General features: G+C 37.4%; 45 protein-coding genes (2 of these 45 running past the window's edge). 17 read left to right on the forward strand and 28 right to left on the reverse strand.

The window, feature by feature from the left end:
- The 14 genes from CJF12_RS04090 to CJF12_RS04155 all read right to left on the reverse strand — a co-directional run.
- A protein-coding gene (locus CJF12_RS04090; RefSeq protein WP_051887381.1) for a hypothetical protein crosses the window boundary here: on the reverse strand, window positions 1–599 show its 5' portion. It extends 520 nt beyond the left edge of the window; the window shows 599 of its 1,119 coding nt (coding positions 1–599); its start codon is at window positions 597–599; its stop codon lies beyond the left edge, outside the window.
- A gap of 346 nt (window positions 600–945) precedes the next feature.
- The gene (locus tag CJF12_RS04095; RefSeq protein ID WP_034687202.1) at window positions 946–1,713 is read right to left on the reverse strand and encodes a LytR/AlgR family response regulator transcription factor; all 768 of its coding nucleotides are present in this window, start codon (window positions 1,711–1,713) and stop codon (window positions 946–948) included.
- Window positions 1,694–2,740 (reverse strand): sensor histidine kinase, encoded by a 1,047-nt coding sequence (locus CJF12_RS04100; protein ID WP_228379123.1) that lies wholly within the window; start codon window positions 2,738–2,740, stop codon window positions 1,694–1,696. Before CJF12_RS04100 ends, CJF12_RS04095 begins: the two co-directional genes overlap by 20 nt.
- A gap of 96 nt (window positions 2,741–2,836) precedes the next feature.
- Window positions 2,837–3,712 carry a COG4315 family predicted lipoprotein gene (locus CJF12_RS04105; protein ID WP_034687204.1) on the reverse strand — a complete coding sequence of 292 codons (876 nt, stop codon included), beginning with the start codon at window positions 3,710–3,712 and terminating at the stop codon, window positions 2,837–2,839.
- Window positions 3,713–3,873: 161 nt separating this feature from the next.
- Window positions 3,874–4,620, reverse strand: a complete 747-nt coding sequence (locus CJF12_RS04110; RefSeq protein WP_034687205.1) for a porin family protein — start codon at window positions 4,618–4,620, stop codon at window positions 3,874–3,876.
- A 10-nt stretch (window positions 4,621–4,630) separates the two neighbouring features.
- Window positions 4,631–5,929, reverse strand: coding sequence for a TolC family protein (locus tag CJF12_RS04115; RefSeq protein ID WP_034687208.1), 1,299 nt, complete (start codon window positions 5,927–5,929; stop codon window positions 4,631–4,633).
- 2 nt (window positions 5,930–5,931) lie between these two features.
- Window positions 5,932–9,030, reverse strand: coding sequence for an efflux RND transporter permease subunit (locus tag CJF12_RS04120; protein WP_034687210.1), 3,099 nt, complete (start codon window positions 9,028–9,030; stop codon window positions 5,932–5,934).
- An 11-nt stretch (window positions 9,031–9,041) separates the two neighbouring features.
- Window positions 9,042–10,181, reverse strand: coding sequence for an efflux RND transporter periplasmic adaptor subunit (locus CJF12_RS04125; RefSeq protein ID WP_051887382.1), 1,140 nt, complete (start codon window positions 10,179–10,181; stop codon window positions 9,042–9,044).
- A gap of 86 nt (window positions 10,182–10,267) precedes the next feature.
- Entirely contained in the window at window positions 10,268–12,973 is a 2,706-nt protein-coding gene (gene mgtA / locus CJF12_RS04130; protein WP_084675683.1) for a magnesium-translocating P-type ATPase, read from the reverse strand.
- Between the two features lie 128 nt (window positions 12,974–13,101).
- Window positions 13,102–13,800: an MgtC/SapB family protein gene (locus CJF12_RS04135; RefSeq protein ID WP_034687212.1), complete on the reverse strand. Its 699-nt coding sequence runs from the start codon at window positions 13,798–13,800 to the stop codon at window positions 13,102–13,104.
- Between the two features lie 598 nt (window positions 13,801–14,398).
- The gene (locus tag CJF12_RS04140; protein ID WP_034687214.1) at window positions 14,399–15,766 is read right to left on the reverse strand and encodes a HAMP domain-containing sensor histidine kinase; all 1,368 of its coding nucleotides are present in this window, start codon (window positions 15,764–15,766) and stop codon (window positions 14,399–14,401) included.
- A gap of 1 nt (window position 15,767) precedes the next feature.
- Complete coding sequence (locus CJF12_RS04145) at window positions 15,768–16,448, reverse strand: response regulator transcription factor (RefSeq protein WP_034687216.1); 681 nt, start codon at window positions 16,446–16,448, stop codon at window positions 15,768–15,770.
- 42 nt (window positions 16,449–16,490) lie between these two features.
- The gene (locus CJF12_RS04150; protein WP_034687217.1) at window positions 16,491–18,338 is read right to left on the reverse strand and encodes a chloride channel protein; all 1,848 of its coding nucleotides are present in this window, start codon (window positions 18,336–18,338) and stop codon (window positions 16,491–16,493) included.
- Window positions 18,339–18,626: 288 nt separating this feature from the next.
- Window positions 18,627–19,442 carry an alpha/beta hydrolase gene (locus tag CJF12_RS04155; RefSeq protein ID WP_034687218.1) on the reverse strand — a complete coding sequence of 272 codons (816 nt, stop codon included), beginning with the start codon at window positions 19,440–19,442 and terminating at the stop codon, window positions 18,627–18,629.
- Window positions 19,443–20,163: 721 nt separating this feature from the next.
- Between CJF12_RS04155 and CJF12_RS04160 the strand changes: the two genes are divergently transcribed.
- Window positions 20,164–20,712 (forward strand): hypothetical protein, encoded by a 549-nt coding sequence (locus CJF12_RS04160; protein ID WP_157759839.1) that lies wholly within the window; start codon window positions 20,164–20,166, stop codon window positions 20,710–20,712.
- A 187-nt stretch (window positions 20,713–20,899) separates the two neighbouring features.
- On the opposite strand, the gene bioA is transcribed toward CJF12_RS04160, so the two are convergent.
- The 5 genes from bioA to CJF12_RS04185 all read right to left on the reverse strand — a co-directional run bounded on the left by bioA (window position 20,900) and on the right by CJF12_RS04185 (window position 25,872).
- Window positions 20,900–22,183: an adenosylmethionine--8-amino-7-oxononanoate transaminase gene (gene bioA / locus CJF12_RS04165; protein WP_034687222.1), complete on the reverse strand. Its 1,284-nt coding sequence runs from the start codon at window positions 22,181–22,183 to the stop codon at window positions 20,900–20,902.
- A 106-nt stretch (window positions 22,184–22,289) separates the two neighbouring features.
- Window positions 22,290–23,282, reverse strand: a complete 993-nt coding sequence (gene bioB / locus CJF12_RS04170) for a biotin synthase BioB (protein ID WP_034687223.1) — start codon at window positions 23,280–23,282, stop codon at window positions 22,290–22,292.
- The gene (gene bioD, locus CJF12_RS04175) at window positions 23,275–23,892 is read right to left on the reverse strand and encodes a dethiobiotin synthase (RefSeq protein ID WP_034687225.1); all 618 of its coding nucleotides are present in this window, start codon (window positions 23,890–23,892) and stop codon (window positions 23,275–23,277) included. Before bioD ends, bioB begins: the two co-directional genes overlap by 8 nt.
- Window positions 23,893–24,141: 249 nt before the next feature.
- Entirely contained in the window at window positions 24,142–25,251 is a 1,110-nt protein-coding gene (locus CJF12_RS04180) for an aminotransferase class I/II-fold pyridoxal phosphate-dependent enzyme (protein WP_034687227.1), read from the reverse strand.
- A 3-nt stretch (window positions 25,252–25,254) separates the two neighbouring features.
- The gene (locus tag CJF12_RS04185; RefSeq protein ID WP_034687229.1) at window positions 25,255–25,872 is read right to left on the reverse strand and encodes a hypothetical protein; all 618 of its coding nucleotides are present in this window, start codon (window positions 25,870–25,872) and stop codon (window positions 25,255–25,257) included.
- A 65-nt stretch (window positions 25,873–25,937) separates the two neighbouring features.
- Between CJF12_RS04185 and CJF12_RS04190 the strand changes: the two genes are divergently transcribed.
- From CJF12_RS04190 to CJF12_RS04220, 7 genes are all read left to right on the forward strand, one after another.
- Window positions 25,938–27,428, forward strand: coding sequence for an aminotransferase-like domain-containing protein (locus tag CJF12_RS04190; RefSeq protein ID WP_034687240.1), 1,491 nt, complete (start codon window positions 25,938–25,940; stop codon window positions 27,426–27,428).
- 153 nt (window positions 27,429–27,581) lie between these two features.
- A complete protein-coding gene (locus CJF12_RS04195; RefSeq protein WP_095591055.1) occupies window positions 27,582–28,340 on the forward strand; it encodes an IS5 family transposase in 759 nt (252 codons plus the stop codon).
- Window positions 28,341–28,573: 233 nt separating this feature from the next.
- Window positions 28,574–30,805, forward strand: a complete 2,232-nt coding sequence (locus CJF12_RS04200; protein ID WP_034685416.1) for a TonB-dependent receptor — start codon at window positions 28,574–28,576, stop codon at window positions 30,803–30,805.
- Between the two features lie 139 nt (window positions 30,806–30,944).
- Window positions 30,945–32,462 carry a pyridoxal phosphate-dependent decarboxylase family protein gene (locus tag CJF12_RS04205; protein ID WP_034685415.1) on the forward strand — a complete coding sequence of 506 codons (1,518 nt, stop codon included), beginning with the start codon at window positions 30,945–30,947 and terminating at the stop codon, window positions 32,460–32,462.
- On the forward strand, window positions 32,440–34,863 hold the full coding sequence (locus tag CJF12_RS04210) for a GNAT family N-acetyltransferase (RefSeq protein ID WP_034685414.1): 2,424 nt from the start codon (window positions 32,440–32,442) through the stop codon (window positions 34,861–34,863). The genes CJF12_RS04205 and CJF12_RS04210 overlap by 23 nt, the downstream gene beginning before the upstream one ends.
- A gap of 72 nt (window positions 34,864–34,935) precedes the next feature.
- A complete protein-coding gene (locus CJF12_RS04215; RefSeq protein ID WP_034685413.1) occupies window positions 34,936–36,249 on the forward strand; it encodes a lysine N(6)-hydroxylase/L-ornithine N(5)-oxygenase family protein in 1,314 nt (437 codons plus the stop codon).
- Complete coding sequence (locus tag CJF12_RS04220) at window positions 36,225–37,562, forward strand: MATE family efflux transporter (RefSeq protein WP_034685412.1); 1,338 nt, start codon at window positions 36,225–36,227, stop codon at window positions 37,560–37,562. The genes CJF12_RS04215 and CJF12_RS04220 overlap by 25 nt, the downstream gene beginning before the upstream one ends.
- A 229-nt stretch (window positions 37,563–37,791) precedes the next feature.
- On the opposite strand, the gene CJF12_RS04225 is transcribed toward CJF12_RS04220, so the two are convergent.
- Both CJF12_RS04225 and CJF12_RS04230 read right to left on the reverse strand, forming a co-directional pair.
- Window positions 37,792–38,490 carry a DsbA family oxidoreductase gene (locus CJF12_RS04225; RefSeq protein ID WP_034685411.1) on the reverse strand — a complete coding sequence of 233 codons (699 nt, stop codon included), beginning with the start codon at window positions 38,488–38,490 and terminating at the stop codon, window positions 37,792–37,794.
- A 131-nt stretch (window positions 38,491–38,621) separates the two neighbouring features.
- Window positions 38,622–38,924 (reverse strand): winged helix-turn-helix transcriptional regulator, encoded by a 303-nt coding sequence (locus CJF12_RS04230; protein ID WP_228379097.1) that lies wholly within the window; start codon window positions 38,922–38,924, stop codon window positions 38,622–38,624.
- A 296-nt stretch (window positions 38,925–39,220) separates the two neighbouring features.
- On the opposite strand from CJF12_RS04230, the gene CJF12_RS04235 reads away from it, so the two are divergent.
- Window positions 39,221–40,090 (forward strand): NAD(P)-dependent oxidoreductase, encoded by an 870-nt coding sequence (locus CJF12_RS04235; RefSeq protein ID WP_034685409.1) that lies wholly within the window; start codon window positions 39,221–39,223, stop codon window positions 40,088–40,090.
- 213 nt (window positions 40,091–40,303) lie between these two features.
- Window positions 40,304–41,170, forward strand: coding sequence for an NAD(P)-dependent oxidoreductase (locus tag CJF12_RS04240; RefSeq protein WP_034685408.1), 867 nt, complete (start codon window positions 40,304–40,306; stop codon window positions 41,168–41,170).
- Window positions 41,171–41,261: 91 nt separating this feature from the next.
- Here the strand turns inward: CJF12_RS04240 and CJF12_RS04245 are convergent, their stop codons facing one another.
- Together CJF12_RS04245 and CJF12_RS04250 are read right to left on the reverse strand one after the other, a co-directional pair.
- A complete protein-coding gene (locus CJF12_RS04245; RefSeq protein ID WP_034685407.1) occupies window positions 41,262–42,443 on the reverse strand; it encodes an MFS transporter in 1,182 nt (393 codons plus the stop codon).
- A gap of 159 nt (window positions 42,444–42,602) precedes the next feature.
- Window positions 42,603–43,229, reverse strand: coding sequence for a chloramphenicol acetyltransferase (locus CJF12_RS04250; RefSeq protein ID WP_034685406.1), 627 nt, complete (start codon window positions 43,227–43,229; stop codon window positions 42,603–42,605).
- Between the two features lie 304 nt (window positions 43,230–43,533).
- Between CJF12_RS04250 and CJF12_RS04255 the strand changes: the two genes are divergently transcribed.
- The 3 genes from CJF12_RS04255 (at window position 43,534) to CJF12_RS04265 (ending at window position 46,002) form a co-directional block, all read left to right on the forward strand.
- Window positions 43,534–44,517: an aldo/keto reductase gene (locus CJF12_RS04255; RefSeq protein WP_034685405.1), complete on the forward strand. Its 984-nt coding sequence runs from the start codon at window positions 43,534–43,536 to the stop codon at window positions 44,515–44,517.
- Between the two features lie 171 nt (window positions 44,518–44,688).
- A complete protein-coding gene (locus CJF12_RS04260) occupies window positions 44,689–45,534 on the forward strand; it encodes an NAD(P)-dependent oxidoreductase (protein WP_034685404.1) in 846 nt (281 codons plus the stop codon).
- A 6-nt stretch (window positions 45,535–45,540) separates the two neighbouring features.
- On the forward strand, window positions 45,541–46,002 hold the full coding sequence (locus tag CJF12_RS04265; RefSeq protein ID WP_034685403.1) for a PPC domain-containing DNA-binding protein: 462 nt from the start codon (window positions 45,541–45,543) through the stop codon (window positions 46,000–46,002).
- Between the two features lie 112 nt (window positions 46,003–46,114).
- Here the strand turns inward: CJF12_RS04265 and CJF12_RS04270 are convergent, their stop codons facing one another.
- Window positions 46,115–47,770 carry a beta-N-acetylhexosaminidase gene (locus CJF12_RS04270; protein ID WP_034685402.1) on the reverse strand — a complete coding sequence of 552 codons (1,656 nt, stop codon included), beginning with the start codon at window positions 47,768–47,770 and terminating at the stop codon, window positions 46,115–46,117.
- 259 nt (window positions 47,771–48,029) lie between these two features.
- On the opposite strand from CJF12_RS04270, the gene CJF12_RS04275 reads away from it, so the two are divergent.
- The gene (locus CJF12_RS04275; RefSeq protein WP_034685401.1) at window positions 48,030–49,061 is read left to right on the forward strand and encodes a LacI family DNA-binding transcriptional regulator; all 1,032 of its coding nucleotides are present in this window, start codon (window positions 48,030–48,032) and stop codon (window positions 49,059–49,061) included.
- Here the strand turns inward: CJF12_RS04275 and CJF12_RS04280 are convergent.
- The 4 genes from CJF12_RS04280 to CJF12_RS04295 are packed head-to-tail and all read right to left on the reverse strand — an operon-like array spanning window position 49,048 to window position 53,854.
- Window positions 49,048–50,430 carry an MFS transporter gene (locus CJF12_RS04280; RefSeq protein WP_034685400.1) on the reverse strand — a complete coding sequence of 461 codons (1,383 nt, stop codon included), beginning with the start codon at window positions 50,428–50,430 and terminating at the stop codon, window positions 49,048–49,050. The two genes, CJF12_RS04275 and CJF12_RS04280, sit on opposite strands and share 14 nt — an antisense overlap.
- Before the next feature lie 5 nt (window positions 50,431–50,435).
- Complete coding sequence (uxaC, locus tag CJF12_RS04285) at window positions 50,436–51,842, reverse strand: glucuronate isomerase (RefSeq protein WP_034685399.1); 1,407 nt, start codon at window positions 51,840–51,842, stop codon at window positions 50,436–50,438.
- 14 nt (window positions 51,843–51,856) lie between these two features.
- Window positions 51,857–53,017, reverse strand: coding sequence for a mannonate dehydratase (uxuA, locus tag CJF12_RS04290; protein WP_034685430.1), 1,161 nt, complete (start codon window positions 53,015–53,017; stop codon window positions 51,857–51,859).
- Between the two features lie 15 nt (window positions 53,018–53,032).
- On the reverse strand, window positions 53,033–53,854 hold the full coding sequence (locus CJF12_RS04295; protein ID WP_034685398.1) for an SDR family oxidoreductase: 822 nt from the start codon (window positions 53,852–53,854) through the stop codon (window positions 53,033–53,035).
- A gap of 161 nt (window positions 53,855–54,015) precedes the next feature.
- On the opposite strand from CJF12_RS04295, the gene CJF12_RS04300 reads away from it, so the two are divergent.
- The 3 genes from CJF12_RS04300 to CJF12_RS04310 all read left to right on the forward strand — a co-directional run.
- On the forward strand, window positions 54,016–54,999 hold the full coding sequence (locus CJF12_RS04300) for a sugar kinase (protein WP_034685397.1): 984 nt from the start codon (window positions 54,016–54,018) through the stop codon (window positions 54,997–54,999).
- Window positions 55,000–55,212: 213 nt separating this feature from the next.
- Entirely contained in the window at window positions 55,213–55,833 is a 621-nt protein-coding gene (locus CJF12_RS04305) for a bifunctional 4-hydroxy-2-oxoglutarate aldolase/2-dehydro-3-deoxy-phosphogluconate aldolase (protein ID WP_034685396.1), read from the forward strand.
- A gap of 56 nt (window positions 55,834–55,889) precedes the next feature.
- On the forward strand, window positions 55,890–57,671 hold the 5' portion of the coding sequence (locus CJF12_RS04310; RefSeq protein WP_034685395.1) for a glycoside hydrolase family 2 TIM barrel-domain containing protein. It continues 672 nt past the right edge of the window; only the first 1,782 of its 2,454 coding nucleotides appear in the window; the start codon lies at window positions 55,890–55,892; its stop codon lies beyond the right edge, outside the window.

Raw genomic sequence — 57,671 nt, forward strand, 5'->3', positions numbered from 1 at the left:
CCTGTTGAAGTTAAGGTAACCCCATTGAATCTACCCCCATTAGCTCCTGAATATGGAATTCTCATAATAGTTCCGGAGATTATTGGAGTTGGGGTATTTCCATCGATGCTTTGAGAAGGATCAAGAATGGCAGAATTACAATTTAAATTTGCTGAAGCGGGTACCACAGAAGAACTGTCAATCATCTGCCACTCAGTACCTGTCCAGAAGTAATAGCCATTAGGATACGTCGTTCCGCTGTTAAATATCAATAAACCAACAGGCTGATCACTGACATTTCCATTTCCGTCGCTGTCGAGATCCAGGGTTGTTGAAGTTAAGTTAACCTGAGGGATTGTTATTCCTCTGTTTTTATCAATTGATGATATGGTTAACATTGAATAATCACTTGGCTTAGTCGTGCCTATAGAGGTTTGTCCAGTTGATTTTACCAGAAAGTCATTGGCTTGCTGAGTAGATGTAGGTGTTCCTGTAAGTGGATTATCTTTTGCTCCGTCAATGTTAAAAACACCTTGAGGAGTTGTTGTATTAATCCCGACTTGCGCTTTCAGGAATAAGGGAGATAATGCCACTATGGCTATCCATAATTTGTTTCTCATGATAGTATTTATTAGAAATTAATAGTTGTTTTTTTTGAAGCATTTATAGAAAGCGCTTATTATATAATAAGTTCAGGAAGATCGCTTTCGAGTGAGTGCGAGAATCTTTTGCAAAATTAAATCTTATAAAAAAGGAAAAAAACAGCATATCAATCATATTTTTAAATTCATTTACAATGATATATGTGATTGTTATTCAGTTAATTGATTCAGCTGTTTTTAAAAAGTGACTATAATCATGAGAAAATTGTATAATCCAATAGAATAAATTTGCCGGATAAAAGGAGTCTAAAGATTATACAAGGTAAGAAATATTAGAATGTTGTATAGTAAACCCAAAGTATCTTTAGCGGTTTCCAAGCCAGGCGAGAAATTCATTGGCCTTTTCTCTTCCTACCGTTAATCTTTCATCGGTTTCGACTGTTAATGTCAAAATGAGTTTTCGGTTGAAATAATGCTGAACTTCTGTGATGTTTTTGAACGCAACGAGATACTGTCGGTTAATGCGGTAAAAAGATTGCTTGCCCACCAAGCGGTGTATCTCATCCAGAGATTCATTGATGTTATATCTCTTTTTATCTTCAGTCACGATATTAATCCCGTTGAGACTTTTATAAAAATAAACAATAGTGGAAGTTGGGATGGTGATATAAGTATTTTGATTATAGACCAGAAAGCTTTTTTTAGTATCTTCAGAAGGCAGAGCCATTAAAAGTTTTGAGATCTCTGCAGTAGGGAGTAAATTTTTCTGAAAATAATTTTTTAGATTTTTTACTTTTTCTAATGTTAGCTCTATATCATTTTTGTTGAACGGCTTTAGGATATAATCAACCCCATTACTTTTGAAAGCCTGAATAGCGTAATCATTAAATGCTGTGCAGAATATCACCGGAGCATTAATATTTACCTTTTTGAAAATTTCGAAGCTTATCCCATCAGCCAGCTGAATATCCATGAAAATAAGATCAGGATCATCATTCTGGTCAAACCAGGATATAGTGCTGCTTACGCTTTGAAGTATATCAATCACTGTCGCATTAGAATCTGCTGATTGAATCATTCTTGCCAAAGCTCTGGCAGTTTTTATCTCGTCTTCAATGATTAGAATTTTCATAGATAATGGGAAGTTTTATGGTAAATTCATATTCATTACTGTCTATATCTATAGCAGTTGTACAAATATAGCTGTATCTGCCTTTTATATTGGATAATCCAATTCCGAATGAATGTTGATTATTTTTAAGCTGCTTGTTGTTTTTTACAACAATAAAGTCTTGTTCTTCATAAATTTCTACAGATAAAGGATATTCTAATGAAACAATATTATGTTTGATACAGTTTTCAACAAGGAGTTGAAGAGTGAAAGGAGGAATGTAGGTATTTCCCATCGAATCATTCAAATTAATCCGGATATCTATGCCCTCTTCGAATCTTGATTTTAAAAGGAAAATAAAAGATTCCAGTATTTCAATTTCATTTTTTAACAGGATCAGATCGTCTTTCTTATTTTCAAGTGAGAAACGGTAAAAATGAGAGAGATTCCTTACAAAACCGGACGCTTCTGGGTCATTGACATCGATCATGGCCTGGAGGGTATTTAAGCTGTTGAATAAAAAATGAGGATTGATCTGTTGTTTAAGCAATTCGTATTGAGCATTCAGGTTATCTGCTTTAATACGTTCATATTGTAATAGTATTTGTTGTGTAGTATAGCTCTGGTAAAGGAAATGAATAAACATAAAAATGGTTAGATTAATCAGAACTCCCCTGAACTGGTACATCATCATCATTGAATTAAAATTATATTTAGGAAAAATAAGATGATGCAGAGTGACCAGAATAAACATGACGATAACCCCTAATATATTACTCATCAAAAGCCTTTTGCCCCAAAAGTCTTTTCTGGAAGATGAAATTGAATATTTGGGTAGAATATATAAATTATAATACCAGACAAACAAGGCATATAATAGAGCCACAGAAGCATCAACCCCCAGCTCTACTAAGGTAATATTCAACTGCATGATTTTTGGGATGGAGGCAAGAACTCCAATAAAGAGTGAACTGAACCAGATCACCCTTTTTGAGACCTGGAATACACCATTTTTTTTAGAATCTATATATTTTGTTAAAAGCATCATACACAATAAATACCCGGGTTTGAAAATCAAAATTTTGACAAACCCAGGTTCATTTAATTTTAGAATTTAATCTTTCTTTGCAGAAAGTGGAGCTCTTTAGTCAACTGCAAGGGCAACATCTTTTACTGCTACAGGCCATACACTACCAGGTGGTCGATTATTAGGGACTGTTACTCCTTTATTGGATCCCCTTTCTTTATTATCTCCTCCGAAATAATATAGAGGCCATCCTTTATAAGTTAATTGCTTTTTCCCATGCACCGTAATACTTCCAAATAAAGATTTATCTAAAGAAGACGGAACAACAATTTTATCCTCTTCGTAAATAGGCCATACATTGTCATTGGAAAAATCTGCCAGTGTCCAGTTATTTTTGTTTTTTCGATCATTGGTAAATGTATACAGGGTCAAACCTTTTGAATTGGTAAAGTATGACGTTCTTCCTGTACCTTCTGTATAATTAGAAGTATAATTTTTACCATTATTTCCTACAAGCTGTGCATTAGCAAGCATTATGGTATAATCAGGCTTTGCAACAAACCAAACGTTGCCTGCACCTTCTCCTTTTGTTTCCCCTGGTGCTTCCTGTGCACCGCCATTAGGAGCAAAGTAATATAAAGGATAACCTTTATAGGTAATTTGTTTCTTACCGGAAACTGTTGTCGTGGTTTTGAAATCTTCAATATCTAAATCCTTACCCAAGGCCTGGGCAGTAAGATTTTCAACATTAAAAATAGGCCAAACAGCTTCACATCCTCCTGTACAGGTATTGCTTCCGTTAGAGTCATTTGCGAAAAAATACAATGTTCTTCCAGTTTTATCCGTCAGAACCAGACCCAGCTTAGCATCTGCCTTAAGCTGTATTTCAGGTTGGCTGTTCTGAGTAGGTACTTCAGTTTCACCAGTAGACCGGGAACAACCTGTTATAAAAGCTAACAGAAATAGCCCGATTATTACAATTCTTTTTTTCATCGTGTAATTTTTTTGTTAATATTATAGATCTTGTAACAAAAATATAGACCGTGGATCTATGCCGGAAACAAAAAGATATGGGAGTGTTCAAGATTAATCAGGAAACGTTCAAATGAATGATTGGAGTGTACTTGGTCTGTACCTCCAATCATGCTAATCTTTTATTTTAATCTGAAATTGGTAAGATCATAAGCTAATGAAAGCATGAATCCCCTATTGTATATCTTGATTTTATCTGTTTTGGTATTTCCGTTAGCCGAACTATTGGCATTCTGAAAGAGATCTGTAAAACCGTGGGTATAGCGCAGCCCAATTGAAAAGCTGTTTTTTAATTGATAATCAATTCCCAGATTCATTCCGAAGTCAAATTTCTGGAGATAATAGCTTTTGCTTTCATCATTTTTAGCATCTCCAAAAATACTGGAATCTCTTACCAGATTGCCATTTTCATCCTTTCGCTTTGTATTAGCAGCTACCAGCATACTCACATAAGGCCCTGCATAGAATTTGAATCCGGATAACTGATAACTGATGTTGGCAGGGATCAGGTCGATATAAGAGCTGTTAACAACAGAATTATAGTTTTGATTGGCAGTATCTTCGTAAGATACTCCTACCCGCCTCTGATTGAACATTAACTCATGAGTAAGTCCGAGATTCTTTCCAATCTTTGTATTTACAAAAACTCCTGCCTGAAAGCCCGGTTTGAATTTCGTTGCCGAACTGGCAAAGATATAGTCTCTCTCCTTGCCATAAAAGTTATAAAAGTTGACCCCTGCTTTCACACCCCAACTCATCGTATTGGAATTCAGATCCTGATTATCATTAAAATTATCTTCTGTTGTTGTCTGGGCATAGGAAAGTTGCCCGCCAATTATTGTTATAAGTATGATCAGTATTTTTCTCATTGTTTTTTTATTAGAAATTAATATCCCATATTCCGGCAGCCCTTTCCAGTTCTACCAGTGCCACAGCATAGTTGTAAAGGGTCGCGTAATAACTGTGCTGTACATCGTTATAAGTTCGCTGGGCATTCAGGACTTCCAGTAAAGAAGACTGCCCTCTTTTATAGCTGTACATTTTACCTTCCAGAATGGCTTTGGCTTCTGTAAGCAATCCGGATTTGAACTGGTTAACCTGTTTCTGAGCAGCGGTATAAGTAAAGTAAGCCTGGGTTACCTCAGTCTGGATCTGAAGTTCGGTTTGCCTGTAAGTTGTTTCGGCCTGTAAAGTTCCATATTGGGCAGCACGTAACTCTCCTGAACGGTTATTCGAAAACTTGAGCGGAATACTGACTCCTGCGTTTACTGTGGTCATAGCAGGGGTTGGAGCAATGGTATTTCTTACATAAGAAGCATTATTAACCCCAAATGATAACCCCAGATCGATAGCTCTGTCAGCTTTTGCCTGTTTCAGTAAGCTTTGCGATACATTTTTACTCTGTAAAGCCGCCTTGAGATCTGCTCTGTTATTCTGTGCTTCGATAACCAGGTCTTGTAGAGAAAACTGACGTTCGAAGCCAGAGAGATCACCACGGGGATACAATAAAGAATCGCTTTTTGCTTTTCCTGATAATAATGAAAGATTAGCCAGTGAAGCTTTCCATTCAGCTTCTGCAGAATACACATCATTAAGCATGGTGCCGGCTTCCAGTTTGGATTGGCGGGCATCTACCTGAGTGATCACGCCCAGCTTAAAACGAATACTGTCCGATTCTGCGAGCTTTTTCATCTGTAAATATGAGCTTGACTCTACTTCCAGGACTATTTTATTCTGAATGGCCTGTAAATAAGCCAATGTAGCATCAGCACGCAGGTTACGGAAATAATTATCCAATAAAAGACGGCTGAGTTGGGCTTCATTACGGGCTACCTCTATCCTTGCTTTTCTTTTTCCACCCATTTCTAAGGTCCAGGTTACCTCAGAATTAAATCCATATCCTAGTTTCATTCTCCTCTGACCATTATCAAACCATCCGAATCCTAATTGTGGATCTGGAAATATCCTGGCGGTTTGAATGGCCGCGTCAGCGATATTAATATTGAATTTCTCTGCAGAATAAGCCAGATTGTTCTTTCCAACCAGATTGATGTAGGTATGATAATCAATCGGTTTTTTAGCGAACGCCGTATCTACCTTTTGTGCCTTTACGGTAAAGGATATATTCAGGATGATCATTCCCAGGAGGACTTGTATGTATTTTTTTATCGTGATCATTTTTAGTTTTCTTTTGGTGCATTATAATTCTTTCCCCATTTATTTTCTATCAGATAATAAAGAGCCGGGAGTGCAAATAAGGTAATGATGGTTGAGAATAGCAGACCGTATACAATAACCGTTGCTAAGGGTCTCTGAACATCGGAACCAATACCTGTAGCCAATGAGGCAGGGAATAATCCCAAAATGGCTACAGTCGCAGTCATAAGGACCGGACGGAAACGATGTGAAGCACCTTCAATCACAGCTTTTTTCAAATCATATCCCTTTTTTCTGAGGGTGTTGATATGAGAAATCATGATGACTCCATTCTGTATGGCTACTCCAAATAGGGCAATAAAACCTACGGCAGAAGAGATATTGAGCGTCATTCCCCTCAAATTAAGAGCCAACATCCCTCCAAAAAGAGCAAGCGGAACAATACTGATTAAAAGTCCGGCCTGACGGAACGATTGAAAGGCTCCATAAAGCAATATGAACATGATCGCCAAAGCAAGAGGGACAATCACCGATAACCGGGTATATGCACGGCTTTGGTTCTCAAACTGTCCACCCCATTTAATGGTATATTTTTCATGATCGTATTTTACATTCTTTTCAATAGCATTTTGAGCCTTTGATAAAAAAGAAGTAAGGTCCGTCCCCCGAAGATTAAGACGTACGGTCAGGTGACGTTTATTCATTTCCCGGGCAATCATACTTTCTCCCGTATTCATCTGTATCTGAGCTACCTGGGATAATGGGATTTTAGCACCAGATTCATTGGTTAGCATAAGACTTCCTATCTTTTCAGGAGTATTACGGCTTGTTTCACTGTACCGGGTGATAATATCGTATACTTTAATCCCCTGGTAAATTTTTGAAACTGCTTTTCCTCCAATGGCGATCTCTATCAGGTCGGAGACATCAGAAACATTCAACCCATATTGTGCAATTTTTTCACGATCAACTTTGATTTGCAGTTGTGGCAAAGGAGGTTCCTGGTCTATTGCTAAGTCCACTGCCCCTTTTACATTTTTCAGTGTAGACATTACTTCTTCTGCAATTCTTCGGGTTTCTTTAAAGTCATTTCCATAGACCTTAACAACAAGTTCACTGTGTGCCCCCGAAATTTTATCCATAACTCCATCAATCATAGGTTGGGTGAACGCAATATTATACCCGGGCATTTTCGCATACTCTTCCTCCAGTTCTTTGATCAGGTCAGCTTTGGTTTTGCCCCACTTCCACTCACTGTATGGCTGCAGACCTACACTCACTTCAAAATGAGAAGGTGTCCAGGCATCCGTACCGTCATCGTTTCTTCCTGCCTGTACCATAACGTAGGTTACTTCTTTGTACTTCAGGGTGCGGGCACGGAGAGTATCACTCATCTCCCTTGATTTTTCTACAGTAATACCGGGAGGTAAGGAAACCTGTAACCATATGGAACCTTCATCCAGAGGAGGCAAAAAGTCTTTTCCTACCATGGCTGTCATCAAGCCTGTTGTCATTAGAATAGCCGCTAAAGGAATAAAAATTCTCTTAGGATGTACCATAATCTTCTGAATCCTTTTGTGATATAGATCACTTAATTTTTCCAACCATCGGTTATGATAGATTTTTCGTGGCTTTCTGTAGATAACAAAAGCCAGTCCCGGAATAAGAAATAAGGCTACGGCCAATGCTCCTATTAAAGCATATCCGACCGTAAATGCCATAGGTGTGAAGAGTTTCTTTTCAACTCTTTCAAAAGCAAATAATGGTAAATAGGCTGTGATGATGATAATCGTAGCAAAAAATATAGGTTGGGCTACCTCTTTTACTTTTTGGGTGATGGTTTTTTCATCGAGCTCTTCATCCGGATGATCTTCTCGTTTCTTAAGAATGGTTTCCAACATTACAATGGCTCCGTCAACAATAATCCCAAAATCGATAGCTCCCAATGATAATAAGTTAGCCGGAATATTGGTAAAATGCATCAGTATAAATGCTATTAATAGGGATAAAGGAATCGTAATCGCTACCAATAATGCTCCTCTCCAGCTTCCCAGAAAGACAATCAATACAATAATGACTAATGCCATTCCTTCAAGTAAAGTCTTAGAAACAGTGTGTAAGGTATTGTCTACAAGGTTAGTTCTGTCTAATACAACATGGATCTGTACGCCTTTGGGTAAAATATTCTTATTCAGATCATCTACAGCGTCGTTGACACCCTGTAAGACCGCTGAAGGATTTTCATTTTTAAGTAACAGTACAATACCTTCTATATTGTCAGAATAATTGACGCCTCGTTTATCAGAATATCCTAGTGCGCCTTTACGCTCAAGATTTCCGTATTTTATTTTGCCGATATCATTCATGTAAACCGGTGTTCCGGATACTGATTTTACAACAATCCTTCCCATGTCTTCCAGGGATTTTACCAATCCTATTCCTCGGATAACGTATGACTGATCTCCCCTATTCATAACACTTCCCCCGGAATTGGCATTGTTGGCCTCCAGTTTTTGAGCTACTTCACTCAGGGAAATGTTATATTGCTCAAGCTTTACAGGATCAAGCTCAACCTGAAATTGCGTGGTAATTCCTCCGAAATTGGTTACGTCAGCTACTCCCGAAACCTGTTTGATTTTAGGAATGATGACAAAATTCTGCAGATCGGTAAGCTCCCGTAGATCATGGGTTTTACTTTCAATGATATAGCGGTATATCTCTCCAGTAGGCGATGTTAGCGGATCTAGCCCGGGTGTTACTCCGAAAGGAAGTTCCAGGTCTGATAACCTTTCCTTAATTCTTGTCCTTGCCCAGTAATCATCGACTCCATCTTTGAATACTATGGTCACCATGGATAACCCGAACGTACTTTTACTTCGCATCACATGCATGCCGGGAAGACCGTTAATAGCCTGTTCGATAGGAATGGTAATCTGCTGTTCTATTTCTTCTGCCGCCAGTCCCGGTACCTGGGTTACAACCTGTGAAGTGACGTCACCGATATCAGGATAGGCCTCTATAGAGAGCTGCTTCCAGGAATAGTATCCAAATACCGCAAGTAATGCAAACAATGCCAGTATGATCCATCGTTTAGCGATGATATTGTTTAAAATATTCTTCATAAAGCATCCGTCTATTTAGTATCTAACAGGTAAAAAGCTCCATCTGTGATGATTGTTTCTCCCGGTTTCAATCCGTTAATAATCTGTGTTGTATTGTTTTCAGTAATCCCTGTATCCACATATCTTTTGACATACTCATTCTTTGCAGTCTGTACGAGCACATAGTTTCGGTCATTGAACTGAAGAATGGCTTTAGTAGGAACAAATATTGCTCTTTCAGAAGTCTCACTGAATTTCAGGTTGACAAACATCCCGGGTTTTAAAATACGATCGCTGTTTTCACACTCTATAAGTACTTCTACGCTTCGGGTTTCTTCATTTACAATTTCATTGATATGGTATATTTTTCCCATAATTTTCTTGTCCGGATAAGCGCTGACATTGACTTCCACTCCGTTAAGGTTCTGTAAAAAGCGGAGATCTTTTTCTTTTATCTGACCTGCAATCCAGACTTTGGATAATTCTGCCACGAGGGCAATCGGTGGAGCATCTTCCTTTAAATACTGTCCCATAACAATATTATTGGTAATCACTTCCCCTTTGATCGGAGAAACAACTACTAAAGGAGTATTGGGAGACATTTTATCTGTATTCTTAAAAATCTTTAATGCGGCGGAAGCATTAGCAAGTGCTGTTTTCTTAATTTGAAAGTCGGTAGCGGCTTCTTCAGCTTCCCGCTGTATACCCACTCCATGCTTTAACAAATCCTGTTGACGTTTCAGGTTGAGTTCTGATTGCCGAAGTTCCTGCTGGGCATCTCGATACTCTTTCTGAGCAGCAAAATAATCGGCGGAACTTACTGAAAATAAAGGTGAGCCGGGCATTACCTTTTGTCCAAGTTTAATATATGATTTAAGTATTCTGCCGGCAAATGGAGAGGTGATTTCCGCATAACTGTTAGGAATAGCTTTTACGGTTCCTACTGTAACCAGGTTAGGATTGTAATCTTCTTCTTTTATAGTCTGCAGTACTAATTTTGGGATGATATTGGAGTTTTTTTGTAGCGCAATGGTATCTCCTTTCACCACATATGAGCTGGTGTTTTCAGGGGATTCTTTTTTGTCTCCGCAGGAATAAACAATGATCGAGGTTGCTGTGAGCAATAGCAATGCCCTTATACTGTTTCTCTTTTTTGTTGCTTCGATAATCATCAGGTTTAAAATTTTAGTTGTTTATATTTTTTAGTTTAAGATTAAGGGGGATCCGGTAATAAACCGGATTATTTGGTCTTTCGTTTTTAGAGCCAGGTATTGAACTTTTTAATGAACCAGTTTTTTACCCATTGGGTAAGCAGACAGTATGAAGTCAGGATACCTAAAAGCCAAGGAAAGTAGCTTAATGGTAAAGGTTGCATTTTCAATGCGGCTGCAAAAGGTGAAAATGGCAACAGAATTCCTATGAGCATAATCAGTGAAGTGAGTGCTACTACTGGAGCTGTAGCCCAACTTTGGATAAATGGAATTTTACGGGTTCTGATCATATGGATGATCAGGGTCTGTGATAGCAATCCTTCTACAAACCATCCGGTTTGGAATAAGGTCTGATGCTCTACCGTATTGGCTTTAAATACAAAGTACATCACTGCGAAAGTGGCAAAGTCGAAAATAGAACTGATAGGTCCTATAAAGAACATAAATTTTGCAACACCGCCTGCATCCCATTTTTTAGGAGTTTCCAGAAATTCTTCATCCATTCTGTCCCAGGGAATAGAAATCTGGGAGATATCATACAGTAAATTCTGGATCAACAGGTGTACAGGAAGCATGGGAAGGAAAGGCAGAAATGCACTGGCTCCTAACATACTGAACATATTTCCGAAGTTGCTGCTTGCTGTCATTTTGATGTATTTGATAATGTTTCCAAACGTTCTTCTTCCGTAGATCACTCCTTTTCTTAAGACCATAAGATCTTTTTCGAGGAGGATAATATCAGCACTTTCTTTGGCTACATCTACTGCCGTATCCACACTGATTCCTACATCGGATTCTCTCAGTGCAGCTGCATCGTTAATTCCGTCTCCCATAAAACCTACGGTATGTCCTTTACTTCGTAATACTTTAACTACTCTTACTTTTTGCAAAGGATTAAGTTTAGCAAATACGGATACAGTATCCATTTGTTCAGTTAAGACTTCATCAGACATTTCATCCAGATCTTTTCCATTAATGATCTGTTGGACAGGAATTCCGACATCTTTACAGATCTTTCGGGTAACCACTTCGTTATCTCCGGTGAGTACTTTTACATTGACACCGAGTTTTTGCAACGATTCTATCGCAGGTTTGGCTGATGGTTTTGCGGGGTCTAAAAATCCGATGAAGCCGGTTAACGTAAGATCTTTTTCACTTTCTAATGTATAAGTAAGTGGATGAGAAGCATCAAATTCCCTGATGGCAACAAGTATCACACGAAGCCCTTCTTCATTCATCTTTTTTGAGGTCTTCAGCACGATTTTACGCATGGCATCATCCATGGGTACCGTTTTATCATTTTCTATATGAAGATTTCTGTTGTCTCCCGGATCAAAAGTCCTGCTGCATAATTCCAGCATCTCTTCCACTGCTCCTTTACAAATAAGCAAATGGTTACCATTGTGCATTTTCAAAATCACAGACATTCTTCGGCGCTGAAAATCAAAAGGAATTTCATCTACTTTGAGGAATTTTTCCTCTACTTTAAGATAGTCATGAAGCTCAATATGTTCCAATACAGCTTTATCAAGAAGGTTTTTCAACCCTGTCTGATGGAAGCTGTTCAGGTAAGCCCATTTTAAAACTTCATCATCTTCTACTCCATGTACATTCAGATGTTTTTCAAGGACGATTTTATCCAACGTAAGGGTTCCTGTTTTATCTGTGCACAGAATATCCATTGCCCCAATATTCTGGATAGAATTAAGGCGCTTAACAATAACTTTACGCTTGCTCATATTAACAGCTCCTTTGGCAAGATTTGCTGTTACGATCATAGGGAGCATTTCAGGAGTTAATCCTACGGCAACGGCTATAGCAAATAATAAAGCTTCCAGCCAGTTACCTTTTAAGATTCCATTAACCAGGAATATAACAGGCACCATAACCAGCATAAACCGGATCAAAAGAAAACTTACCTTATTGATCCCTTTATCAAAGCTGGTTTCAGGACGCTCGCCGGTTATGGATTTGCTGATGCTTCCAAAATAGGTGTAACTTCCGGTGACAACAATGACCGCTGTTGCAGAACCGCTTACTACATTGGTTCCCATAAAGCATAAATTATTCAGCTCGATAACCGGCTTTTTCTCGGCATCACGAATGGGAAGATAATTTTTTTCTACGGGTAAGGCTTCACCCGTCAACATACTTTCGCTGATAAATAAATCTTTGCTTAGCATAATCCGGCAATCCGCTGGGATCATATCTCCCGCGGACAGGTAAACAATATCTCCGGGAACGAGTTCACTGATAGGAACTTCTTTTTTACCTTGAAATTTACGCAATACAGTAGCCGTCGTTTTTACCATACTTTTCAGTTTCTCAGCGGCACTATTGCTTCTGAATTCCTGGATAAAGCGTAATAACGTACTGATCAGGATCATGATCGAAACGACAATCACTGTTTTGAAATCACGTTCTTCTGCAGATGGAAGCCATACATCAATTATGAAAGAAACCGATGCAATAGCCAATAGTATATAAATGAATGGATTGGCAAAAGCTTTTATTAGCTGTACGTACCATTTGGGTGCTTTCTGATGCTGTATTTCGTTGAGTCCGAATTTTCCTTTTCGTTCCTCTGCTGTTAGTTCCGTTATTCCTTCCGGGCTTGTTTCCAGCATAGCATAGACAAATTTATCATCCTGGCTGGCTGCATTTTGCAGTTTGGTGGTGGTTCCTACATTCATTCCATCAGAATTGATGATTGAATGGAACGGGTTTTTGATTTTTTCTTTTAGCTTAATCATGACACCGTTTTTTATTTATTGGTTATAAGAACCGGAATGATCTGGATTCAGATGAATGTACGGACATCCGGTTTTTAAGGAATTTTTATATTGATAAAGGCTATGAAGAATAGATTTTGAAAGAAGGCTTACAGTTCTGATTGGGTACCGATAATCTCCCAGCTTACTTTGTGTACTTTTTCTTCAATAGTAAGACGGCTTGCAGTGCGTTCTATCAAGCTGTCCTGAGGTACTGCGGTTTTTATCACCGCAGTAATGACGACATTCTGGTCTACGTCATCACTTGATAAGGATTTTAGTAATAATTTTTCATCGTTACCCAGCATCTGCATAAGCAATACCCGGATATGATTCTCCACCTCTGCAGTACATTTGATAGTAAAGAGGTAATCAGTTGGATCACCATGTGATTTAACGAATGTAAATCTGTTAAGCTGAAGGCCAATAGGACGAAGGATAATATGGGTAAGCATAACGGTAGCAGTAACTACTGCGGCTTCAAGCTGTAGTCCCATCCCACTCAACGCACCTACTGCAGCTGAACACCAGATCGTAGCTGCTGTATTTAAACCTTGAACATTCAATCCGTCTTTCATGATAACTCCGGCACCGAGGAATCCAATGCCACTCACGATATAGGAAGCAATTCTGCCGGTAGCATCACCACCTATTTTAATGGAAAGAAGGATAAATGCAGTAGCGCCCAACGATACCAAAGTATTGGTACGAAGGCCTGCACTTTTCTGACGCCAATGTCTCTCAATGCCGATTGCTGAACCGAGCAGCATACCGGTAACCAGTCTGATTGTAAATTCCAAAATTCCCATATCTCCTCTCCTTTTATTTGCTGGCACAAAGGTCTCTACTATCTTCCGTAATCCCGGTTAGAGAAGCAGTAGAAAAAAATTAGAATTTTATTAGAATTTCAAAACGGATAGATAATCGTCAGAGCGGCTGTTTTTCATAATACAGACTGAAAGTCTACGATTGTAATTCAGAAGAAATAGGTATCGAGATCTATCAAATAACAGGTTTCTCGATCTGGGTTTTTATAAAAACCTACTCGGAATGAACAAACACTGATTACATTCACGATTTTGTAATTTAGCCTTTACAAATATCTGTGCCCATCTGAGTCATTTGTGGTAAAAAAACAACCACAAAAGGCACAAAAGTTTTTAAACACTTTAGTTGATTCAAGTTTCATTGATACTGCATAAAAGTTCACATAAGTTGAAAATCAAAGATTTTCAGAATACAGAGTAAATCTGCAAATGTAGTTTATAAGTAAAAAATAGGAAGAGATGTCTCCGGTGAACTACGTTCGCAAGACTTCATCCCATGTTCGAAATGACAAGCATTGTTACATTCACAATTTAGCAAATCAGCGATTTTGCCATTATGAGGATACGAGCTTACTGGAAATTATAAATGGGGTAATTCTACAGTGAAAGTGGTTCCTGTATTCTTTTGAGAAGTTACGGTTAATGTTCCCTTATGGAGATCCACTATTTTTTTCGTTAATGGAAGGCCAATACCGTTACCATCTGCAAATTCTTTATTTTCTCCTCTATGGAAAGGAAGAAAGATGGAATTCAGATCATTTTCGGGAATACCGATTCCCTCGTCTGTAAAGTTTAAAACAATAGTATCATTTCCGAAGATGATAGAAACCGTACTTTTATGATCTTCCGAGAATTTACATCCATTTTCAAAGAGATTAACGAACGCTACCTTCAAAAGATATTCATTTCCATAGACCAAAATCTGATTTTCTTTTTCAATATCTGACCGGAAATTAAGATCGATTTTATAGTCGTGATCATAATTCTGCACCTGTTGACGGGCATCCAGCAAAACTTCATCTATGCGAACAGGCTTAAATGATATTTCGGTAGGATCATAGCTGGCTTTGGCAAAATCTAGTAAGCTGTTGGATAAACGGGCCAGTTTTTTGGCATCATTTAAAGCATTGCTTATGACTACTTTATATTCTTCATTGGTTCTGTCTTTGTTAACAGATAGTTCAAGTTCAGTAATGATAGCTGCAAGAGGCGTTCTTAACTCGTGAGAAATATTGGATACAAAGCTTTTCTGGGAATCAAAGGAGTTTTCCAGACGGTTGAGCATATCATTGAATGTATTGGCCAGCTGGGATAGTTCATCTTTATTTCCGGTAGTTTCCAGACGCAAATCGAGATTGGTGGCGGAAATATTTCGTGCTTTTTCCGTCATCTCATTAACAGGCTGAAAAGCTTTTCTCGAAAAGATTCTTCCTGCCAGGAAAATGACGATCATGGAAAATATAAAAACAACGACCATTGTTTTTAGCAGGTTGTTAATTTTACTGTACCCGTACTGGTCAAAAGATGCTGCTGTAACAAGATATTTCTGGCCTTTATAGGGATAGACAACTCCGATTACCTGCCAGTCGTCCTGATAAAAGTCGATCTCTCCTTTTGAGTTGATGGTACCAAGCATTTTAGGAGTTTCTTTTACGAAATCAATATCTACAGCATCATGATATAGAAGTTTGTGATCAGTATTGTAAATTGCAACCTCCACTTCATTTAAAGTCTTCCGGTTGTTGTGGTAAATTTCCTGTAAAGTACGCTTATCCACCTGGGCATTTAAAAAGAGATTGGCTTTGGTGTAAGCTTCTTTTTTAAGGAGTGCATAGAATTCATTTTCACGGCTTTTGGTGGCAGAATAATAGATGATAAAAGCAAATATCATTAAGATGGTTGCCATGATAATCGTAAACAATATGGTAAGCCGTGTTTTGATCTGCATTTTATTCAGATTTTAAAATAAATCCCATTCCTGATTTAGTATGGATCAATTTACGATCAAAATCTTTATCGATTTTCTTTCGCAAATAATTAATATAAACATCAATAAAATTCGTTCCTGTATCGAAATGTGTATCCCAGACCTTCTCCGCAATTTCCACTCGGGATAAAACCCGCTCCGGATTTTGCAGCATATATTCCAGGAGTTTAAATTCCTTTGGAGTCAGGTTAATATCCTTGGTACCGCGTCTTACCAGCTTGGTATGGAGATTCATTTCCAGCTCTGCATAACGAAGAATAAAACCTGTGTTTTGGGATATTTTGACATTCCTTTTTAATAAAGCCCTGATGCGCACCAAAAGCTCTCTCATCTCGAAGGGTTTCACCAGATAATCATCTGCTCCTGCATCAAAACCCTCTACTTTATCATCTGTAGTTCCCAATGCAGTAAGCATAATAATAGGCATGTCTGGTTTGATCTGCCGGACTTCCTTACATAGGTCTATACCATCCATTTTGGGGAGGACAATATCGGTGATGATCAGGCTGTATTCATTCTGCAACGCCAGTTTTTTACCGGAAAGCCCATCGTATGCGACACTTACTGTAAAATCCTGTTCTTCCAAACCCCTCTGGATAAGTTGGGCTACTCTTTGATCATCTTCTATAATAAGAATATTCATACAGACAAATTTACTCAAATATTATACGGGTAAAAAGAATACTTAATCAGAGTATTTTTTTAATAATTCTCTATAGCTCATCAAAACCGTTGATTTCGAAACAAAGCCGATAAAACGATTGTAGGCATCAACAACAGGTAGGTTCCATACTCCGGTATCATCAAAAATCTGGATGATTTTTAAGGGTTCATCTCCGGGATGAATAACTGCCGGTGGAGCTTTCATAAGCTGTTGAATGGTAATGGAAGCATCTTTATCCCTGTTAAAAAGTAAAGGGCGGATATCATCCAGAGTTAGAATTCCCTTCAACGTCTTTTCATCATCTACTATTGCAAATATATTTTTCTTACTGTTTTTTATTAATTCATATAAATCATTGATTGGCGCTTCACTACTGATTACCTGAGAGTCAAAATCAATAAGATCTTTTGTTCGTAATGAAGACATCAGGTTTTTATCGTGCTCATGGGTGAATATTTTCCCTTCATCGGCCATGTTTTTCAATTCAGGAGAAATAGCTGAAAACCATTTAGCAATAAGGAAAGAAATAACGGACACAATCATTAAAGGGATAAACAAATCATATCCAAAGCTGGATTCTGCGATTAGGAATATAGCAGTAAGCGGAGCATATAATACACCACTCATAGCTCCGGCCATTCCTACCAGAACAAGATTGGTAACCGGAACATCTTCAAATCCGATCTGCTTGCAGATCATAGCAAATAAAAAACCTAAAGTTCCTCCTGCAAATAAAGACGGAGCAAAGTTCCCTCCATTACCCCCACTGAAAATAGTAATCGAAGTGGCAAAAGCTTTTAATAGACAGATCAGTATCAAAAAAAGAATAACCGTCCAGTTTCCTATTTCAAAATATCTGAAAAGACTATTTTCGATAATAGAATGGGTATTCCCGTTGGTGAAATCTTTTACGGTTTCATAACCCTCTCCAAATAAAGGAGGAAAAAGAACACAAAGCAAAGACAACGCAGCACCTCCAACCATTGCTTTACGCATACGGGAAATTTTGAGCTCTTTGATAAAATGCTCTACTTTCTGGGAAATAATCACAAAGTACCGGGCATATAAACCGGCTACTATTCCCAATATCAGATAATAGGGAACATTATGGTAATTAAAAGATTCCCTTGCATGAAATCTGAAAAGAATATCCTCCTGAAGCAATATTCTGGATAGAAGACTTCCGCATACTGCGGCAACTACTAGCGGGATAAAATCTGAAAAGACCACTCCTGTCAAAAGAATTTCGAATGCAAACATAACTCCTGCGATGGGAGCATTAAATGCAGAAGCAATACCAGCTGTAGCACCGGCAGCTAAAAGTAACGTTCTTTCTTTATAGCCGAGTCTGTAAGTCTGGGCGTAATTAGATCCTATGGCAGCTCCTGTTACAGCAATAGGACTTTCCAGCCCGGCAGATCCTCCCAGCCCTACGGTAATTGCACTCTGAACAATCTGTGAATACATTTTAACAGAAGAAACAATACTGGAGTTCTGGGCAATCTCATAGAGAATAGCACCAATACCTTTTCGGTCCTGACCTTTAAATAACGTAAGAACAATACTTGTCGTTAAAACAATTCCTAAAAAGGGAAAGACAATATAAAAAAGGATCTGATATTCGAAGTGAACCTTATTGACAATAAAATAATGGATGGTGTGTACCAATGTTTTTAGGATGACACCAGCCAATCCGGCTGTACATCCTACCAAAATACCTGAAAGAATCAGAAACTGGCTACGACTTAGTCTGTTGCTTAGCCAATGAAGAATAAGCTCATAGCTACGGACTTTTTCGAGACCATATTTTTGAAAATCTCTTTTGAATTTAAGAAAACTAAGATATTTTCTTTTGTTGTGAATCTTCACGGGTAGATATTTGGTATTTGACTATTTTTTAAGAATTTCTTTCAATACCCGATAAAGAAAGACTATATTAAAGAAAAAACTAATGTTAAAAATGGGTAATTATTAGCGGGTCTTTTTTTAACCTTTCCAAAGGCAGGTACTCAGGATAACAAAGATAAGAAAAAAGCAACGGATATTCTACGTGACTCATTTTTTATTGCTGGCTAATACGGGCAGCTATATGTTTTTTCATTAGATTTTACCTTGGTATGGTCATAGAATATAAGAGATAATGATCTTCGCTTCAAATTATTTATTATCAAAATATTTATTAAATAAAGCTAATTGATCAGATAGTGACCTGCTCCAATATGCTGTGGTATGCCCACCTAAAGATTCTATATAAAGGTGCTGGATTTTACCAGCTACCAGTTTTTCATGAAATTTCCTGTTCATCGTAATCATTTGCTGATCTTCAGTTCCACAATCAAGAATATAATTTTGCTGGGAATCTATCATTTTTTCTATTTTACTATCGGTTAAAAACTTTGGATCCAAAGATTCCAAAGGCCCTAGAACGGCATTTACTTTGTATTGCTCATAACCTTTCCCTAACGATTTTAAATCCAAAGCTCCACAAGAACTTCCTACAGTTCCAAAAGTATCCTGATAGGTAACACCAATATTCATGGCTCCATAGCCACCCATACTCCACCCTAAAATTCCTCTATATCTCTTTTCTTTTTTTGTAGGATAATTTTTATCAATAAACTCTACCAGTTCCTTGCCTATAAAAGTTTGATATTGGGAATCTTTAACAATAGGACTATCTGCATACCAACTGCTATAATTACCATCAGGAAGAATGTAGATTGTATTATAAGCCTTTGCCTTTTCGGTTAAATTAGGTAGATCTTCTTTCACTATCCTATCAGGATTACCGCTGAATCCATGCAGAATGTATACGGTTTTATAAGTGGTTTTAGGTTTAAGGCTGGGAGTAATAATGATAGTCTTAATTTTTTTATTCATTTTAGGACTGAAAATCTCCTTGTGAATAATTTGTTGTGCTGAAATTTGAGTAAAACTGATGAATACCAAAAAGAGGCTTATTAAATTTTTCATGCTTTAAAAACTGTTTAATTGAGTGGTTAATGTATTTTAGATGAATATGGCAAAATTGTGCCAGACAGGCGCTGAGTCTTTTATTATTCCGCAGATTGCACAGATAACGCAGATGTTTCTTGTTGGGGGACTAATTCAATGGACGAAATAACAAAGCTAAAACGTAATATTTGTCATTGACTATGTCTAATCTTCGATTTCAGAAACGCAGCATAGCGAAGTGAAGAATCTCAACATAGTAGTTAAACGCAAAGTCGCAAAAGATTCAAAAGTAATGCGTCTTTAAGGCGCAAAGGCGTTTCACTTAGCAAGGCCTGTATATTTTAGGATTTTATTCGGAGTATGGATTCTGTTATTTCTTTGTTTAGATTCCTACGGAAACTGAAAGTTCGACGAAGTCAATGACAAATAATGTGGTAATAACGACCATTTGTCATTGACTATGTCTAATCTTCGATTTCAGAAACGAAGCGTAAGCGAAGTGAAGGAATCTAAATTAATTAAATCATACACTTACAACCATATATTTAAATCATTAAGAGAGATTTCTCCTATCGTAAATAACAAACCTCCGTTAAATCTACGGTTTTACAAATCAACGATTTTGCGATTTTACACGATGAAGAGATTTCTCCTATTGTCGAAATAACAAAGCTAAAATATTGTTGAACGGTATATTTTTTGAGTGAATATTATGAACTACACATTGATAAAATCCAAAATGATGAAAAATAAACTGGCCATTTTTCTGTTAGCCCTTTTTCCGGTATTGTTGTTGGCACAGAATACTTCAGACAATTCCCGGAAAAATAATGAACCGATCGTTGTGTTGATTCATAGACTTACGGATATCAAAGAGCTTTCTTCTTCTCAGAAACAGATTCTTAAAGATCAACTTCAAAACCAAAATAATTTTGAAATGTACTTTAAAGGAAACGCTATATCCAGTATTCCAGATGATTTAATAGTCAATTTCACTAATATAGGCCGGAAAATTATGTACAATGTAAAAACAGCCTTGAAGTATGAATCTTATGATACGTATCAGAGAATTAATTTTCCACTGCTGGAATACAGACTTCCTTGTATTCTTGAAGTAAAAGGCTATACCAGTCGAACATTCAAAGAAAAAATGAAAAATAATGTGATTGCAGAGAATACAAAATATGTGTATTCACATACTCCTACCATTTATCTGAAAATGTGGGAAGATGAAATAGGAGATCCCCATTTTTATGGTGAGTTGGTTGTATTCCCGGAAGAAAAATAAACATCTTGCTTTATTATATTACTGATCTGCTTGATCTGCAAAATCAGTGAGCGTTTAAATTTAATCATCAAGAAATTGTCATCATCCTTATAAAAAATATACTCCCGCAAGTAAAGCGGAATAAGCAGACTCTGGATTTTGTGTTTTTTTAATCTGCTTTATTTTACGCCAATGCGAGAGTATGGAGCTATTTCTGTTGAAGAAATAGATGAAGTACTTTTATGATATTTTTATAAATAAAGTCAAGTTCTTCATAAGTAATACAGTATGGAGGTACCAGATACATTGTATTTCCCAGAGGACGCATAATAATTCCCCGTGATAAAAACTCATCGTAGATCTTTTTACCAGTTTCATTAAAATAGGAGGTTCCCTGATCGGTCTTTAAGTCCCAGGCCAAAATAGTTCCTGTTTGTCTTACATTTTCAACAAGATCATGCTCATTTAGGATTTTGGTGAAATCAGAATGTTGCTTACAAATCCTCTGGATGGCAAACTGTGTATTTTCCTGTAATAAAAGCTCCATACTTGCCAGTGCAGCAGTACAAGCCAGCGGATTGGCAGTAAATGAATGGCCATGAAATAAGGTTTTATATTTATCATCCGATAAAAAAGCATTGAAAATTTCTTCTGAACAGGTAGTAATTCCCATTGGCATAGTTCCGCCTGTTAATCCTTTTGAAAAGCACATGATATCCGGTTGTTCAGAAAGGTGATGAGCTGCAAAAAGTTTTCCTGTCCTTCCAAATCCTGTGAAAACCTCATCCTGAATCAGGATAATTTCTTTGGTTCGGCAGAATTTCATCAGTTCGCTGAGATCTTCGGCAGAATGCATCAGCATTCCTGCTGCTCCCTGTACCAAAGGTTCATATATAAAGCAGGCTGTTTCATCAGCTACGTTACTGATCTGTGTTTTCAGATCATCGAGATTACCGGAATGAGGGGTATCAATGAAGATCACTTCAAACAACATTCCTCCAAAAGGTTGAGTCCATGCGCTTCTTCCGCTTACAGACATGGCACCGAAAGTATCCCCATGATAAGCATCCTTAAACGCTAGTATCTTATTTTTTGCTTTGCCCTGATTATAAGCATATTGTATACTCATTTTTAAAGCAACTTCTACGGCAGTAGATCCATTATCTGAATAAAAAACCTTTCCTTGATTTTCAGGAAGAAGGTTAAGCAGGTTTTCAGAAAGCTGTATGGCAGGCTCATGGGTAAACCCGGCAAAGATGACCTGTTCCAGTGTATTCAGTTGGTTAAATACCTTTTGTGCAATATATGGATGAGCATGTCCGTGTAAAGTAACCCACCATGAAGAAACCGCATCAAGATATTTTTTTCCTTCATTATCATACAGATAGGTTCCTTTTCCCCTGATAATGGGAATGGCATCATCTGCCGTCTTCATCTGTGTATAGGGATGCCAGTTCACTGCCCGGTCTCTCCTTTTTAATTCGTTGTTCATTTTTTGTAAAATGTAAAAAGTATTAATGTATTAATGACTTTTAATAATTGATAATCTATAATTTTCAACTATCAACTATCAACTATCAACTATCAACTATCAACTATCAACTATTGACCAAAGCTTCTTCCGCCTTTCTCATAGGTTTTAGTCCCAGTGTATTCAGCATTTGCATATCTTCAGATACTCCTGGATTGGGTGTTACCAATAGAGTTTCTCTTTCACCGGTAAAAATGGAATTAGCTCCTGCCATAAAGCACCATGCCTGCTCTGTTTCCGACATTTCGATGCGTCCTGCGCTCAGGCGGACCATAGATGATGGCATGACGATTCTTGCAGTAGCAATCATTCTCACCATTTCCCAGGTGTCTACTTTTGGATTATTTTCAAGAGGTGTTCCTGCTACTCTGGCTAAGGCATTGATAGGAACAGATTCAGGGTGTTTAGGCATTGTAGCTAATGTCAGCAGCATAGAAATACGGTCGCCGTTTGTTTCTCCTAGGCCTATAATTCCTCCGGAACATACTGTAATTCCAGCTTTTCTGACATTATTAATCGTATTGATTCTGTTGTCAAATGTGCGGGTGGAGATAATTTCTTCATAATACTGTTCAGAAGTGTCCAGGTTGTGGTTGTAGGCATAAAGTCCTGCTTCCTGTAAACGGATTGCCTGTTCTTCGGTTAACATTCCTAAAGTACAGCATACTTCAAGCCCTAGTTCATTCACTCCTTTTACCATGTCAATAACACGGTCGAAGTCACGGTTGTTCCGTACTTCACGCCATGCAGCGGCCATACAGAATCTTGAAGACCCAGAATCCTTTGCCTTTTGAGCATGGGCAATAACGGTTTCGGTAGGTAATAGTGCCTGTACCTTGATGTTGGTGTGGTAACGTGCTGCCTGCCCGCAATAAGAACAGTCTTCTACACAACCTCCTGTTTTAATCGATAATAAGGTAGAAATCTGTACTTCTTCCGGATTATGCCATTCCCGGTGGACGGTTGCAGCCTGGTAAATAAGCTCTAATAAAGGTTGATTAAATATTTTTTCTATTTCTTCTTTGGTCCAATCATTCCTAAGTTTTGTTTTTTTATCCATTCTGTAATTCTTTTAAATTATTTGAAATCTGTTTAATGTTTTCCTTTGTCAAATCATTGACATCGGGGATTCTGATTATTTTTGTCTTTTTTTCTGTATAGTTAATGATTACCCGTTCTGAATCGACGGGAAAAGATCCATTGAGGATCAGGTATTCTAATGTCAATCCTCTTTCTTTAAGTGCCATTATTGACAATAAAGTATGGTTGATACATCCGAGATAATTTCTCACCACCAAAACAACGGGAAGGCGAAGCTTTTCCATCAGGTCGATCATAAGTTCATGGTCTGATAATGGAACCATGAGTCCTCCTGCCCCTTCCACAATAAGCGCATTGGATGTTTCCGGCAATTGAAAATCATCTACCCGGATTTCTTTTCCTTCTTCTGATGCCGATTGATGGGGTGATGCGGCTAGTTGTAAGCGATAGGTTTCAGGATGACAAAGCACCTCATCTCCTACCCAATCACTGATTTTCATACTGTCGGTATGGTGTAAATCTCCTGACTGTATGGGTTTCCAATAATCTGCCTTGAAATAATGGGTTAAAATGGCAGAACAAACGGTTTTCCCGATTTCAGTTCCTATTCCTGTTACGAATAATTTCATTGTTTATGTTGTTTTTTTAAGCAAAAAGGCTGAATTGTAAAAACGTAAAATTGTTGAATTGCGAAATCGTTGAGAAGTAATAAAATTGGACTTATTTCTTTTATATCTATTCATTTTTTACTTTTTATAGTTCAGTTTCTTACTCATTTTTATAAATCTACCCACGCTTTTACGATTCAGCAAATCCGCTCTTACGCCTTTTTACCATTCTATACCCCTTCTCACAATTTTACGCTTTTACAATTCCGCCTATATAAATTTTACAATAGTCCTTGCCAGCTCTATAATTTCCTCTTCCGTATTAAAGCTGTGCAGGCAAATCCGTATTCTTTCAGTTCCCTCTTTTACAGTTGGACTATAGATAGGATATGTGAGCATTCCTTTTTCGGATAAAGCATTTTGTAAAGCTTTTAGTCTTTGGTTATCGGGAATTATAATAGCTTGTATTGGGCTGTTTTCAGAGGATGGACTCTTAAGCCTCTGTTTTCTGAAAAGTTTAATGTTTTTCCGCAGATCCAATGATAGTTTCTCATGCTCCTTAAGGAATTCATATCCGGTTCTAATACTCATCCACTGGATATCCTGGGCAGATGTTGTATATATAAAAGGAGATGCAAAATTGATGAGATAATCTCTGATCAATTCATTGGTCAGTATCGCTGCACCGTGGGCTCCGAGTGCTTTCCCATAAGTAACTACAGTCGCCAGAACCTGGCTTTGCAATTGGTATTTTGCTATCAATCCGTATCCCAATACTCCAAAAGCATGAGCTTCGTCAACCAGTAATCCTGCAGAATATTTTTGAGCTAATTCTGCCATTTCCTGGATTGGAGCAAAATCTCCTTCCATAGAATAGAGACTTTCAACAGCGATATAACAGTTTCCTTCAATGCGCTGGAGTTTATTCTCTAAGCTTTTAAGATCATTATGTTTAAACTTGATCTTTTTTGCATGGGACATCATGCAGGCATCATGTATGGACCGATGAATCTGTTCATCTGCAATAATCGTGTCCTGTCTTCCCGGAAGAGTCGACAATAAAGCCAGGTTAGCATTGTATCCGGACGGAAAAAGTAAAGCGGAAGGTACATGATGCTCCCGGGCAATGTATTGTTCAGTCTCGGTTACAGTAGCGCTATTTCCACTAATTAGTCTCGATCCGGTACTTCCTGATAGTAGTCCGGGATTGGCTGTTACTTCCTGAAGTATCCATTGTTGAAGTTCCTTATTCCGCGAAAGTCCCAGGTAGTCATTAGAATAAAAATCAATTCCTTTGGATCCGGATCTTAAACACCGGAAGGTTCCGTTTTCTTTTCTTTGATTCAATGCCTGTCGCAAATGGTGAAACTGAGCTGGCATTTTTTAATTAAGTTGTGCCACTTCATTAGCGATAGAACTAATCCATTGATTGTGTAATTCATGCTCAATCTTCAGGATGTTTTCAGCGTGTGCCTGCCAGTCTTCTGAAAATTCATTTAACTGGTTGATCATTTCTTCCAAGTGTCCTTCCTCTTCAAGAATAATAGACTTTACCATGATTTTGGAAGATTCTTTTGTAAGAATATCCTGATATACAGGGTAAAGTTCATCTGCACGTACTTCTATAGCATAGGTGACAAAAAGATAAGCTGCATATTTTAACTCTTCTTTATTAAGGGTAAATGCTTTCTGTAAATATTTACAGGCTTTGATATCCAGAGAATGAAGATACTGTCTTGTCGCTAATGAGGCCAGCAGTTCTTCTTTCTCATACGTTTTGCAAAAATCAGGATTGAGTTTTCCGATTTGTTTTTTCAGATAATATGCATGGCGATGCTCTTCTGCGGCATGTTTCAGCTGAATCTGGCTGACCTGAGTTGGATGTTCACAGCTGGAAATCTTTCTGGCTCCTGCATTCTCCATAAAAGATAAAGTATTCAGCCATTTGGCATGGGTCTGATTGTCCTTTACAATACGCTCTAATAAATTGTAAAATTCCATGTATTTTTATTTTGGATCAAATGTAGTATATTGCCGGATGGTTGAATGGTGCCAGTTTTAATATTATGGATAGTCCGGTTGAAATTCCTTATCAAAGTTTTGTTAAAATTAACAGAACATCAGACACTTCAATTTATATGCAGATTGCCAATCAGTTGATTAATGCTATTCAGCGAGGCTTTCTTCCTTTTGGAACCAAGCTTCCGGGAACCAGAGCGTTAAGTCAGACACTGGAAGTGCACCGGAATACGATTGTTGCGGTTTATGATGAATTATTTGCACAAGGATGGGTAGAAAGTATTCCTAATAAAGGAACTTTTATCATCGGTAAAGATCAGGATGAACCTTTAAAGTTTAAAAATTTTGAATCCGATGAGCTCGATCATTATCCTAAAGTGACCGGTTTTTCCTTTAAAACATCCAATATTCTTGATAATCCTTTTGAACACTCCGCTTGTGAATATTTATTTAATGATGGGGTTCCGGATATCCGGTTAACGCAGATTGACCAGCATTCTAAAATTTACAGTGCTATCCTGAAACGAAAAGGGCATCATAAAATGCTGGGACATTATAATCATGATGGCAGTGAGTTTTTCAAAAAAAATCTATCTCGGTACCTTAATCTCTCTCGTGGTTTACCTATTTCCAAAAATAACCTTCTCATTACCCGCAGTACCGAAATGAGTATTTATATTGTTTCAGAAGTTTTGCTGTCACAAGGCGATACAGTTCTCGTAGGCGCGCTAAGCTATTTCTCCGTTAATATGATTTTTCAGAAAGCTGGAGTCAACATTATATCAATGCCGATCGATGAGGAAGGGATTATGGTAGAACATGTAAGGGAAGCCTGTAAAAAACAGAAAATCAGAATGCTTTACCTGACTCCCCATCATCATTATCCTACTACTGTAACGCTGAGTGCCCAACGGCGACTCGAGTTATTGAATCTGGCCAATGAATTTGGATTCATTATCCTTGAAGATGATTACGACTATGACTTTCATTATGATAAAAGTCCTATTCTACCACTGGCCAGTGCAGATACAAATGGGATGGTCGTTTATATTGGTTCATTTGGGAAATCACTCGCACCAGGATTCCGGACAGGCTTTATCGTAGCTCCGGAGAACCTGATGGCTGAATTGCGGAAACATTTAGGAATTATAGACCGGCAGGGCGATATTTTAATGGAACAGGTGCTTGGTGAAATGATCGCTGAGGGAGAAATTCACCGCTATCTCAAAAAGTCAGTGAAGATTTACCAGGAAAGGAGGAATCATTTTGCTGCATTACTGGAGGAATGTTTGGGAGATCTTATCCGGTTTCAAATACCCTCAGGCGGACTTGCCATCTGGATAGAATGGAATGTTCCGATTAATCTGATGCAGCTGAGCAGGAATTGTACTCAGAATAACCTTTTTATCCCTAAAACCCTGCTCTATCAGAATAAAAATCTTACTGCTATGAGGCTGGGATATGGTCATCTGGATTTTGATGAGATGAAAAACAGTATTACAATTCTTTCAGGTACCGTAAGGGCGATGTTGGAGTAAAATGATGGCATTTTTGGGGATTGCTTTTCTTCATTTTATTCTATAAAAAGAAGTTTTCTTAGAGCCTGTTTAAAAAAGTAATAATAAAAAATAGTAAAGGTTAAAAGTTGCATAAAAATTGTCATTTTAGAGTTGCAAAAGAAAAAAACATCAATGTATCCAACGGACTTAACCCAAACTCAGTGGCAATTTATAAAAAAAGCATTAGATTTTGATGACAGAAAACGAAAATATGATTTGGTTGTCATTTGGAATGCTATCAGTTATTTAGTAAAAACAGGCTGTCAATGGAGACTTTTACCTCATGATTTTCCCAAATGGCAATTGGTTTATTACTATTATTCAAAATGGTCAAATCTGGAGATTTTCGATTTATTATTATCAAAATTGAGAGAGGAAGTACGACGAAACAGGGGTCAGAAAGCGCAGGCAAGTTTAGGAATTATTGACAGTCAAAGTGTTCGTTGGGGAAATAACCGTTCACTCAATGGCTTTGACGGAGGTAAAAAAATAAAAGGAATCAAGAGACACGTTGTGGTAGACAAAAATGGTTTTTTGTTAGCCGTAATGGTAAGTGTAGCCAATGTTCATGACAGTAAGGCTGCATTGTTACTGATCAAAACACTGCGATATTTACTAATTCCGCTTCAGGTAATCCTGGCGGACGGAGGTTATAGAGGAGAGATTATTGAGGAAATAAGAATTAAGTTTAATTATATCATTCAGATCGTAATGCGGAGTGACAAAAAAGTAAAAGGGTTTGAGCCAATTCATAAACGATGGATTATAGAGCGTACATTTGCTTGGTTTGATAACGATAGAAGATTATGCAGAAATTATGAACTCTTAATGGAATCCTCTGAAAACATGGTCAAATTATCCGCCATAAAATTATTACTGAATAAAATTTAAACAGACTCTTAGATTATATTTTTGTTAATTTTTTCACAGAATTCATGCTGTGTTGTCATAGAGTGTTTTATTTAATTATTTGATAATTAATTATTTAAGGTCTATTTGATATACTTCTTAGAATCTAAATAATCCGAATTCACATGAATTAGAATTATATGACAAATATCATTTTGAATGGTAAAGAAAGAATCATCTATATTTGTGAATCTATTTTTAATTATTCTAAATAAATGAAAAAACAATACTTAATATCTGCCGTTTTATTGAGTACGCTGGCAGTAAAAACTGCTGCTCAAAACAAACAGGATAGTCTTACAATAAAAGACATCAATGAAGTTGTAATGGTCTCTTCCCGCGCTCCCAAGCAAATCAGTGATATTCCGGGAACAGTTTGGGTGATCAGCGAAAAAGAACTTCAAACACAGATTAGAGGCGGAGCAGGATTGAAAGAAGTATTGGGAAATATGATTCCAGGATTTGATTTCGGAAATCAGGGGCGAACAAATTATGCCCAGAATATGAGAGGTAGAAATGTTCTTGTAATGGTTAACGGAATATCATTAAACAGCACAAGGGCTTCCAGTAGACAATTCGATGCTATTGACCCTTTTAATATCGAAAGAATTGAGGTCCTGTCAGGGGCTTCTGCTATTTATGGAGGAGATTCCACGGGAGGAATTATCAATATTGTCACTAAAAGACCTACTACTAATAAATTGACCTTTGAAACTACAGCCGGTTTAAAATCAGGCTTTCATAAAGGTGATCTGGATAAGAGAATTGCTCAATCCGTACAAGGAGGAAGTGACGCTGTAAAATTTAGGTTGGGTGCTGCATTTACTCAGAACGAAGGAGCTTTTGACGCCAATGGGGATCAGGTTATAACAGATGTAAAACAGGCCGATTTTCAATACAACAGGTCTATAGATATCTTAGGTGGGATTACTGCTAAGCTGAGCCCGGATCAGGACTTAAGCCTGGATTTACAATACTATAACTCGAAGGTAAGGAATAAGAAATGGTTGTCTTTTGGAAGGAATTTCGAAGGCTTTACCACAAAAAATCCTGCTCTCATCAATGTTTTAGATGGTGCTGACTCCGATGTAGTTCCCCGTACAGAAAGATTCATGGCTAACCTGCAGTATAGCTTACGCAATATCCTTGGAGGACAAAATCTGATTTTCCAGGCTTATGGGCGAAGAGAAGAAGTGGATTTCGGGGCTTCATTTGCAGAGGTTCCTAAACCTCCGGCTGGAATTACGCTTCCGGTATTCCTTTCATCAGGAAGAGGAAATACGAATGTATATGGGGTAAAAGCTGTTTTATCAAAAAAATGGAACAATTTAAACTTCACGTATGGAATGGATTCTGATTTTGAAAGCTTTAAAGGAGATCAGGCCATATTCAATCCACAGAGAAGTAATGAGTCCGGAGGTCTGGTGAATAAAACCGATGTTTTCGTAGGAAGATATCCGGATACTAAAATTTTCAGTTTATCCGGCTTTATGCAGGCTGACTGGGAAATTACCAAAAAATTAATCCTTTCCGGAGGGATCAGACAACAATTCATTAATGTAAGATTAGATGATTTTGTAGGCTTTAAAGAGCAGGTATATATGCATTTCGGATATGGAAATTCTGCGGATGCTGTAAAAGGAGGTAAAAACAACTATGATGTAACATTACTCAACGCCAGTTTGCTATACAAGATAACTCCTGAATGGCAAACATGGCTGAGTTTTTCTCAGGGATTCGCTGTACCTGATGCCGCAAAGTCTTATGGTTTTGGAAAATATGAATTAGCTAATAATCATTGGAAGCTCTTAAACAGTATCAATATTAGCGAGCAGCCATTAAGCGGAATAAAAACCGATCAGATGGAAATTGGATTCAGGCATAACCCGGGTTCTGCTCCTGGCTTTTATACACAGGGATCTTTTTTCTATGCACTCTCTAATAAGACACTTAAAATAGACAATGTAGCTTTTACCATTTCATTACTGGATCAGAAGTTGAGAAACTATGGATTCGAAGGAGCCCTGGGATATCGTTTCGCAGAGGGACTTGAATTGGGTGGAAATATTTTGCTGATGGAATCAGAGACTAAAACAGTAAAAGACGGCTGGCAGAATCAATCTGTTTATACTACCAATCCATCAAAATTTATGGTGTTTACGGGTTGGAATGCTAAAAGGTTTTCATTGAGATTGCAAATGCAAAACTCTATGAATTATACGGATTTAGCAGATATGAAAATGAATGGCTATACCCTATTCGATTTTATGGGTGATGTCAAGCTGAATAAAGGGACCATTAATTTTGGAGTCCAGAATTTGTTTAACAAACAATATCCTACGATTTGGGGACAACGTTCTGCATTTTTCTATGGAGCGCCTCAAAAAGCATTTGCCTATCAGGGAAGAGGAACTACATTCTCTGTAGGATATACAATTAATTATTAATTGATAAAGTGTGTCATTTCAGGTAATTATTAAAGATTACCAATAGAAAATTTTACCTGAAATGACTTTAATGTAATACCCTAAATAATTTAAAATTTTATTTAAAAACTAGAAGAAACACAAAAATCCAGTATTTTTTATGAACACAATTATTACCGAACAATTGGTTTCGGAAAAGGATCTTCTTTTCCCAAATCTGGAGAATTTATTCTGTGATATTAATATCAATGAATATCAAAATGTGGTACACAGAGCCCAGGAAAGTGTTATAACATTTTTAGAAGAAGCAAAACAACCATTTAGCGGGGTTTCTCCGCGTGAGTTGAGAAAGCAATTTGAACATATAGATCTTAATGACCAGCCTATAGGCTATGACGAACTTTTTGAAGAAGTGAGTTCATTATATATCAAGCATGCGGTTGCCTTCCATCATCCTAAATATGTAGCCCATCTTAACTGTCCTGTTGTTATTCCTGCAATAGCAGCGGAAATGCTTATAAGTTCTATCAATTCATCACTTGATACCTGGGATCAAAGTGCTGGGGGAACGTTAATGGAACAAAAACTTATCGAATGGACCGGTAGGGAAATAGGTTATTCGTCTTCATCAGACGGTGTATTTACCAGCGGAGGTTCTCAAAGTAATCTCATGGGAATGCTCTTGGCAAGAGACTATTATTCGTTGCATCATTTGAATCACAATATTAAAAAAGATGGTCTGCCAAAAGAAGCCCACCGATTTAGAATCTTTGTTTCTGATGCTGCTCATTTTAGTATTCAGAAGAGTGCTTCTATCCTTGGATTAGGAGAACAATCCATTGTTAAAATAAAAACGGACCGTTCATTCAGAATGAACAGTGTCCTGCTAGAAGACGCCATAAGAAAAGAAATTCAAAATGGTAATATTCCTATTGCAGTAGTAGGTACAGCCGGAACTACAGATTTTGGAAACATTGATCCTATCAGCAATATTGCCGGAATTGCGAAGAAGTATAAAATATGGTTTCATGTAGATGCCGCTTACGGATGTGCTTTATTTTTAACCGATAAATACCGTCATTTGATTGATGGAATCGAAGAGGCTGATTCGGTAACGGTAGATTATCACAAATCATTCTTCCAGCCGGTAAGCAGCAGTGGGTTTATTGTTAAAGACAGAAATTATTTAAGGCTAATTACCCATTATGCAGATTATTTAAACCCTAAGGATCATGATGAAGATGAAATTCCAAATCAGGTCAATAAATCGATTCAGACTACGAGAAGATTTGATGCATTGAAACTATGGTTTACCCTTCGGATTATTGGAAAACAGGGATTGGGAGCTTATATTAACCGAATTATAGCTACAGCGCGTGAAGCGGCAATCGTTTTAGAAAATGACCCTCATTTTGAGCTATTAAACCGTTCTGATCTTACCGCATTGGTATTCCGTTATTCAGCGGATCCTTACAGATCTTTCGATCTAAGCAGAATCAATACTTATATCAAATCTCAGCTTTATAAGCATGGAAATGCATTGGTGGCGGGAACAAAAGTAAACGGAGAATTTTATCTGAAGTTTACCATTTTGAATCCTTTGACTACTATAGAAGATATCAAAACAATATTACTTACCATAAAACAACACGGGAATGAATACATTGAAGTTAACTAATATATCAGAACAGGCTGAAAAGATTAATTATACAGCCCTGATCAATTGCTACATGAAAGAATTTACCAATTGGAGCCGCTATCTGGGGATTCCAAAATATGATGAAGCTCTTTCACAATACCTTAAGAAAACACCTACTGATTTGCATATCAGAATTGATTTTTCTTCTATAGGATGCGATGTATATATTCCTGTTAATTATTTTTCAGAAACCGGAAGACATTTATTTGACTTTCCTGTTCTTCGAAGAGTTTTAGAAACCAATGAAGTGGCAGAAATCGATATTTATGGATTTATGGCTCTTACAGCTGAATATGCGAAAGGACTCTATCCTGATATCGATTCTTCAACAGTAATAAAAAGACTCAATAACAGTATTGAAAACCTTACCACTTATCTGAACCATATTGCGGAAAATAAAAAACAGGTTAACCAATTGGATATGTCGTTTATTGAAGCAGAACAATCCCTTATCCTGGGGCATATCCTCCACCCTGTTCCAAAATCAAAACAAGGTTTCAATAGTGAAGATTTACTGAAATATTCTCCGGAGACTTCAGGGCAGTTTCAGCTATTTTATTTTTTAGTTAACCCTGAAAATATTATTGAAAAGAATGCGGATGGTGAACTTGTCACTAAAGAATTAAGTGAGAAAATATACCCATTACTGAATGCTGAGCATAAAGTTTTATGGGATCGATTTCCTGAATATAAAATCCTTCCGATGCACCCTTGGGAAGCAGAATACTTGCTAACCCAGGAGAATGTACAGATCATGGAAGAACAAGGAATGCTTTTCGCTTTAGGACATTATGGAGACTTCTTCACTCCTACATCATCTGTAAGAACAGTATACAGCGAAAAGAGCAAGTGGATGTATAAGTTCTCTTTACATGTGAAAATTACGAATTCAGAGAGAATCAATCTTTATCCTGAGCTGCACCGTGGTTATGATATCAGCCGATTATTAAAAACGGATTGGGGAACCAGCTTACAAAAAGATTTCCCGGAGATTGACTTTATGGTAGACCCTGCATTTATGGCAGTGACTTTTAACGGTAAAGTGATCAACGGTTTTAATATCAGTATCAGAAGAAATCCTTTCCAGGGTGAGAATAAAAATAAAAATGTAACCCTGCTGGCTGCTCTTTGTCAGGATGGAATTCTGGGGGAGCCTTCAAGATTACAAAATATCATTACCAATGCAGCCAAAGATTTTGATTTACCTGTTGAGCAGGTAGCACTAGATTGGTTTAAACAATATCTGCATATTTGTGTCAGACCAATTGTAGGAATTTTGAATACGTACGGACTGGCTTGTGAATTCCACCAGCAAAATGTAATGGTTGAACTTGATAAGAAAGGCTTTCCTGCCAAAATTTATTTCAGGGATAATCAAGGATTCTTTTTCAGAGAAGGAAGAAAAGACTGGGTTACTACTGCACTTCCAGGTATTGCGGACGAAAGCCAATCGATCATTGATGAAGAATCATTAGCACCGAAATATACGTACTATCTTGTCACCAATAATATTCTTGGAGTAGTTAATGCATTAGGATGTAATCAGCTTGCGGATGAAAGAAAACTGATCAACCTTGTATTCAAAGCATTTAAAGAAGTTGAAAAAGAAGATGAAACAGGACTGGTAAGCTATATCATTAATAAAAGAAGCTGGTATACAAAAGGAAATCTTATCACCAGTTTACAGAATATTAACGAAGCAGATGAATCTATGGAATACCCGGCTGTATTCCTGGATACTCCTAATCCCCTGAATAAATATTTTTTCAGCCATAAACTGATTAAGCCACAAACTAAAGAAACGGTCTATTCCCGTGATTTCGAAAACGAAAATATCACTATCAGCATAAGGCCTTTTGATATGGACAGGGATTTCGAAATGGTTCATGAATGGTTTAATATGGAACACGCCAAACCTTATTGGAAAATGGATGGTCCGAAAAAGGATCTTGAACTGTGGTTCAGAACTATTTTGCCTAGTGATGAACAGCATAGTTTTATTGGAGAAGTGAATGGCGTAGCTCAGTTCAGTTTTGAGCCTTATTGGCCAATGAGAGATGTTGTAGGAGCATATTATGATTCCTTGGCAACAGATTACGGAACTCATTTTTTTGTAGCTGAAACGGCAAAAGAGAAGAAATTTTCATTTGAGTCATTTCAGGTTGCATTAGACTATATTTTTTCCCTTCCTGAAGTAGGAAAATGTATTGGCGAAGCTTCTGTAGAAGCCGTTCCCACAGATCGGTTAATTACAAAACTAGGATATACGCGTGAAGGGGTTATAGAAATGCCTCACAAAACGGCATACCTTACTTTCTGTACTCCTGAAAACTATAGGGAAAAATGCCCTGAAAGCAGACTGGAAGCAAAAAGTATTTAATTAATCTCTCACTAAACCTTATAGGTTTTAAAAACCTATAAGGTTTGAATAAAAATTAAAAAATAGAAAACAATGGAAAATCAAAAGATATATGATATCATCGGGATCGGAATCGGGCCCTTTAATCTTGGATTAGCAGCTCTTTTAGACCCTGTGGAATCCGTAAGCTCTCTTTTTCTGGATCAGGCAGAAGGTTTCAACTGGCATCCGGGACTAATGTTGGATAATGCAACTTTACAAGTTCCTTTTATGGCCGACCTTGTAACCATGGCTGACCCGAAAAGCAAATACAGCTTCCTGAATTTTTTGAAAGAGACAGATCGTCTATATAAATTCTACATCCGTGAAGACTTTTATATTTTAAGAAAAGAATATAATCTGTATTGTCAGTGGGCTGCTAACTTATTGCCTAACTGTTTGTTTGGTAAGAAGGTTGAAAATATTAGCTTTAATGAAGCTGAGCAATACTATACGATTGACGTTCTGGATTTAAAAAACAATGATGTTAAAAAGTATCATACTAAAAAACTCGCTCTAGGAACCGGAACCCAGCCAAGCTTGCCTTCATTTATGGAAGATAAAAACTTCCCGAATGTCATCCATACTTCGGAATATCTGAACCATAAAGAAAATATCATTAATGCAAAATCAGTTTCTATTATCGGTTCGGGACAGAGTGCCGCTGAAATTTTTCAGGACCTTCTTCCGGAAACTAATCAGGATCTTTTTATGAGTTGGTTTACCAGACCGGATCGTTTCTTTCCGATGGAATATTCAAAACTTACCCTGGAATTAACATCTCCTGAATATGTTGATCATTTTTATACAATGTCATCTCCGCAACGTAAAGCTTTATTGGCAAAACAACCACCGCTTTACAAAGGGATTAATTTTGACCTGATCAATGATATCTTTGATACCTTATATGAAATGAGTGTTGGAAATGTTCCTCTTAATGCAGCATTAAGGCCTAGCAGTCAGTTAGATAATATTCTTCCGGAAGGAAATACATATGTCTTAAACTTTACTCATGTACAGGATCAGGCAACCTTTACCCACGAATCGGAGTATATTATTCTTGCAACAGGATATAAATATAAAGAGCCTAAATTCCTGAAAGGAATTGAAAACCATATTCAAAGAACCGAAGAAGGATTATTTGATGTGAGCAGACATTATACAATCGATGCTAAAGAGCGTATTTTTGTACAGAACGCAGAGCTTCATACACACGGTTTTGTAACTCCTGATTTAGGAATGGGAGCTTACCGAAATGCTATTATTGTGAATGCTCTGGCCGGAAGAGAAGTATATGTTGTAGAAAAGCGCATTGCTTTCCAGCAGTTTAATACATCAAAAGCATGGACCGCAAAACATTCATCTTAAAGGGTGATTTAAAAAAGGTCATGTGGGAAACCTCATGGCCTGCCGTTGTGGCCATTGTTTTATATGGAATCAATAATTTTCTGGATGCTATTTTCGTAGGGTATTTAATTAATACCAAAGCATTGGCTGCTGTAGGAATGGCGTATCCCCTATCTCAAATTGTCTTAGGCTTTGGACGGCTTGTAGGAACCGGAGCAGGTGCTGCAGTAAGTATATGGATCGGTGAAAACAGACAGGATAAGCTATACCGTTTGTTTGGAAGCTTTAACTTCCTCTGTATCTTTTTCTCTTTATTATGTACGGTGCCGGCCTATATTTATGCACACGAACTAATGGCTATGATGGGTGCTAAAGGAGATTTACAGTCCATTGCCGTCGAATATTTCCAGGTTACGCTGATAGGAACTGTTTTCTGGATTTACGGATTGGCACTAAACATGCTGGTGCGGGCTGAAGGAAAAATGAAATCTGCGGCAAAAATGATTGCTGTAGGGCTTATCATTGATATTATCTTAAAACCGATATTCATTTCTACCTTTGGAATGGGGGTATCGGGGGCTGCATGGGCTACCAATATAGGAATGATCATCTATTCATTTCTTGGGATCTATTACTATGCAAAAGGGAAAAGCTCTTTTAAAACCAATTGGAAATCCGTTTCATACGATCCGGTTATTGGCAAGAGAATATTAAAATTGGGACTTCCGGAGATGATCCTGTCAGTAATGGGTGTGATACAAAGTATTATCATCTTTAATGCTATTGCAAGATATGGGACAGAAAATGATATTTCCTTTTTTACAGTTCTAAACAGATTTTTCTTATTTCTGCTGACACCTTTATTTGGGTTAATGAGAGGATTACAGCCTGTAGTAGGAATTAATTTTGGAGCAGGACAGTATACGAGAGCAAAGACATTTTTGAAAACCTATATCCTAGCAGGGATTGCCATACTGGCTCCTTTTTTCCTTATAGCCTTAATTTTTCCACAACAATTAATTGGGCTTATGCTTCCGGGGTATACAGTAAATGCACATCAGATACTGGATTTCAGATTATTTTTCTCTGTACTTCCTCTTTTACCTATTACGGTATTAGCCCTTTCCTATTATCCTGCAGTTAATCAAAGTAAGAAGGCGAGTTTTTTAGTTTTCCTTCGTCAGGTTATTTTATACATTCCTGTGATGCTTATCCTGCCCCAGTATTTTGGAGTCAAAAGTATCTATTGGGGAAGTGCATTGATTGAAATAACCGTAGGACTCGTAACGTTGCTTTTGTTAAGAAATTATCAGGTTCAAATGAAAAAGGTGTAGAAAGCTTATTCCTAATGTACATGATCAATAGAGCATAAAAAAGAGTCGATCTCACCGTTGAGAAAGCCTCTTTTTTATTTTAATTATGTAGAGACAAATTATTTTATTCGTGCATTCGTGGCAAAAAAATAAATGCCACGAATGCACGAATTTTTATCTATTTTCTTTAAAAAATGTATGCTATTGTTCTATTTATTTTGCTGTAGCATTCTGTCCTGATCATTCAATACTAGATGCTACATCCGTCAGCATCACAGGCATTTTCTCCATTAGAGAGATCCTGGAATGGTGATGCAATCTCACTGTAGGTTTGTTTAAGGGCATTTTCAAAAACTTCAACAGGCTGTGCTCCTGATACTGCATATTTACCATTCAGTACAAAGAAAGGAACTCCTGTAATTCCGTTATTTTTAGCTTCCTGGATATCCTGATTCACTTCATAATCAAAATCATCTGATGTTAATGCCTGTTTAGCTTCTTCTTTATCTATACCCAACGAATCAGCAAGAGAAACTAAAGTATCTAAATCCCCGACATTTTTGCCTTCAATAAAATGAGCTTTAAATAAAGCCTCTTCCATTTCATTAGCTTTATTATATTTTTTGGATAAATGAAGCAGTTTATGGGCAGGGAAAGTATTGGTGATTAAAGCGGTTTCAAAATTGAAATCAATTCCTGCACTTTTACCCATTTGTGTTACCTGGCTCATCATTTGACTGGCCTGAGCATCTGGAAAACCTTTCTTTTCTCTGAAATAAGCCAAGGTATTTTTTGTTTCTGCAGGATCTAATGTAGGATCCAGCTGAAAACTTTTCCATTCCACCTCTACTTGATCTTTAAAAGGTAATTTTTCAAGAGCTTGTTCAAAATTATTTTTTCCTATATAGCAAAACGGACACATCACATCCGACCAAATTTCTATTTTCATTTTAAGACATTTTAATAGGACAAAGATACGATATAATTATAATGTAACAAAATTTATTACATTTGATGTTTTATAATTTAATCTATGTAATATATTGTTATTCAGCGTCAATAAATATGTGGTGATAAAAATTATGATTTTGATTTTTCTTTGGAGAACATAGCGTTTTTATACTCATTACCCCAGTTTTCAATCGCCGAAATAAGCGGAAGTGTACTTTTACCAATATCCGTTAGTACATAATCGGTACATAGTGGAAAGCCACCACAGGTATCTTTTGTAACAATTCCAAGGTCTATAAGTTCTTTTAACTGCATTTCAATCACTCGTGTACTAGCCTCTGGAATCAGGCGGTATATTTCGCTGGGACGTATGGCTCCTTTACTGATAACATCAATAATGCAGGCTTTCCATTTACCTCCCAGTATCTTCATCGACAGTATTATTCCACTATCATCCTCTTCCGGTATTCTTTTTTCAATCATTTCAGAGTTTCATTTTGCTTTTTAGAAAATATCTATCGTTATTTTAGTCCCAAAATAATGCCAAATTATAGTCCAATTTCCATGGATTATTTATTGCTTCAGATCTTGTACTACTCTTTTGTAAACAGAATTCTAAAAGTTATTTTTTTAATCATACCGACTTTTTATACGGTACCGAATCTTTTTTCGGTTATTGCTTTCAGCAGGGCATTGTCATAATTTTGCTTTATCTAAAAATACAAAAAATGAAAACAAACAAAATTTCAATTATCGGATTAGGACCCATGGGGTACAAAATGGCACAGCTGTATGCAGAAGCAGGATATGAAGTAACAGTGTGGAATCGTACAAAATCCAAGGCAGAAGGGTTAAAAGCAAAGGTGGCTGAATCAGCAACTGAAGCAATGTCGGCAAGCGATATCATCATTATCTGTTTACTGGATAGTGATACTGTACATACGGTATTAGAAAGTATTCAGGATAAATCTTTATTAAAAGATAAGACGATCATCAATTATACTTCAGCAAATCCTGATGATGTAGAAAAAATAGAACAATTACTAAATAGTGACGGAGCTCATTATATTAATGGAGGAATATTAACAAGCCCTGATCATTTAGCTTTGCCTGGTACAACTATTCTTTATGCAGGTAACAAGAATGCTTATGATGCACTTAAAGATGCTATTGCTGTGACGGCCGGGAATCCAAAATATGTAGGTAATAAAGCTGCTGCTTCTCCTGCTGCAGACCTGGCTACTTTAAGTATGGTATATAGTGTTTATATGGGGATGATGTATGGTGCTGCTCTTTGTGAATCTGCAGGGATTAGTTTAGATACATTCAGCGATATATTTTCAACAGCTATTCCGGAGTATATGGATTTCCTGAATGATGAATTGAATGCTGTTAAGAAGAATGATTTTACAGCAACGCAAACCTCAATTTCCAGTAATGTATTAGCGACTCAACGTGTTGCAGATGCTTTGGTTAATGCAGGGCTTACTCCTGATTTTCCTAAAGCGATAGCTCTGTTAATAAAAAATGCAGAACAGAGAGGATATGGAGATGAAGAACTGGCAGCAGTGATTAAAGTGATTCGTCAAAAAAAGTAGATCTTAATTTACAAAAATAAGTCTTCAAATCACGGTTTGAGGATTTATTTTAGTGAATAATAAACTAAGTTTAGTTAATTAAATGTTTCTATTATTCTATCGTTATATCATTTTTGTGAATTTTATAAATCAGTTGTATACCGAACTTTTTTTCGGTTATTGCTTAAGACTTTCAATTATTTTAGATTTGATTGAATTTAAAAATACAATGATATGGAAGTGAACAGAATTTCGGTAATCGGATTAGGACTAATGGGGTACAAAATAGCAGAATTGTATGCGAAAGCAGGATATGATTTAACGGTTTGGAACCGCACAAAATCCAAAGCAGATGGTTTAAAAGCAAAGGTGGCAGAATCATTAAGTGATGCTGTGTTAGCAAGCGATACAATCATTATTTGTGTACTTAATCCGGATGCTGTACATGCTGCATTGGATACCGTTAAGGATAAGTCAATATTCAAAAACAAAACCGTAATCAATTATACTGCAGCGGGTCCTGAAGATGTAGATAAGATAGAAGAAGTTCTGAAGAGTTATGGAGCACATTATCTGAATGGAGTAATTCTGGTGAGTCCTGATCATCTGGCTCAACCGGATACTACTTTTCTTTATTCCGGTGATGAAGATGCATTTAAAGCTTTAAAAGATACCTTTGAGGTAACCGCCGGAAATATTAAATTCTTAAGTACTAAAGCTTCAGTATCTTCTACTTTAGATCTGGCTACCTTAAGTGTTTTCTATGGTGCGTATATAGGGGTACTTAATGGAATTGCACTTTCTGAGGCAGCAGGAGTAAGTTTGGAAGTGTATGGTGATATATTTTCTGCTGCACTACCTGGATTTACTGCACTTTATAAAGATTATGTGATCGCTATTCAAAATGATGATTTTACACCGGTACAAACTTCTGTTTCAGGGAATTTAATAGCTACTCAGCGTATTGCTGATGCTTTGGCCGCCATTGGAGCAGACTCTGGTTTTGCACAAACAATCGCAGGGTTAGTCAAAAAAGCTAATAAAAAAGGCTATGGAGATGAAGAGCTTGCGTCTGTTATTAAAGTAATCCGCTCTAAATAAGAAGAACTCTATGAAAATAAAACGTCTTCAAATCATGATTTGAAGACGTTTTATACTATATGATTGATCTTATAATCTCATCTAAACAGGATCAATTTTTAATCTTTTTGCTTAATGCAATATGGGCAATTAAAGCCAACAAGCCAAATCCTGCTCCTACCAGGCATACTCCCTCCCATTGGGCATAATGCCAGGCAATAGAGGCAAGCCAGGTTCCTAATGATCCACCAATAAAATAACAAACCATATAAACGGTATTGAGCCTGTTGACCGCATTAGTTTTTATCATGAAATAGTTTGTCTGATTCATAATATGGCTGGATTGTACTCCTAAATCAACAAGAATAACTCCAACGACAAGCCCCCAATAGGTTTCTCCGGCAAAATAAGTGAAAGCCCAGCTTCCCAGAACAATCAGTAGTGAATAGGTAATGATTCGGTTCAGATCCATGTATTTTTGAAATTTCCCCACCTTGGCGGCTGCCAGAGCGCCTACAGCCCCTGCTAGTCCAAAACTTCCGACAACCGATGATCCGGCGTTGAAAGGTGGCTTTTCCATATGAAATGCAAGTGTCGTAAATAAAGCACACATCGAACCAAAAGCCATCGCTCCACGAAATGAGGCGAGCTGTAAAACAGGCTGTGTTTTAGCCAGATGAAATACGGAGCGCATCAATTCTTTATAGGTTCCTTTAAAATTAGGAAGAAGATCAGGCAGCATTTTGTACACGGCAATCCAGACTATAATCATAACGCCTGCCGCAATGCCAAACATCGCTCTCCAACCCCATATCTCCCCTACTATTCCGCCAATAAAACGGGACAGAAGAATACCTAATAGCAGACCGGACATAACCAACCCGATATTAGACGATCGTTCTTCATCTGAAGAAAGCTCAGCAGCTATGGGAACAAAAAGCTGAGGAATAACAGAAGTCATTCCAATCAACAGACTGGCTGCATACAGCATCCATAGCTGGGTGGCAAAGGTCATCCATAAAAGGGAACCAAAAACAAGAAACAGATCTATAAGAATCAGTTTTTTACGGAGAAATTTATCTCCTAAAGGAACAATTAGCAATAACCCAAAAGCATAACCTACCTGAGTGAGCACAGAAATTTTACTGGCTGCACTTTCTGAAACATGCAGATCATCTGCAATAAGGGCAAGCAAAGGTTGGTTATAATAGTTGTTGGCTACTACCAATCCTGAAATAATGGCCATCAGCCAGATTACAGTACGGGAAATACCAGGGGAAGAAATCTTCTGCATAGGTAATTTTACTTCAAATTTAATTATAGAATCAATGAGCCGGAATGTATTTCTAATGATTAATAATAAAAATTAAAATTAATCTTTGAATTTAGAGATATCATATGTTTTTTTGAGATATACAAAGGTAATTAATAAATAATATACCATTGGTGTAACTTATTGGTCAAGTTGTTTCTGAAACTCTTCAAAATATCGGGCAAGATGAAGGCCGTCTGCTAAACCATGATGAGCTTCAATAGAAACGGGCAAATACTTTTTTCCTTCACGAACACTGAATCTTCCAAACGTAATTTTGGGAATAGATTCTGTCCTGTCAAAATTAGTAGGATGTAATAAGGCACTGAACGAATTCCATGGAATGGTAGAGTGTCTGATTAGGGCTTTCGTTTTTGTATCCGTGCTTAGCCTTAGTCCTGAGGAGTTGTGTACTGCCTCAATCTCCTTTTGTAATTCAATATTAAAAGTTTCAAAGCTTTCTGAAAAAGGGATATAGGAAAAACCAAAGGTTCCATCCGGTCTTGCAATCGTACTTCCTGCATCAATAACATCAAAGACAACCACCTGGTCATCAATAATTCTCATTTTCAGCTCTTCCACAGCGTTGACAGCCACCATTGACTTATGAAGGTAGTAGGCAAAAAAGGAATAATTATTTGCTTTTACAGTTTCATAAGCTTTGGTACAGTCTACCTCAGTAGTAAACCCAAAATAAGGGCTCGCCATTTTTGAGAAAAAATAAAAATGTTCTTTTCTGTTCCATTGCTCAATGTCGATGATCTTCATTTTATGTATTGCTTATTTTTTTGCAAATTTCAGTAAGTTTTCCGGTTATAAAAAATTGCAGGATAAGAAAGTTGATTTTAGAATGCGTAAATTTGGTAGAGGTTATGAGTTATGAGTTATGAGTTGAGAGTTGAGAGTTGAGAGTTGAGAGTTAGGAACAAAATTACAGATTATCGAATAGAATAAGTCTTTAATCTTTTCTCTTTGTTCTTTCTTCTATTTTCACCACTCTCATTTCATCATTAATACTTTTTACATTAATACATAAAAAAAACATTTCACAAAATATACAACACAAAACAATATGGAATACAGAACATTAGGAAACAGTGATTTAAAAGTTTCAGCGATCACTTTTGGAGCTTGGGCTGCAGGAGGCTGGATGTGGGGAAGCACGGACAGGAAAGAGGCTGTGGAAGCCATTAAAGCGTCTTACGAGGCTGGAGTAACCTCTATTGATACTGCTCCTATTTATGGACAGGGAACCAGTGAAGAGATTGTTGGAGAGGCAATTAAAGAATTCCCGCGTGATCAGGTTCAGATTCTTACCAAATTCGGAATGCGATGGGATCTGGAAAAAGGGGATTTTGCAATGAATAGTTATGATAATGAAGGTAATGCCATAGACATTTATAAGTACGCAGGAAAAGAAAGTATCATCTATGAATGTGAACAGAGCTTAAAAAGATTAGGAACCGACTATATCGATTTATATCAGATTCATTGGCCTGATTCTACCACGCCTATTGTTGAAACGTTTGAAGCTGTTTCCAGATTGATAGAACAAGGAAAGGTGCGTTTTGCGGGGGTATGTAATTATACAGCGTCACAAATGCAGCAGGCTGAAAGGTCAGTTCCTTTGGTATCAAACCAGATTCCTTTCAGTATGGTCAACCGTGGGATTGAAGGAGAAACAGTTCCTTATTGCATCGAACATAACAAATCGATTTTGGCTTACAGCCCATTGGAAAGAGGTTTGCTGACGGGGAAAATTCATCCGGGATACGAATTTAAACATGGAGATCACAGGGCTAATCTGCCTCATTTTCAACCTGAGTTTGTTAAAAAAACAAATGATCTTTTAGACAAAATAAAACCTATTGCTGACAGGCATGATGCCAGTTTGGGACAATTGGTATTAAGGTGGACTATCGAAAGACCCGGAATTACTGTTGCCTTAGCCGGAGCAAGAAATGCAGAACAGGCCGTTCAGAACGCTGAAGCCATTTATATCAAATTAAGTAATGAAGAGCTGAGAACAATTGATGAACTGGTGAATGTTTTTTAGGGATTAGGGATTAGGGATTAGGGATTAGGGATTAGGGATTAGGGACAAAATTACAGATTATCGAATATAGTAAGTCTTTCTTCTCTACCCTCATTTCATCATTAATACTTTTTACATGAATACGCCAGTACATTCATAAATACATTTTACAACAAAATACAAAATAAAAACATGGAACAGGAAAAATTAGGATTTATAGGATTGGGGAATATGGGACACCCTATGGCCAAAAACTTAGAAAAGGCAGGGTTTCCGCTTTCTGTATATAACAGGACGATTGAGAAAGCTGAGGATTTCAAGGCAAAATCAGCAGTATTCAATACTGTTTCAGAATTGGTTAAAAACAGTGATGTTATTTTTACCATGCTGACTAATGATGCAGCTGTAAGAGCAGTGTATGAAGAAATTTTCTCTACAGATATTCATGGAAAATTGTTTGTCGATATGAGTACGATTTCTCCTGAAGCAAGCAATGATATTGCCTCTGCTGTTAAAATAAAAGAAGCAGAATTTATTGATGCTCCTGTAGCAGGAAGTACGAAACCAGCAGCAGAAGGAACACTGATCATTATGGTAGGTGGTGAAGAAAAAGATCTTCAGCGGGCAGAACCATATTTAGAAAAGATGGGAAAGACCATTAAACACCTGGGAGGAAACGGTAAAGGAATTGCAGCTAAGTTATCCGTTAATTATTTTATTTCAACGCTTTATCAGGGGCTGGCTGAAACGATACTATTTTCAGATAAACTAGGTATCGAACGAAAGGAGATGCTTGACATCATTAATGAAAGTGCCAGCGGAAGCGGAGCTACAAAAGTAAAAACACCTTTATTAGTTAATAATGAATATGAACCTGCCTTTGCTTTGGACCTGATGTTGAAAGATATTCTTTTGGCTAATAAGGCGGGAGCAGATTATCCTCTATCCAAGACTTTGATAGAAACCTATCAGGCTGCCCATGATGCAGGACTTGGAAACGATGATGTCATTGGGATTATCAATTACCTGAAAAAATAATATCATATGGATACAGATACGGCAATTTTCAAAGGAGACCTCTGGACTGCTAAGAAAGTGGGAACTACCTATATCGTTAGTGTAAAAAATAAATCCAGTATTCTGGAGGCATTGACTGATTTTGTAAAAAACCAGAAAATCCAGTCCGGTGAAGTAACGGGAATCGGAGCGGTAAGCGAGGCAACACTGCGTTTTTTTCAACCGTCAACAAAACAATATGTAGATAAAACTTTCCATGAACAAATGGAAGTATCCAATATCTCAGGAAATGTTTCACAGGCAGAGGGGCAACCACTACTCCATTTGCATATTACTTTGGGCAGAGAAGACTATACCCCTTTGGCAGGACATCTTTTAGATGCTAAAATACGAGGTGCCGGAGAATTTATTTTCTATCCGTTAGATGCGAAGATGATCAAAGCTAAAGATGAAGAGGCCGGCATTAATTTATATGATTTTAAAAAATAGAAATTAATTTAAACTCTACAATCAAAAAGGCTTGCTTATTAATAATAAAGCAAGCCTTTTAATATATATTAAGTACTAATAGCTATAATAGAATATCTTGTATCAATACACTCTATTTTTCATTCGCCTTATCAATACAATCCTTACAATAAGCAGACTTCCATAGATCATACCGCTGGGCTTGTATTTTGAGTCGTTTGCTAAAATCTTCAAAATTTTTATGTTCAGGCTGAGACCATAATACTTCACTGATTGCTGAAAGCCGCGGGAAAATCATATACTCCACTTTTTTGGGCGTTGACATATATTCCGTCCATACATTGGCCTGACCACCAATAATATATTTTTGTTCTTCAACACTTAGGTTAAGCTCTTTTGAAAGAGGTTCATAGCCATACACTTTTTCCAAAGGCAGAAAGCCTCCAATGACTAAAGAATCCTCATTCTTTTTCTGAGCATAATCAAGATAAGCATAGGTTGTAGGTGTCATAATAACTTTATGCTGTTTTTTGGCTGCTTCAACTCCTCCTTTTTCTCCTCTCCAACTCATCACCGTGGCATTTGGAGCTAATCCACCTTCCAGTATTTCATCCCAGCCAATGATTTCTCTACCTTTAGAATTCAGGTGCTTTTCTATACGCTGGATAAAGTAACTCTGCAATTCGTGTTCGTCCTTGAGATTCTTTTCCTTGATGAGTTTTTGACAAAAATCTGAACGTTTCCAGAAATCTTTAGGGCATTCATCACCTCCAATATGGATATATTTTGATGGAAAAAGTGATATTACTTCATCCAAAACGTTTTCTAAAAAGCCAAAAGTATACTCACTAGGACAAAATACATCTTTATAGACGCCCCATGCCTGAACGACCTGCTTACCCTCTTTTGATGGGCCCCACGGAATATCCTGTTTAATGGTAGAATAGGTTGATTCTTGAGGAAAACAACTCAGTTCAGGATAGGCAGCAATAGCAGCAGAGGCATGCCCCGGCATTTCAATTTCAGGAATAACGGTGATATAACGATCAGCAGCATATTGTACAATTTCTTTTACTTGTTCCTGAGTATAATATCCACAATTGCGCTGGTTATCGGAAGCTTTCCCGGGGTGATGACCTATAATAGTAGCGTCTCTGCAGCCCCCAACCTGAGTGAGTTTAGGGTATTTTTTAATTTCGATCCTCCAGCCCTGATCATCTGTGAGATGCCAATGAAATGTATTCATTTTATGAAGTGCAATGAAATCAATATATTTCTTTATAAAATCTATGCTGAAAAAGTGGCGGCTCACATCTAACATTAACCCACGATAGGAAAAGCGAGGGGCATCTGAAATCTCTACTTGCGGAACGTTCAATACCTTTGAAGCCTGTACAGGTAATAGCTGTATCAGGGATTGAATGCCATAAAAAACGCCCGTCTTATCATTTCCGGTAATAACTATCCGATCGTTTTCTACTTTTAATTGGTAGGTACCTTCTACAGATTCTTTTACAGCTTTTTCCTGCAGGAGTATGATGTTTTTGCTTTGTGATTTTTTGGCCGTACCTAATGAAAAGCCATAGTATTCTTTCAAGTAACTGTTTAAAAAGGCTGCAGATTTAGATAGTTCTCCAGATTCTGTCACTATTTTCGTTTCAGGAGTTATCCTGAAAGTTCCTGTCTTAACGTCTAGTTTTTCGGGTTGAGGAATAATACTTACCTGTTGAGCAGAAAGTGTCGCCAGGTTTATCCATACCAACATGAGAATGATTAAATTTTTTTTCATAAGTTACGTTTGATATTTTATTAAAAATAAAATATTTTTTCCAAAAGTCAGTCAACAGTGAAGTATTATTTGTTCTTTTTTTATGATCTTTTGAAAAATATTCTTTCTTATTTGTCTGAAATATAAATGATGGTGCCGTTTTTAATTTTTCAATAGCTGTTCAACTTCCAATCTCTTCAATCTAGACAAATTCTTTGTATATTTATGAGAGCCTTATTACCCAATATTAACTTTCCATCGGTAAAAAGGAATTGAAAGGATGTCAAAAATTACGATAAAACAAATTGCAGAAACTTTAGGACTCTCTGTGTCTTCAATTTCTAAAGCTTTAAATGACAGCTATGAAATCAGTGAAGAAACAAAAAAGAGAGTTCGGGACTATGCGAAAGAGCATAATTATAAACCCAATCGTTTAGCCAAAAGTTTAAAAGGAGGTCATTCCAATACTATTGGTGTTGTCGTGTGCTCCATTAATAATATTTTTGTTTCTCAGATTTTGGATGGCATACAAAAGGCTTCTTATGAAACCGAATATGATATCATTGTCATGCAAAGCCATGAAAATATAGAAAATGAAAAGTCATGTATTGAAGCATTATTGAATAAAGGAGTGGATGGTATTTTACTGGCTCCGGTCAGTGAAACCTCAAACACAGAATATCTATGCAAAATTAACTCTGAAATTTGTCCTATTGTTTTGTTTGATCGTTTTAATCCTTCCCTAGATACTATAAAAGTGGGCGTCAATGAATATAAAGGAGCGCTGCAGGCGACACAACATCTCATCAGAATTAACCGAAAGAAAATATTATTTATTACAGGGAGCCAATTTGGAGAAAATAACCCAAGGATTCAAGGGTATAAAAAAGCATTAAAAACGCTGGATATTCCTTTTAACAATAAATTGATGCTCGCTTGCAACCTTGAAAATAATGAAATTCTGAACAGGCAAATCTCAGAAGCTATTACGGAGTTATTAAAATCAAAAGTAAAACCTAATGCCATATTTGGAGCTACCGGTGTGATTAGCATACAGGTACTTGGAATTTTAGCTCAGATGAAAATAAAAGTACCCGATGAAATAGCAGTTATTGGATTCTCAAATTTTGATATGCCTTTTGCGCTCAATCCTCCTTTATCAAGTATACGTCAACCCACACAAGAAATTGGTTTTATGGCCCTTACCAAGCTTGTTGATTTGCTCAACATGGAAAAGCACAAAAGACAAAGAGCTTGTGAAACTATTTTGCTGGATACAACGATCGATTTTCGTAAATCTACGGACTTGTAATTTCTTCTAGCCGGATAATTTTTGTTTTCGGAACCAGTAATTTCATAATGGTCCAGGCGATAATGTAAGCAACGGCACAAGCTGAAAAGACCAGAGTATATCCAAAATTAGCATCTCCAATCAGTTTATAATAATCAAAGATTTTGCCCACGAAGAAAGAAACGAGTGCTCCACCCATTGCTCCTGCCATTCCCCCAATTCCCGTGACACTGGCCGTGGCTGCTTTGGGAAACATATCTGAAACGGTAGTATATACATTGGCAGACCAGGCTTGATGTGCTGAAGCTGCCAACCCAATTAAAATTACCGGAAACCAATACGAAATTCCGGATAAAGGCTGAACTAAAAAAAGAACGATCAACGGGATTAATGAAATATAGAACATGGCGCGCATGCGTCCCTCATACGGAGAAAGTCCTTTATTAATAAAATGTATGGGAAGCCATCCTCCGCAAATGCTTCCAACCATAGTCATGGTATATAATACGCTTAGAGGAAGCATCATCTCTGCTGAGGAAAGATTAAACTGCTTGTGAAGGTAAGACGGTAACCAAAATAAGAAAAACCACCATACTCCATCGGTTAAAAATTTCGCCAGTGAATAAGACCAGGTTTGATTAAATGTCAGGAGTTTTAGCCATGAAATCTTATACTTTTTTGTCTCTTCAATGGGGAGGTCAGAAGCTGAATCTGCCAGAATGTACTTGAGTTCTTCTGATGATAATCTTTTTTGCTTTTCCGGTGTATCATAAAAAATAAGCCATAAGATTAACCAGAAAAATCCCAGAGAGCCAATGATGATAAAAGCACTTTGCCAACCATAATAATGGGCTAGTAAAGGAACCGTAAGTGGTGCAAGAATAGCCCCGATATTGGAACCCGAATTAAATATTCCGGTAGCCAAAGCACGTTCTTTTTTTGGAAAATATTCTGCCGTTGCTTTAATAGCTGCAGGGAAATTAGCAGATTCTCCCATACCAAGAACTAAACGTGCTATAATAAAGCCTGTCACAGAAATAGAAAGTCCGCCCAGTCCGATGAATCCTAATATTTGTACTGCAACTTCTCCCATTGGGATGGCGAATGCATGAATAATAGCACCGACAGACCAGATAATCAAAGCAATAGCATACCCCTTTTTTGTTCCTAATTTATCGACAAATCTTCCTGCCAATAGCATGAAAAAAGCATAAGACAGCTGAAAAATAGCGGTAATGGTTCCATAATCAGAATTGGACCAATTAAATTTTTCTTCCAGAATAGGATGAAGCAAACTTAAAACCTGCCGGTCAAGATAGTTGATCGTTGTTCCGAAAAAAAGTAATGCACAAATCACCCATCTGTAGTTCCCTATCCTATTGTTTTCCATGGTTTTTACAGATTAAAATAATGTTTAGCATTTCGATAGCAAATGTCTTCGATGATAGATCCGATAAAAGGAACATCATATGGGATATATCCTTTTTTAATATCATTCGCCAGGAGATTACAAAGAAGTCTGCGGAAATACTCATGTCGGGAATAGGAAACAAATGACCTTGAATCGGTAAGCATTCCTATGAAAGTACTGAGCAAACCTACATTCGAAAGTTCATTCAGTTGTTGCATCATTCCATCGAGATGGTCCGAAAACCACCATGCAGATCCAAACTGTATTTTTCCTTTAATGCTGTTCCCTTGAAAATTACCTGTCATTGCTGCAAACAAAGCATTATCAGACGGATTAAGATTGTAAATAATGGTTTTAGCCAGTCTTTCCTGAATATCCATATGGCTTAGAAAAAAGGAAAGCTGCTGAGCCTGAGCATAGTCTCCAATGGAGTCATACCCTTTATCAGTGCCCAAAACCTTAGCCTTATAAATATTTCCGTTACGAAGGGCACCAAGATGGAATTGCTGTACCCATCCTTTGTCATGATATAACTTACATAGTTCTGTGAGAACATAGAATGTGAAACTTGTATGAATTTTTTTGGCTTGAGTATCATCACCCTGCAATACCTCTTGAAAAACCTGATCGACCTCTTCTATTGTAAAATGATGGGGCACTGGCATAGAAGGAAAGCTATGGTCGGATGAAACACAACCTGCCAGATGAAAATAATCAATTCTTTTTTCAAGTGCGGCTATTAATGATTCAAAATTATGAATGCTTACTTTGCTAACCAATTCCAATTGCTTAATATAGCTTCTGTAACGATCTCCAAAGTCGATCGCAAAAACTTTATCCGGGCGGAAAGAAGGAAGTACATTAACGCTGTATCCTTCTTCTTTTAGTTTTTGGTGATCTTCTAGCGAGTCGATAGGATCATCAGTCGTTCCCTGCATTTTCACATTAAAATGCTGTACAATAGCTCTTGGCTTAAATGTTTCGCCCTGTAATTGTTCTAATGTCTGATCATAGATTCGATCTGCAGTATCCGGATTGAGTAATTCTTTGATTCCAAAAGGATTTTTAAGCTCCATATGAGTCCAGTGAAACAAAGGGTTTCTTACGGTATACGGAACAACTTCTGCCCACTTTCTAAACTTTTCTCTGGGACTGGCTTCCCCGGTAATGAAATGTTCTTCAACACCAAAAGCCCTCATAGCCCGCCATTTATAATGATCTCCCCGAAGCCAGAGCTCAGTTATGTTTTCAAATGGTTGATTTTCAGCTAAAATATGAGGCGATAAATGAGAATGATAATCGATAATAGGTTGCGGAGCAGCAAAATTAAAATAGAGTGTTTCCGCTAAATATGATTCTAAAATAAAATTATTTTGTAAGAAGTATTCCATATAAATAATGTTGATTATAGGCCTAAAATACCAAGTTCGAGTCCGCGTAATTCTGCCAATCCACGCAATCTGCCAATCGCGGAATAGCCGGGATTGGTTGTTTTATTCATATCGTCCATCATTTGATGTCCGTGATCAGGTCTGAATGGGATCGGGGTATTTCTTTTTTGATTTTCAATAGTAATCGCCTTCATAATCCTGTACATATTTACATCACCATCCAAATGATCTGCTTCGTAAAAACTTCCGATATCATCCTTTTTGACATTACGGAGATGTATAAAATTCACTCGGTTTTTGACCAGATCAAAAAGCTCGAGAATATTGTTTTGTGGGCTTGCAGCCAATGATCCGGTACAGAAGCAGATGCCATTAAACTCTTCTTTTACAGCATCTAACAGATATTCAAAATCTTTTTTATGACTCAAGATTCTTGGCAAACCCAGAATGGAGTAAGGCGGATCATCAGGATGAATGGTCATTTTTATTCCCTCAGCTATACAAACAGGAGCAATGAATTCCAGGAAATATTTTAAATTGGATCGTAATCCTTCCGTTCCGATATTTCTGTACACCGCTATATTTTGTTTAAGATGGTCCAGGGTGATATTATGTTCTCCCGGAATTCCCATTAAAATAGTATCAGAAAGAAGTTGAGTTTGTTCGGCGGTAATGCTCTTCTTTTTATCCTCTACTGCTCTTAAGATCGTATCTGAATAATCGCTGCTGGCGCTCTCCCTTTGCAATATGTAAATATCAAAATAGGCAAGATCGATCCAATTGAAGTATAAGGCCTTCGATCCATCTTTCATCTCCAAATCCAATTGTGTTCTTGTCCAATCCAAAACCGGCATAAAATTATAGCAAACAGTTTTGATACCGCAAGCACTTAAGTTGATTAGTGTTTCACAATAGTTTTTCAGATATTGTTCTGAATCTGCTGAACGGGTTTTTATGGCTTCATGGACAGGTACGCTTTCAACAACAGACCAGCTTAGCCCAGCGGATGCTATCATTTTTTTTCTTAGAATGATTTCCTCTTGGGTCCATACTTCACCATGGGGAATATGATGTAATGCCGTTACAATTCCTGTTGCACCGGTTTGCTTTACATCTTCTAAGGATACCGGATCTTGTGGACCGTACCACCTCCAGGTTTGTTCCAGTTTATTCATAGTTTTCATTGTATTTTAAATACCGCTCCAGGCACTGAATCCACCATCCACAAATATGGTTTCTCCATTGACAAATGCTGATGCATTGCTTAGCAGATAAACCAGTGTTCCTTGTAGTTCTGTAGGATGTCCAAGCCTTGAGAAAGGCGTATGATCAATAAATTTTTGGGCTCTTAAAGTATAGTTTCCGCTATCATCCATAAGAAGGTTTTTGTTTTGTGCAGTTAGGAATACACCAGGAGCAATAGCGTTCATTCTTACATGATCTCCATAACGGAGTGATAACTCTGTTGCCATCCATTTCGTATACCCTTCAATACCATTTTTGGCAATAGTATATCCCAACACACGGGTCAAAGAACGGTCTGCAGCTAAAGAAGAAATGTTGACAATAGACCCCTTTCCTTGTTCTGCGATCACCTGACCCAAAATATGAGTGGGAATCATAGTACCATAAAGATTGAGTTCAATTGCTTTTTTAATACTATTCATATCTAAAGAAAATAAATCTTGTTCAGGTCCTAATGTTGAACCTGTGATATTTCCGCCTGCAGCATTAACCAATCCGTCTATTGTCCCGAATTTTGCTAAAATTTCCTCTTTGGCTCTTAGCATATCTTCTTCATTTAAAACATTTCCTATGACGATCAACGCTTCAGAACCTAAATTTTCTGCTAATGCTTTACGTTCATTTGCTTTCTCTTCAGATTGCCCCATGATAACCACTTTGGCACCGGCTTCTGCTACTGCAGAAACAAAAGCTTCTCCCAAAATTCCTGTGGCTCCTGTGATCACGATAACCTGATCTTTTAATGAAAATTCATTTAATATTCCCATCGGCTAATGTATTATGTACAAGTTGTAATATTAAATACAAATTTTTATTTCAGTCGTATTTTTTTTAATTACCTACTAAAACGTATTCGTAACTTTTTGTTCATATATTTTTAATTAGCGTTAGAGATCTCTATTTTTAATTCATAAATATTTGAATTTTTATGCACAGAGTACTTTCATTTGGAGAACTACTTTTAAGATTTGAAACCTATACCAACCCGAAAGAATTTGAAGGTCCTACTGATTTATTTAAGATGTATCCGGGAGGATCAGAAGCCAATGTTGCTGTTACATTAGCTGCTTTGAACATTCCGGTTTCTTATTTTACAGTAGTTCCTGATCATGGAATGGCGAAGGATGTTTTGGAGGAATTAAAAAACAGAGGAATTGATACTTCCAGAGTTTTGTTAGAAGGAGATCGGATCGGTTTATATTTCCTACAAGGAAGCAATGGTCTGACGACGGGCAACGTAGTTTATGACCGGAAGTTTTCTTCATTTTATAATATGGATGAGAGTTCCATAGATTGGGATCAATTGTTTGAAGGACATACCTGGTTTCATTGGACCGCCATAACACCTGCTCTATCGGAAAGATGGATGTGCCTGATGAAAAAAGTTCTAGAAGAAGCTCGAAAAAGAAGCTTGTTTATTTCAGTGGACCTTAATTACCGCAGCAGATTATGGGATTTTGGAATAGCGCCGCGGCAGGTAATGCCCGAATTGGTGTCATTTTGTGATTTGATCATGGGAAACATTTGGGCATCTCATATAATGTTGGGAACTCCTATACAAGAAGACTTTAACAGGAATACTTCTAAGCAAGAGTATCATACTTTCGCTGAAAAAATAAGCCAGGAACTCTTTCATCAATTTCCACAATGCAATCATATCGCCCATACGTTTAGATTTATGGACGATCCAAAGCATAATTTGCTTTATGGAACCTATCATACGCGCGACGGAAGCTGGATTTCCGGGACGCATGAAACAAAGGAACTAATAGACCGGATTGGAAGTGGAGACGCCTTTATGGGTGGATTGATTGCCGGCCTTTGTAAAGGCTATGGCTCCCAGGAAATAATAGAGTCTGCTACGGCTTCAGGATTCCGTAAATTATTTGTTGCCGGTGATTTTCATGAGTAATCAATTCAGGCTAAAAAAATAAGATTAAAGGATTAGAAGTAGGAAGATGGATGTTGGAAGTTAATATTGGGCGGATAATTTTTTGTAGTTAGTGTAAAACTTGATTAAGCAGACTTTAAAAAATTAATAAAACCGAGTTATTATTGTTCTTTCAGACCTCGATAACCCTCCTCAATCCTGAACCAGATTAAATAATATTATAATAAATTAAATATGGATGCTATTATAAAAACCATCGAGACCTACCCTATTATTCCTATATACTACCATGATGATCCGGGAAAATGTATTGAAGCTCTGGAGAGATCCTATCTCGCCGGAATCCGGGTTTTTGAATTTGTCAACCGTGGAGAAAAATCCCAAGAAAACTTTAAGAAATTAATAGATTACCGCAATACCTACGCAAAGGAAATGATTCTTGGGATCGGTACTATTATGTCGAAGGTTCAGGCAGGAGCTTTCATTGGATTAGATGCAGATTTCCTGGTGAGTCCTGTCGTACTTCCAGAAATCGCGATGGTTGCCGAAGCCCATAATAAAATCTGGATTCCCGGAGCAATGACACCAACCGAAATTGCCTTAGGCTCAAATCTTGGAGCAAAGATGATCAAAATATTTCCGGCCAGTGTAGTAGGAACCTCTTTTCTAAAAGGAATTAAACCTTTATTTCCCCATTTGAAATTTATGGTTACCGGCGGAATAGCATCTGAAGCTGAAGTGATTAAAAATTGGTTGACTGCAGGAGCTTCGGCCGTAGGGTTAGGTGAAGCTTTATTGAAGCAATTACAAAATCCTGAAGAATTTCATAAGCTTATTAGTCAATTCATCCTATAAAATGATTAAGCTGATTAGGGTCTCTGATTATAGTATAAAAAAACACAGAAAATTGTATGAGAAAACTAATTTTAGCCTTTTTTATCGCATTCCTCTTTCATGATTTAGAAGGACAACAAATGTTGCGTTTAACTCAAAATTGGGAATACCTTAAAGGTGATTTGGGAGGAATTTATGAAGCTGTCAGACCTGTAAAGGCAGGAACTCCGGAAACCGTCCCTATATGGAAAAACGTAACTCTACCCCATTCTTTCAATGCAACAGATGCTGTAGATCCTGATGTCAATTATTATCAAGGACCAGGATGGTACCGGACGCAGCTTACGATCGATAATCCATATAAAAACGGGCGAACTCTCCTTCACTTTGAAGGAGCCGGTCAAAAAACCCAGGTCTATATATATGATATGAAAGTAGCAGAGCATGTAGGAGGTTACGATGAATGGATCGCGGATATTACTGAAGCTGTAGAAGCTTTTCGTAAAAGCCCCGTATTCCAAAAGCAATTTAAAGGTAGAATTCCTGTAGAAATCCGTTGTGATAACTCCAGGGATTTGGAAATGATCCCTTCCAATCTTTCTGACTTTAATATCTATGGTGGTTTATACCGTTACCTGAACCTGGTGTATGTTCCTCAGGTTTCAGCAGAAAGAGTTTCCGCTCTAGCAAGTGTTGATGCCAAGGGAGCACAAGGAAAATTAAAGATTGGTACCAAACTATTGAACCCTGATGGAATAGATACTATTTTAGTTAAAATTGAAATTAAAGATGCACAAGGAAAGCTTATTAACAGCTGGAATAAAGAGGTAAAAGCATTTTATGGGAACAAAGACCTCTGGGAAACGACGATAAAGAATCCTAAATTGTGGTCCCCGGAAAATCCTAATCTCTATACCATAGAAACCAAGATTACAGCTAAAGGTGAAACGGCAATTCATCAAGAAAAAATAGGATTCAGAAACTTTGAATTCGTTAAAAAAGGGCCTTTTCTACTGAACGGCAAAAGACTACTACTAAGGGGTACCCACCGCCATGAAGACCATGCGGGGGTAGCAGCAGCAATGACAGAGGATCAGATTCGGGAGGAAATGATACTGATGAAAAATATGGGGGTTAACTTTATCCGCCTTGGTCATTATCAGCAATCCAGAATCATATTGGAACTTTGCGACAGCTTAGGAATTCTCGTTTGGGAAGAAATTCCATGGTGCAGAGGTGGCTTAGGTGGAGAATCCTATAAAAACCAGGCGAGAACTATGCTGACCAACATGATAGAACAACACGATAACCATCCCTCCATTATTATCTGGGGAATGGGAAATGAAAACGACTGGCCGGGAGATTTCAATGAATTTAATCAGCATAAGATCAGAGAATTCATGAAAGAATTGAATGACCTTTCTCATCACCTGGATCCATCCAGAAAAACAGCGATCAGAAGGTGTGACTTCTGTAAAGATATTGTAGATATTTATTCTCCATCCATTTGGGCGGGATGGTATCGTGGGGTTTATACAGAATACAAAGAGGCTTCGAGGCAGGAGTTTGAAAAAGTAGATCGTTTCCTTCATGCAGAATGGGGCGGCGATAACCATGCAGGAAGACATTCTGAAAATCCAGACAATGCTTTAAGTAAGATAAAAATGGGTAAAGGAACAGATGAAAGAGCGGGTGACGCTTCTTTATTCGGTGGTAGTGCCAGAGTTTCCAAAGATGGAGATTGGAGTGAAAGTTATATGGTTAACCTGATCGATTGGCATTTAAAGGAGCAGGAAACGATGCCATGGTTAACCGGTGCTGCGTATTGGCCTTTTAAAGATTTCTCTACGCCGGTACGT

Origin of the sequence: Chryseobacterium piperi (assembly GCF_002285635.2) — a bacterium.
GTDB lineage: Bacteria > Bacteroidota > Bacteroidia > Flavobacteriales > Weeksellaceae > Chryseobacterium > Chryseobacterium piperi.

Excerpts from the sequence above, each read along its gene's own strand:
- CJF12_RS04095 (WP_034687202.1), bottom strand. The coding sequence starts at position 1,713 with ATGAAAATTCTAATCATTGAAGACGAGATAAAAACTGCCAGAGCTTTG.
- CJF12_RS04100 (WP_228379123.1), bottom strand. The coding sequence starts at position 2,740 with ATGATGCTTTTAACAAAATATATAGATTCTAAAAAAAATGGTGTATTC.
- CJF12_RS04105 (WP_034687204.1), bottom strand. The coding sequence starts at position 3,712 with ATGAAAAAAAGAATTGTAATAATCGGGCTATTTCTGTTAGCTTTTATA.
- CJF12_RS04110 (WP_034687205.1), bottom strand. The coding sequence starts at position 4,620 with ATGAGAAAAATACTGATCATACTTATAACAATAATTGGCGGGCAACTT.
- CJF12_RS04115 (WP_034687208.1), bottom strand. The coding sequence starts at position 5,929 with ATGATCACGATAAAAAAATACATACAAGTCCTCCTGGGAATGATCATC.
- CJF12_RS04120 (WP_034687210.1), bottom strand. The coding sequence starts at position 9,030 with ATGAAGAATATTTTAAACAATATCATCGCTAAACGATGGATCATACTG.
- CJF12_RS04125 (WP_051887382.1), bottom strand. The coding sequence starts at position 10,181 with ATGATTATCGAAGCAACAAAAAAGAGAAACAGTATAAGGGCATTGCTA.
- mgtA (WP_084675683.1), bottom strand. The coding sequence starts at position 12,973 with ATGATTAAGCTAAAAGAAAAAATCAAAAACCCGTTCCATTCAATCATC.
- CJF12_RS04135 (WP_034687212.1), bottom strand. The coding sequence starts at position 13,800 with ATGGGAATTTTGGAATTTACAATCAGACTGGTTACCGGTATGCTGCTC.
- CJF12_RS04140 (WP_034687214.1), bottom strand. The coding sequence starts at position 15,766 with ATGCAGATCAAAACACGGCTTACCATATTGTTTACGATTATCATGGCA.
- CJF12_RS04145 (WP_034687216.1), bottom strand. The coding sequence starts at position 16,448 with ATGAATATTCTTATTATAGAAGATGATCAAAGAGTAGCCCAACTTATC.
- CJF12_RS04155 (WP_034687218.1), bottom strand. The coding sequence starts at position 19,442 with ATGAAAAATTTAATAAGCCTCTTTTTGGTATTCATCAGTTTTACTCAA.
- CJF12_RS04160 (WP_157759839.1), top strand. The coding sequence starts at position 20,164 with ATGATGAAAAATAAACTGGCCATTTTTCTGTTAGCCCTTTTTCCGGTA.
- bioA (WP_034687222.1), bottom strand. The coding sequence starts at position 22,183 with ATGAACAACGAATTAAAAAGGAGAGACCGGGCAGTGAACTGGCATCCC.
- bioB (WP_034687223.1), bottom strand. The coding sequence starts at position 23,282 with ATGGATAAAAAAACAAAACTTAGGAATGATTGGACCAAAGAAGAAATA.
- bioD (WP_034687225.1), bottom strand. The coding sequence starts at position 23,892 with ATGAAATTATTCGTAACAGGAATAGGAACTGAAATCGGGAAAACCGTT.
- CJF12_RS04180 (WP_034687227.1), bottom strand. The coding sequence starts at position 25,251 with ATGCCAGCTCAGTTTCACCATTTGCGACAGGCATTGAATCAAAGAAAA.
- CJF12_RS04185 (WP_034687229.1), bottom strand. The coding sequence starts at position 25,872 with ATGGAATTTTACAATTTATTAGAGCGTATTGTAAAGGACAATCAGACC.
- CJF12_RS04190 (WP_034687240.1), top strand. The coding sequence starts at position 25,938 with ATGGATAGTCCGGTTGAAATTCCTTATCAAAGTTTTGTTAAAATTAAC.
- CJF12_RS04195 (WP_095591055.1), top strand. The coding sequence starts at position 27,582 with ATGTATCCAACGGACTTAACCCAAACTCAGTGGCAATTTATAAAAAAA.
- CJF12_RS04200 (WP_034685416.1), top strand. The coding sequence starts at position 28,574 with ATGAAAAAACAATACTTAATATCTGCCGTTTTATTGAGTACGCTGGCA.
- CJF12_RS04205 (WP_034685415.1), top strand. The coding sequence starts at position 30,945 with ATGAACACAATTATTACCGAACAATTGGTTTCGGAAAAGGATCTTCTT.
- CJF12_RS04210 (WP_034685414.1), top strand. The coding sequence starts at position 32,440 with ATGAATACATTGAAGTTAACTAATATATCAGAACAGGCTGAAAAGATT.
- CJF12_RS04215 (WP_034685413.1), top strand. The coding sequence starts at position 34,936 with ATGGAAAATCAAAAGATATATGATATCATCGGGATCGGAATCGGGCCC.
- CJF12_RS04220 (WP_034685412.1), top strand. The coding sequence starts at position 36,225 with ATGGACCGCAAAACATTCATCTTAAAGGGTGATTTAAAAAAGGTCATG.
- CJF12_RS04225 (WP_034685411.1), bottom strand. The coding sequence starts at position 38,490 with ATGAAAATAGAAATTTGGTCGGATGTGATGTGTCCGTTTTGCTATATA.
- CJF12_RS04230 (WP_228379097.1), bottom strand. The coding sequence starts at position 38,924 with ATGAAGATACTGGGAGGTAAATGGAAAGCCTGCATTATTGATGTTATC.
- CJF12_RS04235 (WP_034685409.1), top strand. The coding sequence starts at position 39,221 with ATGAAAACAAACAAAATTTCAATTATCGGATTAGGACCCATGGGGTAC.
- CJF12_RS04240 (WP_034685408.1), top strand. The coding sequence starts at position 40,304 with ATGGAAGTGAACAGAATTTCGGTAATCGGATTAGGACTAATGGGGTAC.
- CJF12_RS04245 (WP_034685407.1), bottom strand. The coding sequence starts at position 42,443 with ATGCAGAAGATTTCTTCCCCTGGTATTTCCCGTACTGTAATCTGGCTG.
- CJF12_RS04250 (WP_034685406.1), bottom strand. The coding sequence starts at position 43,229 with ATGAAGATCATCGACATTGAGCAATGGAACAGAAAAGAACATTTTTAT.
- CJF12_RS04255 (WP_034685405.1), top strand. The coding sequence starts at position 43,534 with ATGGAATACAGAACATTAGGAAACAGTGATTTAAAAGTTTCAGCGATC.
- CJF12_RS04260 (WP_034685404.1), top strand. The coding sequence starts at position 44,689 with ATGGAACAGGAAAAATTAGGATTTATAGGATTGGGGAATATGGGACAC.
- CJF12_RS04265 (WP_034685403.1), top strand. The coding sequence starts at position 45,541 with ATGGATACAGATACGGCAATTTTCAAAGGAGACCTCTGGACTGCTAAG.
- CJF12_RS04270 (WP_034685402.1), bottom strand. The coding sequence starts at position 47,770 with ATGAAAAAAAATTTAATCATTCTCATGTTGGTATGGATAAACCTGGCG.
- CJF12_RS04275 (WP_034685401.1), top strand. The coding sequence starts at position 48,030 with ATGTCAAAAATTACGATAAAACAAATTGCAGAAACTTTAGGACTCTCT.
- CJF12_RS04280 (WP_034685400.1), bottom strand. The coding sequence starts at position 50,430 with ATGGAAAACAATAGGATAGGGAACTACAGATGGGTGATTTGTGCATTA.
- uxaC (WP_034685399.1), bottom strand. The coding sequence starts at position 51,842 with ATGGAATACTTCTTACAAAATAATTTTATTTTAGAATCATATTTAGCG.
- uxuA (WP_034685430.1), bottom strand. The coding sequence starts at position 53,017 with ATGAATAAACTGGAACAAACCTGGAGGTGGTACGGTCCACAAGATCCG.
- CJF12_RS04295 (WP_034685398.1), bottom strand. The coding sequence starts at position 53,854 with ATGGGAATATTAAATGAATTTTCATTAAAAGATCAGGTTATCGTGATC.
- CJF12_RS04300 (WP_034685397.1), top strand. The coding sequence starts at position 54,016 with ATGCACAGAGTACTTTCATTTGGAGAACTACTTTTAAGATTTGAAACC.
- CJF12_RS04305 (WP_034685396.1), top strand. The coding sequence starts at position 55,213 with ATGGATGCTATTATAAAAACCATCGAGACCTACCCTATTATTCCTATA.